The sequence below is a fragment of the Bacillus sp. B4EP4a genome (genome assembly GCF_006680105.1).
Taxonomy (GTDB): domain Bacteria; phylum Bacillota; class Bacilli; order Bacillales; family DSM-1321; genus Peribacillus; species Peribacillus simplex_E.
Map to the genome: position 1 here is coordinate 1 of NZ_VHIK01000060.1, position 44,179 is coordinate 44,179.

Genomic DNA, 44,179 nt, shown 5'->3' on the forward strand with positions numbered 1-44,179 from the left:
AAGGGAAATGAAAATTTTAGAGAAAGATATTGACATCCTATTAGCTGGTTTACTTCAATAAGGGAGATTGCTGAGGCAGCCTTTTTCATTGTTGATGAACCAATCACAATAAATGTGGGGTGAATGATACGTGAAGTCATTTCAACTAAACGAAAAAACAATGTCTTTTTTATCGAAATATCAATTATTCGAGGATGATTTGATCCAACAAGTTCAGTTGCAGCACCGGTTGGAATTAGTAAAAGCATTTGGGATTCAAAAAGGAATGCGTGTATTAGAAATAGGTTGCGGGCAGGGGGATACAACTGTTGCATTAGCCGATGCGGTAGGAGAAAACGGATGTGTTGTCGCAATAGATATTGCTAGTCCCGATTACGGAGCACCGTTAACTTTAGGTCAAGCAACTGAACGTATTAAGAAATCTCTATTAGGAGAATGTATTAACTTCCATTTTGAAATGGATTTTGATTTTTTTGAAGCAACTATGCCATTTGATGTGGCGGTATTATCCCATTGTTCATGGTATTTCAAGCAACCAGAAGATTTATTGAATTACTTTAGAAAAATTCGTGGTTTGGCAAAACATATATGTTTTGCAGAATGGGACCTTGATTTTACCTGCATTACGCAACGTTCCCATTTTTGTGCGGTTTCCATTCTGGCATTGTATTCAAACTTCGTAAAGAATGAAGGAAATATCCAAAACTTGTTTCATAAAACTCAAATTCACCAGCTACTCCAGCAAGCAAATTTTGAAGTGGTGAAACAACTTACAGTCGATGCAACCTTATTACAAGACGGTCAATGGGAAAAAAGTTATGCAAATAGTATCCGTGCAGAATTTATTAAAGTTCCTTCCATGATACAAACGTTGATAAATAGTTATTATGAATTGATGAACACTTCAAATGGAAATGAGAATTCATTAAATAGTTTCATTGTTTGTGCAAAGTAATACTTTCCTCTTTTAAGATATGCTTTTCGGTATTTGTATGATTGTGAAGGAATGTACTGCAACTAACGAGTTCAAGACTAGAGCCGCCGTATTGGTTGCTTTTTTGCTTATAGAATTAACAGGTGGTTCAGTTCAGCAATAAATTAAATTAGGACTGCACATTTTAGAAATGTCTAAAATGTGCAGTCCTTTTCATATCAACTGTTACGCTAATTCACCTTAATATAAAAAAGTGTTTTGTTTTAGAAGGTGATTCATTTATTTTGTTGTATTTTTAATAATTGGTAGATTAAATAAAAATATAGAAAAAATGGAGGTAAATTCACATGTTTAACAATTGGAAAAAAACACTAATGGCTGGAGTGATCAGCTTATCCCTGCTAGGTACAGGGTACGTCGGTCACGATCTGATCTCCTCGCAAAACGTCTCGGCTGAACCGGCATCAGAAAAGGCCCCAGGGCATTTGAAAAAAGTCGAGGCTTCCCAGCTTGATGAAATAATCAAACGTGGATACATTCGGGTTGGAATGACCGGCGACTACAAACCTTTTACCTATTTGAATCCGGAAACAAATGAGTATGAAGGCTTTGACGTGGACGCTGCCAAAGAACTTGGCAAAGACCTTGGTGTGAAGGTGGAATTTGTCGCTACTACATGGCCTGCGATGTTGAAAGACCTGGAAGCGGACAAATTCGATATCGCTGTGGGCGGTGTGACTCGCAATACAACGAGACAAAAAAGCGCTTATGTATCCCAAGGTTACCTTTCATTCGGTAAGGTGCCTTTAATTCGCAAAGAAGATAAAGACAAGTATCTTACCATTGAGGATATTAACAAGCCATCTGTACGCATCGGCGTAAATCCAGGAGGAACAAACGAAGAATTTGTCCGTCAGTATCTAAGCAAAGCTAACGTAACCGTTGTAGAAAACAACCTTGATATCCCACATCTTGTTGCAGAAGGTACGTATGATGTCATGATCACTGACACAGTAGAAGCAATGCTGTATGCAAAAGCTGATCCCAGACTGTATGCGGCTCAAACTGACAAGCCTTTCACAAACAGTGAAAAAGGTTATATGATCCCGAGAGGTGATTTCATTTATGCAAGCTACTTGGAAATGTGGATGGATGAAATGAAGCTACAGGGAAAATTTGATGCCCTCTACAAAAAGTGGATGGAATAGAATATAGAGGTGTGTGGTCAGTTTTTAGGGTAGATTTTTTTGTAAAAATAAAAACAGAAGAGTAAATTACTTCTCCTTTTTCTTCAGGAAGTATAGGGACGGGTTAAAGGAAAAAGGAACAATTCTATCTATTAAGTAATAAATAGAAAAAAATTTGTTTCGGATTATTTCGACTGTAAATAGATAGATGAAGGAGGAGTACTCATAGAAAAAATACCTGTTAAAAATTTAAAGAAGATAGAAGAGGACATTAAAAATAATGATTTAGGAAAAGCAAGAGATAGAATACACGGGTTAATTATCACCTTTCCAGATGAATTAGAACTCCGTAAAAAGTTAGGCGATATTTATTTTGCATTAAAATATCCCTCGATGGCCGGTCGATATTGGTATCTAGAAAAGAATAAGACACCTGAAATGGTAGATGCGTGCATTCAGTTCGAAAAATCCATGGGTAACGATCCTATTAGAATTGCCAGAGTTCTAAAGTTTAAAGGAGATAGTGAAATTATAAAAGGACTGCAAGATCAGGCAATTTCTCCTATACAAAATAAAGTTAAAGAAAAATTGACTGAAGAACCTGATGAGACATTGGAGGATAAGTTATTTACTATTGGGTGTATCACGATATTAATATTTATCATTTTCTTTTCATTAATCGGAATTTACACACTCTTTAGCTGGATTTTTTGAGTCCTGGAATCTATCTTCAAGAAAGGTATTTATATTTGTTGTTCTTCAGCTAACAGTCCTTTACTTCATTTCCAGGAGCTGATCAGCAGCTCCTTTTCTTATGAAACAAATGCGGCAGGTTAGTTTTACAAACAGGATTTATTTTACGGGTTAAAGAAAGTCAGATTAGGGGGATATTTAGATGTCAAACAATGAAAACGAAGAAATGCTGACAGGAGGGAATGTCTCTAACGTTTATCGTTCGGGAGATACTGTGCGACGAGAATTAAAACCAGATAGTCCTAAAGTTCATAAGCTATTAAAGCATTTGGAGAACAAAGGTTTCAGTTATGCCCCAAAGTTTTTAGGTATTGATGAAAAAGGAAGAGAGATATTATCATTTATTGAAGGAGAAGCTGGTAATCATCCTTTAAAAGAATACATGTGGTCTGATGATGTCTTAATGGAAATAGCGAAAATGCTCCGTCTTTATCATGATTCTGTCAGCGATTTTTCATTTGATGATAGCTGGCAATCGATAGATAACACCCCCCAACAATTTGAGGTACTATGCCATAATGATTTTGCGATATACAACATTATTTTTAAACATGAAAGACCAATAGGTATTATTGATTTCGATGTCGCTGGACCTGGCCCAAAACTTTGGGACATAGCGTACACTCTTTATACTGTTGTCCCCTTAAGTAGATTTAATCTTTCTGAAACAGGTGAGAAAGTTTATTATAATTCATTACAGCACGCTAACCGTATAAAACAAAGAGTTAGATTGTTTTTTGAATCTTACGGTGAGGGAATAGAAGAAGATTATTTGGAAATGGTATTGCTACGATTGGAAGGGTTATGTAAAACAATTACAAGAAAAGCCAGTGAAGGTGACATTGCTTTTCAAATGATGATAGATGAAGGGCATCTTGAACATTATCAAAACGATATTAAATTCATTCGTGAACATGGAAAAGAGTGGATTTAAGCGTAGGTTTTTTGTTGAACTAACGGGTACGTTAGCTGAAGATCGGAGCTGTCTTTAAGGCAGCTTTTTCTGATGGAACTATCGGGGCAGGTTTGTTGAAGAAGGATTGAAACTTTATTAGTTTAGGAATCGTATAAAAGAGAGTAATGCGGGTAGGATACGATAGCTTATAAGGGATGATAAATAGTGGAAACTTGTAGCAAATGCGGCAACGAACTTACGAAGGCCTATATTTCTGGAATTCAAGGAGAATTTCAGATAAACAAAAAACCAAGAGGTTTTTTTACGGATAGTCCGATTTACAGCAAAGTATTTCCTTATTTTGTTCTAAATGTGGGTATATAGAGTTCTATGTAGAACAACCAGGCAAATTCAAATTATGAAAGGGATTTCTACCTCTTGTACAAGACTCAAGGTTGCTGCGGCAGCCTTTTTCATTTGTCACTGTCACTAACGGGGCAGGTTAGTTCCACAAGAAAGTTTGTAGCACGGGAGAGATAAATGATAAAAATAAAGGAAAAACCGTTCAGTTTTCTGAACGGAAACACTCCGGTTTTTATACCAAAGTCCACTAAAAATAAGCCAGTTGATTTTGGAAAACCTTCTCGAATTTTTTGCGTAATCTATTAGATATACAAGAGTTAGAAACCATAATAGGTACATTTTATAAATGATTAACTTTCTACATTTATCCTCCTTTGGTGAAGCAAAGAGAATTGTTTCGCAAGAAAAGTCGGAGTATATGGCATATCATTTTGAAGCCACGAAACGATTGTGCCTATTAAAGCTGAAGTTTCATACCATATCAAAATGTCTTCCTTTACAATTTCAGTTAGAATGTGGGATGACCTTCCGTTTTCCTCTATCTTAGTAACTATCCTTTCCCTTAAAAACATTGTTAGACGTTCTCTAAAGATAGGGACTTTCTTAGAAGCCAAAAGGTTTTTATAAAAATTCGAATGTTCAGCTATATGCTCAAGTAAATTTTCGACTATTTTCCAACTATTCTCTTCAGAGGATGTCTGGTCCGTTGGTGTATTACAAAAAATCGTTGAAATGTCTTCAATCATATCGTCTGCCATCTTTTCCAACATATCTGGAATATCACGATAATGTAGATAAAAGGTAACACGATTGATGGTTGCTCTCTCTGCCAATCGATTAACCGTTATTTTTTGCACATCCATTTCCTCAAGTAATTCAACAAATGCATCTTTAATTAATTGTCTTGTACGGAGTATGCGAGGGTCTGTGTGAAGCTTTTTCTTTTCCATCAGTCTCTTTCCTTTCTTATCAAATAGTAAGCTACACTTCATAGTGTTACGTCGTATTTCTTCTCGATAAACAACATAAACCTTATTTTTGTAAATTAATATACACTTTTTGGAATTTTGTAGCTTGAAAACATTATAAATTGTACTTATAATCTCATTTATACATTGTAAATTATACAACACAATGTAAATTTAATCCACGATGGCTCGAGAGGATGTATGAAATTGAGTAAGAATTCAACAATCAAAAATTCTATCAAAAAGGGACCAATCATGTTTGTGTTGATAATAGGTGCTTTCCTGGCCACGTTTAATCAAACAATCATGAGCGTTGCCATTCCGGAATTAATGAATGATTTTAATATTAAAGCTTCAACAGCTCAGTGGCTTACAACAGGTTATATGTTGGTGAATGGCGTTTTAATTCCTATTACAGCCTTTTTAATCCAGAGATTTTCCACTCGTCAATTGTTCCAAACTTCGATGATTATTTTTCTAGCCGGAACGATTGTTTCTGCAGTCGCATCCAATTTCCCTGTACTTCTGACTGGGCGGCTGATTCAAGCAGCCGGTGCTGGCATTATTATGCCTTTACTCATGAATGTTGTGTTATCCCTTTTCCCGCCAGAGAAGAGAGGATCTGCTATGGGTTACGTCGGGTTAGCGATTATTTTTGCGCCTGCAATTGGGCCAACACTTACCGGCTATGTTCTTGAGACATTTCCTTGGCAAGCCATGTTTTATGGCATGATTCCATTTACAATTATTGTTATCATCTGCGGTTTTATTTATCTGAAAAATGTATCAGAACCTGTTCATTCCAAGGTAGACTTTATTAGTGTAGCCCTTTCAACCATCGGATTTGGTGCATTAATGTACGGCTTCAGCGAAGCAGGCAATGCTGGTTGGTCAAGTACAGAGGTAGTTGTTTCTCTAGTTATAGGAATCCTGGCCCTTGTCCTGTTTACTTGGCGGCAGCTGATCTCCAAAAATCCGCTACTGAATCTCCGAGCATTTAAATACAATATGTTCACCTTGACTACCCTTATAAGTATAGGTGTTACCATGATGATGTATGCAGATATGATGCTGCTTCCTCTGTACCTTCAAAATGCCCGCGGTTTTACTGCATTGGAGTCAGGTATACTGATGCTTCCAGGGGCACTCCTAATGGGGTTACTAAGTCCTGTAGTTGGAAAGCTCTTCGACCGATTTGGAGCCAAATGGCTTACTATTATTGGTATAGCAATTATTATCATCTCAACCGTTGGCTTTATAGATTTGACGGACTCGACCAGCTACACGTTTCTCATTGTGATGTCTACAGTTCGTCGTATTGGGATGGCTATGTTCCTTATGCCTGTACAGACTGCAGGTTTAAATCAATTACCATCCAGTCTTTATGCACATGGTACTGCTATTTCCAACACTATCAGACAAGTAGCTGGCGCAATAGGTACTGCACTACTTGTGACAGTAATGACAAACAGTACAAGTAATCATCTTCAGGACTTAGCCACGGGAGGAGCACGGGGTGAAACACAACAACATATGGTTATGGAAGCTTCTATCCAGGGGATAAATGACGCATATTTTGTTATTCTTATCATCGGAATTTTTAGTTTATTGCTTTCCTTCTTTATCAAACGTGTTAAGAACGCTTCCGAAGGAAGGCAACATAATTTTAAAGAAGCCAGTAAGAATTTAAGAGGCAAATCCACAATATAAAATATGTATAAATTATCCCAATTGTAAACTAAGGAGGAAATGGGATGTTATTTAAAACTTAAAGATTATCATCCTGATGGTTTTTAAAAGGTATTTTTAGGTCAACAAATAATTCCTTGGACAATATTTAAACAAACAAATGACTCCCGTAAAGGGCACAATGAGAAAGGAAGGTTGTCATGAATAATTCAGATCGAAACTTACCAGAGAAATCCATATTGGACGTGTTTAGTGGTGAAAGTGGTGAAAGCCCATTTCCGATATTCGTTAAGATGCGGAAAATGGGAGCCGTTATTCCTATCCCGTCTCCGATTAGTGGGATGGATGGCCAAGCATGGATGGTTACGCGTATGGAAGAAGCAATGCAGGTGTTAAAAGATCACGCCCGCTTTACTGTAGACGGGGGCTCCATCAATGGTAATAGTGATATCAGGCAAAAAAATGCTGATCCATCTGCTCCCCCTACCTTCCTTAACGCAAAATCAATGCTTTCTGTCGATGAACCCGATCATCGACGGTTGCGCAGGTTGGTGTCCAAAGCTTTTACGCCCAAATATATGGAAAGCTTACGCCCTCGCGTCCAGGAAATTGCTGACGAATTACTTGACCAGGTACAAGATAAAGGCGAGATGGACCTTGTCAAGGACTATGCCTATCCCTTACCAATCAACGTCATTTCACATATGCTTGGGGTGCCTCAAACAGACCAGGTACGGATTCGGGGCTGGTCTGAGGCCATCGCGCACGGTCTGGGCCTAGGAAGACAAAATCCGGGGGTAGCAGAGCGGATACGAGCATTCGGGGAATACATCGTGCAGCTTGTCGCCGACAAACGTCAGCATCCTGCAGATGACTTGATTAGTCAGTTGGTAGCCATCGAAGAGGAGGGAGATCGACTCGACGAAGCAGAACTAATCTCGATGATCTCGCTATTGATCTTTGCCGGCCATGAGACAACCTCGAATCTGATCGCTACAGGCACTTTGATGTTGCTGGATCATCCTGAGCAACTGGAAATGGCAAAAGCCGACCACAGTCTCGTTCCTGCAGCTGTGGAAGAACTACTGCGCTTCAATGGGCCTGCCACAATCGCGGGACTACGTTTTGCCACTGAAGATATCGAACTAGCAGGGCAGCAAATCAAAAAGGGAGATATGGTTATTCCCGTATTAAAATCAACGAATCGGGATGAGCTCCAGTTTACGGACCCAGAGGGGCTGGATATTACGCGCACAATCAAACGTCATCTCGCCTTTGGACATGGCATTCATATGTGTTTGGGAGCGCCACTAGCCCGTGTGGAAGGTGACGTTGCGTTTTCCACCCTGTTGAGACGCATGCCCAACCTACGCCTCAGCGTCCCTCGGGAGAACGTCAACTGGCACTTCATGCTGAGTTCACAGGGGTTAACATCCCTGCCAGTCGCTTTTTAGTGGAGAGAAGAACTCCCTACTTGACGGGTGTAAGTTCAAAAGCCAACCTTTCAAATTTTCACTGAAAGCTAAAACTAAAGTACTGATAAAGAGCTGCTCAAATGATGGGCGGCTTTTTTTATGGCCTGATTTCAGAAGCGGGGATACAGATACCAAAAGGTACAGTAATTGTTGGGTTATTTATACTATATATAGGTAAACAACAAGTAGCCCCAAATACGTTTACGAATAAAGTATTTAGGTCCCATTAAAAAAAGATGTATAGACTTTTTGCAGTTTAAAAATTTTAACCTATTCATCTTTCACATTTAATGGAGACTAGGAAGGTCAATGTGGTTATCCTGAGGGTTCACTTCTTTGCAGACCCTGATGTTCCATAATTGTTAATCGTTAATTTTACATTGTAGTTGACCGGGGTTTCACTGAATGTTTGGTCCCAATCCTTTTTGACCTTCTTCCATACTTTGGGGTTCTCAATTCTCAATCGATTTCCGAAGCCAGCAACGTCCACTTGGTATTCTTTTTGCATTTTTTCTACTACATTTCTCACCAAGCGTTTTACTTCTTTTTCAGAGGATTTTTCTGCTTTTTTTAGAAATTCATTATTAAAAGTATTTCCCGGAACCACCCAAGTTTCAGATAGTCTTCCCTCTGATTCAATGTTTACATCAAAAGAGATGTTGTTTCCATTAACTCGAGGTTTAATTCTGCTTTTCATGGACTCTATCTCATACACAATCTGCTGACCAGTCTCTTTATCATAGCTTTTCACTACACCGCCTTTTCCCTTGCCTTTTATCCACGTTATGCCTTCTAGTTCTTCCTCATTCACAACACCTGTCATTTTGTGGGTCTTTCCGTTGATTACTGCGGCTCCGGCAAATTTGACTTGCCCATTCACTGATAATACTTTTTGCAACAGAAAACTAGATCCTGAATGGAGCATGCTCTGTACTTTAATTTGCGGCATAGGAGGCAAAATCCTCGTTGTTCGATAGGCATTTTCTACAATGCCAACCAGACGAAACGATGGAATCTCTCCTGCTGTCTTTGTTTCCAGTGTCTCACTTGCTTTTCCTTTACTAATGAGCACAAGACAGCTTGGTCTAATTTCATTATCACGAAGAACTTGATCAAGTAAATTTCCCAATTTAAACGATTTTGCAAGATCTTCACTTATGACAATCACTTTCATATGAGTACTTGTTATGGGATTTTCAATTTTTAATGAGAGTTCACGAACCATCTGATGGACGGAATCTCCAGTTTCCGAAAAATTAATATAAGATTTTTGTTGTGGTCCGGCTTGTATAGTTGTTGAACTTGCAACTTCTGGAGTGATAAATTGATAGGTTGATGTAATCAGGTCTTTTTTTGAATAATATCCTTCCTTTTGTCCATTTAACTTTTTCTCAATGATGGACTCCTTGCCTTTATCGAATGCCAAACCTATACCTAAACTTTGCTCTTCAATTTCACGAGTGCTCCAACATCCTGTAAGAGATAAGAACAAGAGAACGGAGAGTGAAACGAAGAGGGGCCGTATATTGATTTGTGATTGTTTCATACTTTCCTCTTTTACTCTTAAGATAATAAGCAGGGGTAGTGGGAGTAAACCGAATAACAACAATGCGCCATTGCCGACAGAATCTCCAAGTTTTAAAAGGTCATTGATATTTTTCGGTATCATGGCAAACATATATAAAATCGGAAGCAAACCATAGATAAATGTGTGAATCCTCTTTTTCGAAAGTAATAAATCGACATGATTTATAATGTGCTGTTTCAAAGAATAGTATGCATGAAGTAATAGATATGATTAATTTACAAAAAATCTTTTTTAGCTCACGTTATTACACACTATTCGAGAAGAAAAAAACTTAATTTAACCTTGTTATTCCTCTTTTTAAAACTTGCGTTAAAGCATATAAAAAACCACTCAGAGTGGTTTTTTAATCTCGCATTGCTCCTGCCTCTCGGGAAGTCATTGCACCTTGTCCTTCGCTTACATCTTTTTGAATTTCTTGTTTTACTTTTTGTGCATCAGTTCCTGAAAATCCTGGTTTCGTAATTGAACCCGAATACTTTTTAGCTTGTTGATCCTGCTGCATGCAAGTCCTCCTTAATCCATTGTTTAACACTCTTATTATTCACAAATGGCACTCAGTATATCCCGAGGATTTGAGCGGATTTTAATACTAAAGGGGCAGGTTAGTTCATAAACGTAGCAACAGTGTTATGAATGAATTTGATACCTGGTGTGTTTTTTTTATTACACAAAAAAACGCTCTCCTTTCCAGCGTTTTTCCCATAATACATGCTCTATTCTACTTTTCTTTTGTTTAAAACCCATTTTATCCCTAAAGATAAAATAAACAATCCACCAGCAGCAAGTGACACAGCCGAGATTAATTCCTGTCCTGTCAGGGAGAGGGCTTTTGCCAATTCGACTGAATATGATAGGGATGAGGCTGTCATTAGTTTTGATAGTGAAGCGATCAGGATAAATCTGCTGAAAGAAACTCCGCCTATCCCCGATCCGAGGCAAATGATTTCATCTGGGAGAATCGGGATAATGAACAGAAGGAAAAGGATAGCCGTTTCATTTTTTTTCATATATTTCTGGTAGCTTTGCAAGTGCTTTTCTTTTACTAATCTTAATGCAAGCTTTTGCCCACCAATCGTAGCTATTAGGAACATGACTGCTATTCCAAAAATAGTTCCGAAAAAACTTAGATAAGTTGCGGTGAATGAGCCAAAAACTGCACTGCCTGCAGGAACCGTTAAAGCTTCAGGCAAGGGCAGTACGATTGGCTGAAGGAAACAAATAAGGAGGAAAAGGAGTTTACTTAAGAGGGGGTTTCCTCCTAAAACGCTCCCGATACCGATCCCGTCTGTCAGAACCAAAAACTTTGTTGTATAAAAAATCAGACAGACAATAATCAAAAAAATGCTCAAGTACACTAATGCGAGACGTGTATGTTTTAAATTTTCTTTTTTCATGATTATCAAAACAAGATTAATAGACAGAATGCCTATTAAAATGACTGTAAATATAACTTTATATATTGTCGGCAGCGATGGCAAAAACACAAAAATGCACATGGCTACAAAAGCGTCCATCAATAAATGCGTCCACAGCCTAGGTTTGTTTCCAAGAATCACAGTATTCTTTCTCCCTTTAAGTGAATTTTATTTGTATGATTAAGTGTACTGACAAAGCCATCTTAAGAAAACAGACCTGGGGGTTAATTGAAAGTAAGACCTGAGGTTTAGAATCCCTACTAGGACACGGGCGAGTTTTCCACATAGTTTCATGATGGGTTTGATTTTCTTTATCTTCTTCACTTTGACATTGTTGGAGTGTATGGCCTTAAACTCAAGGTTATTAATCACCAGACTCATGGTCGCAAAGAAGAAATAGCGCCGCAGTCGTGATCTTCCACGTTTGGAAAGGACAATATGGCTTTTTCCACTTCCCAGGGCTTGCCTCAGCAGATGCAATTCTGCATGACGAAGGAGCACAAAACCGAAAAATAACGAACTACAGGAATGCTAAAGTAGTTCAACAAGGAATTAGATTTAGACTTCATCCTGGAACTATCATAGGGGTAAGAGGTGTTGTAGGAATGGTTGTGGTTTTAACTAACATATTGCTGCTTGGGGATTTGAACGTAAAGTTCAAAAAGACGAAATTGTCTTTCCTATTGTTCAATTCTTTTCATCCAGACGTTATATTAACGGAACCCATACACAAAAAGCCTTAGATTCTATTGAATTCAAGGCTTTTCGAAATGTAACCTTATTTTCGTTTATCTTTTTTATTCCATTATTGGAACCCGTTCCCACATTTGATAAAGTATAGTATCATGAATAGGTATTTCAAACAAGGAGGGGATATGACCAAAAGCCATGCAAGCTAATGTCGTTCCATTTCAAAAAGTACTAATTTCGCAAGTACACGAAAAGATTGACTACAATCAGAAAGCGCTTACTGACGAAAAACCAAAACGATATCTTCAGAGCTATTTACGACAATTTATTCATTGGATCGATCACACTCCTGTTCTAGTTTAACAAAAGGAGATTATCAGTTTTAGATAAACTTCTTTTAAGTTGCATTCATGATAAAAAAGGTATTAGATGGGAAATTGTTACAAAACAGAAAATGAATCATCGGAACAATAAGATTCATTATGCTTGGAGTCCGCAACATTAAACGTGAATAAATAGGCTACGGGATTCATCCGTATTATTAGAGAATAGGATATATATCGGAAAATTTTTTGGAGGTAGAAAAATGGCAAAAATTACTATAGGAACCGAAAATGAAACACAGATTGAACTATATTATGAGGATCACGGTACAGGGAAGCCGGTAGTATTAATTCACGGTTGGCCATTAAGTGGCCGATCTTGGGAATATCAAGTTCCTGCTCTCGTTGAGGCTGGATATAGAGTCATAACTTATGACCGTCGAGGGTTCGGGAACTCTTCTCAGCCATGGAACGGTTATGATTATGACACATTCGCTACTGATTTACACCTGTTACTAGAGCATTTGGATATCCAAAATGTGACACTGGTCGGATTTTCAATGGGGGGTGGAGAAGTAGCCCGCTATATCGGAACTTACGGAACAAATAGAGTAGAGAAGGCTGTATTTGCAGGGGCTGTACCACCATTTCTTTACAAGTCAGCAGAACATCCTGAGGGAGCATTTGATGATGCAGTCATTCAAGGATTAGAAAATGGAGTAAAAAATGATCGCCTAGCATTTCTTGATGAGTTTACGAGAGGATTTTTTGCTGCTGGAGAACGAACTGACTTAGTCAGTGAACCATTCCGACTTTACAATAGGGATATTGCAGCAGGTGCATCGCCTAAAGGGACACTAGAATGTATTTCTGCTTTCAGCAAAACGGATTTCAGAGGGGATTTAGCCAAGTTTAATATACCTACCCTTGTTCTTCATAGTGATTCAGATGCAATTGTTCCATTTGAATATAGTGGGAAGCTGACACATGAAGCAATTCCTGATTCAAAGGTAACTTTAATAAAGGGTGGTCCACATGGGTTCAATGCAACACATGCCAAAGAATTTAATGAAGCACTGCTAACATTTTTAAAGGGCTGATTACAAATGACCGTAAATTGTTGCAATCTGATCGATAAAAATCGTTTTTTTTTTGATAAAATCAACAATGAATATAACAGAGCCACTTTAAAAAAGGGTGCGTTAGTTTAAGATTGGAGCTGTCTTTAAGGCAGCTTTTTCTTTATGATTGGGGCAGGATAGTTGAACAAGAAATCATGGTAGAATTCATAAGAATTGTCGAGGTGATTGTATGAAATATACTTGTCCTTGCTGTGGATATAAAACATTAGATGAAGAACCTCCTGGAACGTATGATATTTGTGAAATCTGTTTTTGGGAAGATGATGGTTACCAATATGAACATCCAGATGAAGATGGAGCAAATTATGTTTCCTTTAGAGAAGCACAACAAAGTTTTAAAATATTTGGGGCTAATGGTGAAAGAAGTTTGCAGTATGTAAGAAAGCCAAATAAATCCGATATAAAGGACCCAAATTGGAAACCGTTAGAGTGAGGTACATATAGTAGTTATTATTTTGATCTTCAACTAGCGGGTGCGTTAGCTGAAGATCAGAGCTGTCTTTAAGGCAGCTTTTTCTTTTTGCAACTATCGGGGCGGATAGTTCATTAAGAGTTATAATTTAAAAGGAGAATTTTTACTTGCCTTCGTTATTTAATAGGAAGTTTTTACTTTGAAGAAAACAAATAATTCTTTGGTTACATTTGCCGTAATCATTACAGTTTTAAATCACTTTGTTTCTCCAATTTTCTTAGATGTAGGACCTGATAGTTCAGGGACTGGCTTATCAATTCTTTTATTGGCTATTGCACTATTAAATCATCTTAGGGAAAAATAATAATTGTACTAATAGGTGCTTGAAATAAAAATTTTACTGTTATTAAGCTGTTTTCTTGTTACACTAACGGGTGCTTTCCTTCATTTAGGCCTAGTCACCACAGGGGTGCTGCTTTAATCCGTCGTGATTTACTGAGGAAACCTAGTGTGCCTTGTCTAAATACCTATACAGGTCTCCCGCCTTTCTTACCTCTTGATCTTGCTGCTTGAAGATCCGACTTTATTCGTTCACTAATAATAAGCTCGAAAATGGAGAAATACGCTACAAAGTTTTTTGATTTTGCCATGGTCCGCCAAAAGGTGACAGAACTGCAAAAAAAGCTCAGGAGCAAGCTGCGCTTATAGTCGAATTAACGTGAAAAAATTCTTTCAAGTTCTTTATTTTGAAACGAAGCGATAGAAGTAGGAGTCATTAATTATACAAATATGCGAAAGAACAAGTACTCCTATACTTGTTCTTTCGCATATTTGCATGCGTAAAAAAATGGGCGCGTTTACATTTCAGAATATTCTAAAATAATAAATGTGAGTTTTTGTAGTTTTTTGTAGGATGTTGTAATTTCGATGATAAAGTAAATGAAAAGTTACGTTTTTATTAACAATGGTAATCGTTAGGGGATACAGAGTCATGGTAGTAAAGGTCAAAAAGTAAAAAGAGCTTAAGCATAATGAAAAGGGAAAGGTGAGGAAAGTAAATGAAGAAATTTAAATTAAGTTTAGCTAGCCAAATTTTCATTGGTTTAATTCTAGGGATTATCGTTGGTGCCATTTTTTATGGAAATGAGACGGCCCAAAACTTTTTACAACCATTCGGAGACATTTTTCTACGAATGATTAAAATGATTGTTGTGCCAATCATTGTGTCAAGTCTTATCGTTGCAGTTGCTGGTGTAGGTGATTTGAAAGCGGTAGGTAAACTAGGTGCTAAATCATTATCATACTTTGTAGTGGTAACTATGATAGCGATTGCTGTTGGTTTAATTTCAGCGAATATCATCCAGCCTGGTGCTGGTGTGAATATGAATAATCTGGAACAAACTGATATCTCTACATATGTGGATACAGCAGAAACTAAGCAGCATGAATCTTTTGTAGATACACTCGTTCACATTGTACCATCCAATCCAGTTAAAGCCATGGTAGAAGGCGATATGCTAGCGATCATTTTCTTCTCCGTGTTGTTTGGGCTTAGTATTGCGGCTATCGGTGATAAAGGTAAACCAGTATTCCGTTTCTTCCAAGGTACAGCAGAAGGAATGTTCTACCTAACTAACATGGTCATGAAATTTGCTCCTATCGGGGTATTTGCACTAATCGGTGTGACCATCTCCAAGTTCGGTTTGGAATCTTTAATTCCGTTAGGAAAGTTAGCGCTTTCTGTTTACGGATCAATGATTTTCTTTGTAATTGTCATTCTGGGTCTTATTGCGAAATTTGTCGGATTCAATATTTTTACGTTGATTAAACTTCTAAAAGAAGAATTGATACTTGCATTCTCTACAGCAAGTTCAGAAGCGGTTCTTCCGAAAATCATGGAAAAAATGGAGAAAGCGGGATGTCCGAAACATATTGCTACATTTGTTATTCCGACTGGATACTCTTTTAACCTTGATGGCTCTACATTATATCAAGCGTTAGCAGCTATCTTCATCGCTCAAATGTATGGAATTGATTTAAGCGTGTATGAGCAAATTACGCTAATGCTAGTGTTAATGATCACGTCTAAGGGGATTGCGGGTGTACCAGGTGTATCTTTCGTAGTTCTTTTAGCGACATTAGGAACAGTTGGTATTCCTATTGAAGGTTTAGCATTTATTGCCGGTATCGACCGTATTCTTGATATGGGACGTACAGTAGTAAACGTTATTGGTAATTCACTTGCGGCAATCGTCATCTCTAAATGGGAAGGTCAATTTAATGATGTGAAAATAAAGTCGCATAATGTTTCATGACCGAGTTTAATGACTGAGAATAGGAATCGGAATTCTCTTTGAAGAAATTAACCTAGATGATTGGAGGTTCATCCTCAACATAACCGCGATAATGTTATTATGGTTCTGGTGTAAAACTTCAAGATTATAGTTGAGAAGAGATGGACTCTTTATCTGAAGCAAGTAATCCAGAGTGATATCCAAATTTCGGTTATCATATACTATATATCGATCTTCCGCAATCGGGCGCTTTTATTGAGTAAGGATCACAGAAGTGATCAAACTTTTTTATAAAAGAATGATTGAATTGAATATATTAAGAGCGTGTTTTGATCAATCTTTTTTTCAAAACACGCTCTTTCTTTTTGTTGTTTATCAAGGGTATTATTATCAATTTGATCAAACATTAATCTAAAGCTACAAGTCTTATGCAACTAACGGGTGCGTTAGCTGAAGATCGGAGCTGTCTTTAAGGCAGCTCTTTTTCTTACGGGGCAGGTTGGTTCTTTAAGTGTAGTGTCTTCGTCCTGTGTCATAAATACGAAATAATGAAAATAGAATAATAATTATTGGTATTTAAATAACCTAATTGTATTTTAATGGTAAAATTAGCTATTGACCTAATCATTACCAAAGAGGTGATTTAATGGGTATTATATTCTCTTCTTATACTAGCTACTTGATAACCTTTATTCTTCTAGTTACTTTTGGAATAGCCCTTACAAAGAACAAAAAAAGAATACCATTGCTTGTCCACTTATTTTCATCTTTTTAGGCATTATTAATTTTGTATCTGGCCTTTTAGTTGTAGGAGGTTTTGAAGGAATGGCTGTTTCCATATTTGGTTTTGTTTATTTAGGACTAGGAGCTATTACACAACTTATAAACAGTCTATTTATTTATTACAGGACAAAAAAATATTCATAAATTTTTAGATTTCATTATTTCACAGTTTGTGTCAACTCTACAATAAGGCAGGTTGCTGGGGCTGCCTTTTTCTTATGGCACAAACGGGGGAGTTTAGTAATTACATGAGAAATATGTCCTCAGCTATTTCGACGGAAAAAAGCGATTTGGAAAAATCCCAAATCGCTTTTTTAATATTATTACTTTTTAGGTTTCTTATTTAAAATAAAGCGTAGTTCATTGATATCATCATCAGATAGGGTATCTTCCTGAATGAATTGGACAAGCATGGATTTCAGTGTACCTCCATAGATACGGTTGATAAATGATTCAGTCTCGGCACGCTGGCACTCTTCCTGTGTATAGAGCGGGTAAAAGGTGTAAACTCTTAGATTTTTATTGACACCTACTACATCTTTTTGAACCAATCGATCGAGAAGAGTGCGTATGGTTTTCGGCTTCCAATGGGTACTCTCCTGTAAGGAACCTATGATGTCATTTGCTGTTTGAGGGGCTTTATCCCAAAGCACGTTCATGATTTCCCATTCTGATTCTGATATGCTAGGAATGTTTTTCTCCATTTTTCTCCCCTCCGTTTTCTTTATAGATTCCTAAATCTTTTAAAATTGATAAAGTAATTTCTCCCGCCTTGCTTCCAGAGGAATCATCTTCATTTTGAATATTGGTAGCAAAGAAATAAGTATTGTTCTTTGTCTCTACATACCCGATAAACCAGCCATTGATGTTTTTTCCATTCACTGTTCCTGTACCTGTTTTTCCTGATAGGCGAGCTTCCTCACTCTTTTCTAAGCGTAGTGCTTTCTTTACAGCTTGGATATGCATTTCATTATATCCCAATTGATTGTAATAAAAGGCTTGCAGCAGTTGGACTTGCTCGACTGGAGAAATTTTCAATGAGGATTCGAGCCAGAATTCACCCAATTCCCCAGATACATCGGAATTTCCATAGTTTATCGCTTGTAGATTGGATTGGATTGTTTCAAATCCTGTTCTACGATCTAATTCCTGGAAATACCAGTTTACAGAATTTTGTAAAGCAGATGAGACATCCTGATCCATATTCCAAGCGTCATAGGGTTGCTTAGTCCCATCCCAGGAAAGGGTGGATTCTTCGGGTGATATCACATTTGATTGTAGTGCAAATAAGGCACTATAGATTTTATAGGTGGAATCAGGTGATACCCGCAACGTACTTTTCTCTTCATTATAAATGCGATATTGCTGTGCGTCATGATCATATAAAACAAAGCTTCCTTCATACCCTTTAAAGAATTGATGTAAATCCTCAAAAACCACTCCATCATTATTAAAATAGTATCGGTCATTTTCCGTCGCAAATGCGGAAACGAAAGGTAATTGGATTGTCAAAATGATACAGGCCAACACATAAATAAAGACGCTTTTTCTTATTGATTTTTTTGTGGAATGTTTATAGGCAGAAATTCGTTCAATTCGTTTTTTGATTTGAAGCTTCGAACCGTTTAAATGTGTCACTATCTGTAGCTTACTTGACCGTTTTGAAAGATCCAAAAAATTAATGATTGTATTTCCATATTCACTAAATGAATGATCATCTATTAACTGTAAAACAGATGTATCACATGAGATTTCCCGATCCAATCTCATTTCTCTAAAAGCAAGCCAGACAAGGGGATTAAACCAATAAATGATTTGATAGAACAATATCACGTAATTAGTCAGCAAATCCTTGTTTTTATAGTGACTCAGTTCATGAAGAAAGATATACTCGTAATTTTTCAAGCTAAGCCAGTTTTCATGCTGGGAAGGTAAGACGATATATGTTTGAAAAAGTCCGAATATCATTGGAGACTGGACTCTTTTCGAAATAACAATCTTTATTGATTTTTTAATCTGCAGTTTTTTCTTGCATTCTTCGAAAAGCACGAGAACTTCTTGATTGGAAAACGGAGAAGAATAATTCTTTATCCTTCTAAGTGTGAGCCATCCACGAACGATAGTAAAGGTAAATAAAAGCATCCCTGACATCCAAAAACCCATCACTCCAATATTAAGTAAGGACAGGTCCGGCCGATTGACCGATACAGAAAAGTCTTGTATTAGGTGGAGGCCTTGCATCATATCAGTTCCAGGTATGTTCATATTAGAGCTGGGTGCATTAGTCTGATATGTATCCCCACCGCTAAAGAGAGTACTAAAATTATATAAATCAGTAGGTATGAATGGAAGTGCTAAAGCCATAAAAAGAAACATCCACAAATGATAGTACCATTTTGCTGTTAATTGTCTTCCAAACCATTTTCGTATAAGTAGAATAACAGCAACGGAAAATGAAGACACCAATAGACCTATTATAAAATGAGTTAAAAACATGTCCTTCAATACCAACTCTCTCGACTTTTAAATTTTTAAAAAGGTATATAGCATATTTATAGTGGCTTGAGGGTGAAAAAATAAAGAATTGACTTTATTTGATTACGTATGTAATACTGTACTACAGATGTAATAAGACTACAAATGTAATCCGTTAAAACTCCTTAGTTTTTTCAATTCATACACAAGAGTCTAATCAAAATCAGGAGGTCTACATCATGAACAAAAGATAGGGTGCAAGTGTTAAAGATCCGGCTGCTATCCCAGGAGAATACATACTAAATATTTTTTAGAAAGAGGTTGAATCTTATGAAATCATTGAGTAACATTTTTAGTACTTCCGCATTCAGAAAAATTGTACCTGTTCTATTTCTTTCATGTGCAACGCTTGTAGGTTGTTCAAACAATAACGTTAATGCTGAATTAACTAAACCTAAAAAACAAGCAACTGCCAATAATCATCACTTTGCTAAGCTTGAAGAAAAATTTGATGCTAAACTTGGTGTCTTTGCGTTGGATACTGGTACAAACCAAACAGTAACCTATCATCCAGATGAGCGTTTTGCTTATGCATCTACTCATAAGGCTCTAGCTGTAGGAGCACTTTTACAACAGAAATCAATAGAAGAACTTAATCAAAGAATTACCTATACACGTGAAGATCTTGTTAATTATAATCCGATTACAGAAAAGCATGTTGATACGGGGATGACTCTTAAGGAGCTTTCTGATGCTTCTCTTCGATACAGTGACAATACTGCTGGAAACCTTATTCTTAAACAACTGGGGGGACCGACTGGATTTAAAAAGGCATTGGAGGAAATCGGGGATAATGTTACCAACCCTGAGCGATTTGAGCCAGATTTAAATGAAGTTAATCCTGGTGAAACTCATGATACGAGTACACCAAGAGCACTTGCTACTAGTCTTCAGGATTTTACATTGGGAGATGCACTTCCAACTGAGAAACGTGAACTTTTAATAGATTGGATGAAGAGAAATACTACTGGAGATGCGTTAATTCGTGCTGGAGTGCCGAAAGGTTGGGTAGTGGCTGATAAGACTGGAGCAGGATCATATGGTACGCGAAATGACATTTCGATCATTTGGCCATCAAAAGGAGACCCTATTGTCCTTGTTGTACTTTCAAGTCGGGATAAAAAAGATGCTGATTATAACGACGACCTTATTGCTGAGACAACAGAAGAAGTAATTAAGGCCCTTAAAGTGAAAAATAAATAGAATATGATTGTACTAAAAAAGGTTACGTAAAGTTGCCTTTTTTAGTAGATTGATTCTAAAATGATTGTTATGGTGACCCTTCAAGAACGGACTAAAAGGTCGGTTCCTGGATTCAACATTCAATTTTAAAAGGTCAACCAGTAATGGTTGACCTTATTTTAATATTTATTTAACTACTAGTTGGGGGATTAAGACCGAATTTCCCTCGTAGTATGCTACTGCTAAACCCTATAAATCCTCCAACAATTGCTGGAATAATCCACCCTAGTCCGACATCGTACATAGGAAGAATTTCATTAAAAAAATTATTAATGGATGAAAAGTGTATACCAGCTCGATTTAATCCATCAAATAAACTAATTATAAATGTTAAAAGTAAGCTTCCTTGATACACTTCAGCTTTCCCTCTAAATAAAGAATGGAAAAATGTCAAGAAAATTAATACAATGGCTAATGGATAAATAGCTGTTAAGAGAGGAACAGAAACAGCAATTAACTGTGTTAGCCCAATATTGGAAACTATTGCACTAAAAATAGATAAACTTATAGCAATTGTTTTGTAAGGTACCTTTGGAAATAGTTTATGGAAGAATGAAGAACAAGATGTAACAAGTCCTACGCTTGTTGTTAAACAAGCTACTGTAATCATTAATCCTAATAATATCCCGCCATAAGCTCCAAAATAATAATCCGAGACTTTTGCTAAGATGGTACCTCCATTTTCCAGGTGCCCAAGTTTTTCTACACTTGAAGCACCCATATAAGAAAGAGCTGAATACATGGTTGCCAGGAAAAAGGCAGCAATTCCAGTTGCTTTTGCACAAACAACCATAATTTGTTTTTTTGTTTTAGCACCTTTTTCTTTAATGGCATTAATGATGATGATGCCAAAAACAAAAGATGCAAGCGTATCCATTGTTAAATAACCTTCTCTAAACCCATTAAAAAATGGTTGAACTGAATAATTCTTAATAGGTGATTGAAAATCTCCGATTGGATGATTAAAAGCAACTACTACGAGGATTCCAATGAACGTTATCTTGATTGGTGTTAATATTTTCCCGACAATTCCGACAACTTTCGCGGGATTGATCGAAAAAAGGCACGTAATACTAAAAAAGATGATTGTGAAAATAAGTAAAGGTAGAGGGCCTGAATTTTCCGACAAAAAAGGTTTTACACCGATTTCAAAAGAAACGTTTCCTGATCTAGGCAAAGCAAATAAAGGACCAATGGCTAAATAAAGAACGGTTGTGAATACAATACCAAATACAGGATGTACCCGACTTGCTAACGACTGTAAATCATCTTTCCCCGAAAAACCAAGTGCTAACACACCAAGTAACGGTAAGCCAACTCCTGTTATTAAAAACCCTGCATTTGCTGACCAAATATTCATTCCTGCTGATTGACCAAGCATTGGTGGAAAAATTAAATTTCCTGCCCCAAAAAATAGAGCAAATAACATTAAACCAATAACTAATATAAATGAAAATGGTACTCTAGTAGCCAAATTAAAACCTCCATGAAAGAACAAAATTTTACTTTAAAAAAGAAATAATTTTCAAAAAAATGATCACAAACTTAATACATAAGATTGTATAATGACCTGATAAAATTAATTTTTTAAGTTTTTCCTTATGGGCGGCCTTATTTAATATGCAATAAGGTTCTTTCAAATTTTAACGACAAGCAGATTGTTACTACCATGATTACGATTCAAATGATAACTGCTGTGAATTACAGAAAATTCCCCTACTTAGCCCCCTATTAGTGATATGTAATCATTAACTAAAATTCCATTTTATAACTATTGATATATTGTAATACATACTTCTTTCTCTTAAAAGGATACAAAGGAGGAAAAAACAAGAAATAAAGTTGTCATTAAGGGGGATAAAAGTGGTAGCTGTGAAAAAACAACGTATCAGATTAGTGAAACAAGAACTAAAGGAGATATAAATGTAGAAGAGAATTAATACAGATATTAATTAAGAAGTGTTGTTAACTCGCTTGAAAATGCAAAAATGCGTGTTGAGAATAATAGGATGCTTAACATTGAAGAAGTCTTTTAAAAATTAATTGGAATGTTATCTGTGAATAATACATTTTTGTTTATTTCGTTATCGGGGATATGGTGGAAGTAGTCACTATAAATACCTAGTCAAAAGAGCTTAGATAGGAGTCTCCAAGCTCTTTTGACTAGCCTTGGTCTTTTATTCAACTAACCTTCTATTATTAAGGGATTGCATAGACTTCGACAGTGAAGCTTTCTCCATCGGTGTTTTCCGGTCTGGCGATGTAGAAATCTTCACTCGTTTTGATTTCTGACTCGGACCCGTCTGTAAGATCATAGAAGATCGTTTCGTCGATACCGAAGCTGATGTCTTTCATGACATCGAATTTTGCATCTTTAGGACCGTCGACGATTTTCCATTGTAACTTGGTCGCGTAAGTAGGGATGTTCCCGATCGTGAAGTTATCACTTGATCGGTTACCCTGGCCGTCCTGAGGCTGACCTTCCGATCGGATCGTCGCGATTTTCTCAGGAGCTTCGACCTCCACATTAAAAGCATCTCCATCCAGAATCCGGTCATAGGCGTACCAGGCACCGAGCCATGTCCCTGCAGCACCGTTCGAATCAGCGGAAATCATTCTTACAGAAAAATTATCCGATCCGTTCGTCGATGAACCTTCCCAGGTGGAAGCGAAAGGATATTCGTCACACTGCTTTCCTGTCCGATCCTCATCTCCGAACTCCCGGTCACAAATCCTTCTTGTCTTGTTTCTATTACGGTTGTATTCCTCCTGATGACGTTTTGTATACATCCGTGTCAGTGTGCTGTCTCCTACAGCTCCCGGTATTTTCTTTCCAACCATTTGAGGCTTTGTCTGTTCTGGGTGGTCCATAGCGTCCTTCCAATGCTGGCCGGCTTCAGTTAGCATTTTGAATTCCGGTTTCGTGATCGGGACATTGAAGACCGGTGTGGCTTTGCTGAATACGGCTCCTTGCCAGAAATATTGATCTGGGAAAGCGAACATGTATTTTGCAGAGTCATAACGGACGGTCTGTTTAATGCCATCTATGCTTTTTTTGTATTTCCTTGCTGAATGGGTAAGGGTGAGTTTCGGCCAAAATTCCATGTATCCCAACTGGTCAGGATTTGAATCAGTTGCTGGGGGCGCTTCTGAGGTGAAGATTTCTGTATCGAAGTTCGTGTTTTTCCAGTGGGCGATCGTTCGTTCCGTCGGTGGATAGTCGGGATCCTCTTTACAGTCACCTGCGTTCAATTTCGATTCACATACCATATCGATTTTCAACTTGGCTCCATTTAAAGCTGGATCGGTCACGATGATATCATCAAGTGTATAATAGATTCTCATGTTCCGGCTTTGGTTGGAACCATAACCTATTTCCGTGAATTGAAATTGAACTCCTGCGTTTATACAGATTCCTCCGATGCATTTTACAGGGACTTGATATGTCGCAACATGGGACCAACAGAAGGAATAACGGTTCTTGATATACCCTGTTTCTGAACTGCTGTCAGGACTTCTCCGGCATTCATCTACAGTCTGGATATGATCATAGTCAAATTCCGGGGGTACCCATCCGACCGCCGTCTTGATCGGAGGTGCCAAGTTCGCTCTGTATGTCGCTTTACTTTGCTGGTCTACTTCCATCAATTCATCTAATGTCTGAATGCCTTCTTTTTGCTGGATTTGATCTTGTTTGATTTCGAGCTCCCCGAGGGATTTACCTTGCTTCATCAGTTCGGTTGCCTTCTTGATCTTGCCGTCTGGGACCCAGTATCCTCCACCTTCTGAAGTTGCCTGTGTCTGTACAGGTGCAAAGATGCCAAGGGTCAAAATCATGACAAGGACAATTGAAAATAATTGCTTGTGTAACCTGGACATTACAATTCCTCCCTTATTGAAATAGTAACAGCTGTTTATTACCCATGGACTAGTGCGCTATTAGGTCGGTGCGATTTAAATCGCTGATAGATTACTACAAAATAAAATGTTTTACAATACATTCCAAATCAAATAATGCTATCAACCTACATTTTTTACCAAATAATATTTAAATAGGAAGATGGTGACCGATTCAAAAGACCTGATAATGTTAATGACAATAAAGATGTTGCATTAAATAAAGTTGGTTAAAGACGAAGATATGATTAAGGCGATTGTTCAATAACACTCGAAGTAGGGAATGTATCGGGCATTTTAGTTGAAGAGGAAATAAAACATAATAAATGATGAAAAAAACAAGGAAGGGGAGAACAATGATTAAACTTAAATATTTTGAACGTTCAGAAATTTTGGTGCTTACTCTATAGTTTATAAAATGATATAATTTCATTTATTGGGAAATTTTATTAATATTTCTTCATTTGTAAATTGTTCATTATTGTGAAGTGGTTCACTTGAACTAACGGGTGATTTAGTTCATTACCAGAGTTGATCATCAGCAATTTATATTTAAGGGGCGGTTTCGAATTGAAAAACAGCAACATTTGGATATTAAGCTTCGTTAGTTTTTTTACAGATATGGGCACCTATATGGTGACTCCTTTAATACCAATTATTCTTGCTTCGTCAGGCCCTTTAATTATTGGGATTGTAGATGGTTTATCAGAAACCTTGGCAAGTTTTTTGAAATTTTTCTCTGGTCGTCGTTCGGATCGTTTGAAAAATAGAAAAGGGTTTGCTTTGATTGGTTATGGCTTATCAGGTTTAGGAAGAATATCTTTGATTATTTCAAGTTCCTGGGTCGGCGTTTTCATATGGAAACTGATAGATCGTACGGGAAAAGGGATACGAACGGCTCCAAGAGATGCTCTTATATCTGAGTCTGGAGGAAAAAATAAACAAGGAAGAGTTTTCGGATTACATCAAATGATGGATATGTTGGGTGCTTCTATCGGGATTGGAACTGCTTATTTCATATTACAGATGAATGGAAATCAAAACATTCATGATGTTTTCCTGTATTCTTTAATCCCTGTAATTATTGGTTGGTTACTGTTATTGGGCATAAAGGAAAGAAAGTATGAACCAATAGTTAAAGAAATGCCGCCTACCACGAAACCTAAACTTGACGTGAAACTTCTAAATCCGAATGTGAAAAAATTATTGTTTATTGTTTTTCTCTTTACTATTGTGAATTCATCAAATTCGTTTCTTTTACTAAGAGCAGCAGATTTAGGAGTTTCTACTGCCAATGTTCTATTATTATATCTACTCTTTCACCTTACTGCGTCTTTATTTTCATATATTTCCGGAGCGTTTTCAGATCGATACGGACGAAGAGGTATACTAACTGTAGGATATGCGTTATATGGATTTGTATATATTGGTTTTGCGGAAGTAAATACAACGATTGGTTTAATCGGTCTATTTACATTATATGGGCTTTATTCAGCTTTTACTAAAGGGGTTGAAAAGGCGCTGGTTGCTGATATATCCAATCCAGAAAGTAAAGGAACTGCACTTGGTTTATATGCTATGATTACGGGGATTGGTCTATTTCCGGCTTCTTTGCTTACAGGTTTGTTATGGCAGATATTTGGCGCTGAAGTTTCATTCCTTATTAATGGGATCATCGCATTGATTGCATCTATTTTGTTATTTAGAATGCTCTCTATTAACGTAAGAAAAGCAACATAGATCTTAATGATTGATATATTCTTGTATAACGTCTCCATAAGTAGTTAAGCAGATTATGAACAAAAAATGAATTTGCTTCCATTAAACGCGCGATTCTTTTATAAGAATCGCACCATACTAACAGGTGCGTTAGCTGAAGATCGGAGCTGTCTTTAAGGCAGCTTTTTCTTTATGGAACTAAAGGGGCAGGATAGTTCAAGAAGGTATTAGTAAATCTTTTGACGAAAATATAAAGAGCTTAGTAAGAAGTGCTTAAAATACTATCTGATATTTAATGAAAAACAGGAAAAAACTAACTGCTAATAACTTTAGGGGGGAAAATATTGAAACAAACATTACTGATAATCGATGCTCAACAGGAATTAATAGAAGGTAATAATGAAGAACAAGGAGTCTTTGAGAAAGAAAAAATCGTTAATAACATTAATACTGTAATTGAAAAAGCGATAAATGAAAGTATCTCCGTTGTTTTTATAAGAGATTTAGATGTTTCAAAAGGAGAAGGACCTGGATTCCAGATACACAGGGATATTAAAGTACCATCAACTGCTATCATATTTGATAAAGCTGCCACAAATTCATTTTATGGCACTCCATTACTCGAACATTTAAGTAAAAACAATGTAGATCATATTGTAATAATGGGATGTAAGACGGAACATTGTATTGATACAGCTGTTAGAACAGCAACAATCAATCATTTTGATGTGACATTAGTTGGTGATGGACATTCTACTTCTGATTCCAAAAACTTATCTGCAAAACAAATAATCCTTCATCACAATGAAACCCTTCACGGTCACTATAATGTAGACAATTTTTCACTTGTTAGAAATTCTTATGAAGAATTGTTTAACCCTGTTCACAATAATTACCGATAATAATCATCTTCAACAAACGGGTGCGTTAGCTGAAGATCGGAGCTGTCTCTAAGGCAGCTTTTTCTTATGGAACTATCGGGGCAGGATAGTTGAAGAGTGCTGTTTGACCTTTGTTCAACAATTGGGCCAGATAATTGAATAACAGCAGGAATTTTCACGTAAAAACTATGTTTCGTTATAAACAACGGACAGCTTACCCTATTGGAACCTTCATTTCACCAATAAACTCTTATTCTTAAAGACTAAAAAGCCTTGAGATATAAAATCTCTAGGCTTCTTACATCAGTTATTCAATAAAATACATCTTCCCATTTACTTCAAGAGACACTGATGATTGTTTCATCTCTTCCTTTAGAGACTTGGCATAGGCAACTACTTGATTAATTTTTTTCTTATCCAAATCTTCTGCATAGCTATATACAATCGTTACTTTCTCCTTGACCAATTGATTATCATCAGATAACCACGATCCTGTCCCATCGATCGCTGTTGCTCCTCCAAACATTCTTGAGAATTCTTCTAAGGACTTGTTAACATATGGAGTATTATCAATTGGTTGGTCAACATTATATGTAGATGGTACGTAAATTTTTACTACATCTTCTAGGTAGAATTGCTCCTTTAATGCGGAAGATTGTTTCACTTTAGATGTTTCTTGTTGTTCTGTAGCGTACACAGCATTTCCTAAAAAGACAATTAATAGCATCGGGATGATCCAATAGAAGATTTTTTTCCTTTCCAACATTGCCACTCCTTTTTATTCAATAGTTTGGCTGCAAAACAATGGTGAGTTTTCTATCTATCATTATACATGCCGCAATCAGTTTGTTGTGGGGAATTTTAACTTTTTTTATTATTTTTGGAAATGTCTTAGTAACCTTTCTTATTAGGTTCTTGAATTTGAAGCTATTTAATAAAAACACATAACATGTCCTGTATTTGAATTCGAATATATTTTATGATATGAGTAAAAAAGATTTTATATATGATAGCCATGGACAAGAAAAGGTATTGCCTGGTCTTGATGATAAGGCGATTTTTGGAAACAAAGGAGACACTTATTTCTTTGCAGAAGAGCCTGAACCGAACTAAGCAGTTACTCGTATATTTTCGGCTTCAATGTCATCTCCTGGGTTAAAGGAAGAGTGTTGCAATCCAGGGTATAATTTAAAAAGGGAAATTTTTACATACTTTCGGTATTTAATGGGAGGTTTTTTCCTTTGAAGAAAACAAATATTTCTTTGGTTACATTTGCCGTAATCATTATAGTTTTAAATCACTTTGTTTATCCAATTTTCTTCGATGTAGGACCTGATAGTTGAGGGACTGGCCTATCAATACTTTTATTAGCTAGTGCACTATTAAATCATCTTAGGGAAAAATAATAATTGTACTAATAGGTGCTTGAAATAAATCTCTAAACTCTATTAGTAAGCTGTTTTCTTGTTGCCATAACGGGTGAGTTAGCTGAAAATCGGAGCTGTCTTCAAGGCAGCTTTTTCTTATGCAACTAAAGGGGCAGTTTAGTTGAAGAAGGTTTCAGTATAGAGGTTATTCAAAATAGAAAAAGAATAGATAAGGATATAAGTTTTTTAGTCTGGGGGTTCATATGTCATTTGAGCAATGTCATAGCATTACTTCTTTAATGGCAGGATTTAATAAAACGTGGTTCTTTGCAGGTGGTTGGGCAATTGATCTTTTTATTGGTAGAGAAACAAGACAACATCAAGATATAGAGATTGCACTATTTCGAAAAGACCAATTATATTTGAAGGAAAATCTTAAAGAATGGGATTTTAAAAAGGTTATTAAAGGTAAATTCTATACTTGGGAAAATGAGTTTTTAGAGTTACCTATTCACGAAATACACGCTTTGAATAAGTCAAATGGAGATAAATTAGAAGTTCTTCTAAATGAAACAAAGTTTTATGATTGGAAATTCAGAAGGGATTTAACGATTTCTCATCCGCTTAAGTCAGTTTGGAGTTATTCTGATACAGGCATTCCTTATCTAAATCCAGAAATTGTACTTTTATATAAAGTAAAAAACACAAGAGAAAAAGACCATCAAGACTTTATGACGATATTAGACAATCTAGATAACCAGAGGAAAAAATGGCTTCAGTATGCTATACAATTGCACGAACCAGAACATAAATGGCTTCAATTCTTAAAATAATGGCACTAACAGGTGCGTTAGCAGAAGTTCGGAGCTGCCTTAAAGACAGCTCCCTTATGCAACTATAGCGACAGGTTAGTTGAACAAGAAAAATAGGGAGCATACTATATTGAATGGTTTTTATCTTTATCATAATTTGGTGATGGACTAGAGTGTGTTAATATGCGGTCTAATACTTTTTCAGTAAATGGCATAAAGTAATTAAGTATTAGCCCCCCTAAACAAACGGTTAATAAAGTTCCAACGCCAATTGGTCCATTTAAAATCATTGCCATTATCAAGAATACGAGATAAATGAATGTTCTCGAATAAAATATATTTGTTCTAGTTAATTCTTGTATGATTAATGTTAATCGGTCAACTGGAATCGGTGCAAAATTTGTGTGCAAATATGTTGCAGTTCCTAATCCTATAGTAACCAAGCCGATTCCAAAACAAAAAACTTTGCTGTACCATAGTTCAGGTGTTATCAAATTGTGCAATAAAAAAAGCCACATATCAATACCAATACCCGTTATAAATGCTGTTAACAACCCCAAAACTTCTGGTCTTTGCCTTTTTAAAAATGAATTACAAAATATCAATATTAAAGCTATTATTATTTCCCAACTTCCGACAGTAAGCCCCACATTTATGGACAGTCCTACCAAAAGTGCATCAAATGGTGAAGTTCCAAGGTCTGATTGTATAGTGAAAGAAATACCAAGAGTTAGTATTAAAATTCCTAATACATAAAAAACATATTTCACTTTGCTCGACCCCTTTATCTTTATTTTTTTTTGTTGCAAACGCAACAAAGTAAGGTTAAATTTAATATATGCTATTTTTATTGCATTTACAACAAAAATCCAAGCTAAGGAGTTAATTATGAAGTGAATTCTTCGTGAAATTGGAATGATGGCAAGGGCAGTAGATTCTATAAGTAAAAAAGAATTTAAAGAAGATGACCTTACAAAAGGACAGTAATTGTACCTTGTGCGAATATGTGAAAACCGAGGAATCATTCAAGAAAAGTTAGCTGAGATGATAAAAGTAGATCGAACAACAGCAGCTTGTGCTATAAAAGAACTTGAAATTAATGGCTTTATTGAAAAGAAAGGAGAAAAACATAACAATCATTGCATAGAAGTATTTTCCGAAAGAGAAGTAGAAACCATTTTCAATCTTCTTCAAAGAGTAAGAAAAAATATAGAAAAAGACTGGGAGTTTGTTAAAAAGGAAAACAAGAGAAATTATTGATTATATAAAGGAGCGACATATTTAAATGACTAAAAATATTAAAAAGTGTACTCTTAAAGATTCACGCGAACTTCAAGAAATTAGTTATGAAACATTTAATGAGACATTTAAGCATCAGAATACACCTGAAAATATGAATGCCTATTTGGAAAGGGCATTTAACTTAAAACAATTAGAAAAAGAATTATCCAATATTTCTTCGCAATTCTTTTTTGTTTATTTTAATAATCAAGTCGCTGGATATTTAAAGGTCAATACCAATGATGCTCAGACTGAAGAAATGGGTGATGAATCACTTGAAATCGAGAGGATTTATATAAAAAACAAATTTCAAAAACATGGGCTTGGTAAATATCTGCTAAATAAAGCTATAGAAATTGCGGAGGAACGTAATAAAAAGAAAATCTGGCTCGGCGTATGGGAAAAAAACGAAAATGCTATTGCTTTTTATAAGAAAATTGGGTTTGTTCAAACTGGTGCCCATTCTTTTTATATGGGTGATGAGGAACAAATGGACTTTATAATGACAAAAACACTCATCTAACTTTTTTGGAAGGGTGGATTATTATGTAAAAGTGAACCGAAAGGTATAGTTGGATTTAAGATTAAGGCGAGAGAAATTCAGCCTGCATATAAAATAAGTCAGGACCGAAATGAAACGGATTATCAAGAATTAAAGAACGGAACGGAGCTGTCATATTGGCAGCTTCTCTTCAGTTTGTAAAGGATTGTACTGAAAGTCCATGGTGCGTTAGTTCATTAGAGAACTGTGACGATTAGCAGCTCTTTTCTTATGGAGCTAACGGGGCATGTCAGTGGAATAAGGACCTGTGTTTTAAAAGTCCATTATTTGCCCCGCCATTATTTGACATAAGCTGTAATTACGGGGTGTTTATTATACCCAAGCCTTTTTTAGGAGCTCCACGCCAAGTTCGATTTCCTCACAAGAAAGATTACTGAAACCAAGTTTGATAATTGGTTTATCGGTATTATTTTTAATGAAGTAGAGTGAGGTAGGATACACTTTAACACCATGAAAGGAAGCGCGCTCTATTAGCCATTCTTCTGAACGGTTCAGGTGTACTTTGATTAATAAATACAAACCGGACTGATTACCGATAATGGATATATGTTGATCGAATTGCTTTTTTAATACTGATACCAAGTGCTGTATTTTTCGTTTATAAACAAGACGCATACGTTTAATATGGCGATTCCATTCTCCCTCTTCCATAAATTTAGCCATTGTGAGTTGGCTTAGAAGTGAAGTGGTACTCTCGAAATGAAGAAATTGATTTTTATAACGGTTTAAAAGCGGCTCGGGCAACACCATATAACTTAAACGAATTCCTGGAAGAAAGGACTTTGAGAAATTCCCTAGATAAATGACTCTTGCAGAATCAATGGAAGCGAGAGCTGGAAATGGTTGTTGCGTATAACGAAATTCACTATCATAATCGTCTTCGATAATATACCCTTGCATCTTGTTAGCCCAATGAATAAGCGTTTGCCGTTGGTGAATGGACATGCTTACCCCATATGGACTGTGATGGGAAGGTGTTACATAGATTAATCGTGATTTGAATTGTTCCAATTGTGAGAAATCAGCACCTGCCTCATAAACTGGTAAAGTTTCAATCGTAAAACAATGGAATTGAAAAGCTTCCCTAGCGCCATCATATCCAGGGTCTTCTACTGTAATGCTTGGAAAATCATCCTTCAGTATATGTCCAAGATTGATAAGCATTTGTTGGGTACTGCTGCCGATAATAATGGCATTTGCATCTGTTTTCACCCCACGAGATTGGAGTAAGTATGTGGCAATTTGTTCACGTAGGCACACCTCACCAAAGGGTTCCCCATATTGAAAACTCTCCTGTAACGTTAATACTTGATTGGCAATCCTCCTCCAAATTTTCAGAGGGAAATGTGTTTGATCTACGGCACCAGCCCGGAAATCAATGAGGGTAGGTGTAACTGGCTCTCTTTGCGTTTTATTATGAGGAATTAACTCATCATGGGATAAAAGTGGTTCTAATTCATTTACAAAATAACCTTTTCTCCCTTCTCCACGAATATAGCCTTCAGCTACAAGTTGATCATAAGCCATTAATGTCGTATTGCGACTTACTTGAAGGGAATCTGCAAGTTGACGGATGGAGGGCAATTGTTCATCAGCAAGTAAGTCACCCCGTTCAATAAATAACTTAAACTGTTCGTAAATTTGTTTGTATCTGGGAGAATCCTCTTTAAAAGCAAAAATGGTATTTATCATTTAAGATCTCCTTTGACATGTTTATTTATTTAGAATTGTACCTTTTTATATGTCAGTTTGTATAATACTATATTTTACAGATGAGGTTCTCGAGTATTCAAGGTAGAAATGAGGATGGGCACTTAGTAAAAGACGCTATGATTGTGAATGGAATAATATTGACGGATGAAAGGAGATTTTTTATGTATATCCCTAAACAATTTGAAATAAAAGAATTAGCAGTAGCCTACGATATAATACAGGAGAATGGTTTTGCAACATTGTGTTCAATGCATGAAGGCATGCCTTTTGCTACACATTTACCACTGCTGTTGAATAAGGAGAAAACCTATTTGTATGGTCATTTTGCTCGTCCGAACCCTCAATGGAAAGATATTGAAAATCAAACAGTCTTAGCAGTCTTTCATGGTCCTCACTGTTATATCTCTTCCTCTTGGTATGAGACGAACCAAGCAGTACCAACATGGAATTATGTGACTGTTCATGTATACGGCGAAGTTGAACTTATTGAGGATGAACAAGAGTTAACGGATACCTTGGATGACATGGTATTGAAGTATGAAGCCCCTGATAGTTCATACAATTTGCAAGATTTAGATGCTGGCTTTCTCGCTGGGATGAACAAAGGGATTCAAGGCTTCAAAATAAAAATCAACAAGATAGAGGGGAAAGCGAAGTTAAGTCAAAACCATTCATTACATCGGCAAGAGCTGGTTATTAATCAGCTGGAACAGATCCAAAATACAGATGAGCAAAAAATTTCCTTTTTAATGAAGGAAAACCTAAAAAAATAACGTTGAATGTTACTGCACTAACGTGAGTGTTGATCCATTAAGGATTTACACTCTTTTTGTTGAACTTCTTTTACAACGGAGCAGATTTCAATACTAACTGTAATTAGCAGTAACATTTTTTTCACTATCGGGTTATGAACATTTTTAAAAAGATATGCACATGCTGGCTTAATTTAACAATCGTTATATAAAATATAACAAAAAATCACGGTCCCTTTATACGGATATAAAATTCTAGAGTTATTCTTAATTTACATCCAGAGGGAGGGATCGGAAGTTGTCAAAATTTCAGGCCATAACTTCTTTGTTCATCTTGGTTTTTATCATCATTTTCGTAACTTATAAAATCACAGCACACTCATCCAAGCATTCCACAACGAATCATTCCACATCCAACCGCCACATTCAAGTACAATTGTTAGGCGTTAATGATTTTCACGGCCAACTAAACAAATATCAAATGGTTTCAGGAACCATGGCAGGGGGGGCTGAATACCTGGCTGCCTATTTAAAAAAATATATACAAGAAAACCCGAATACACTACTTGTTCATTCTGGTGATATGGTAGGAGGCAGTCCTCCAATCTCTTCTCAATTTAAAGACGAACCCACGATCGAGTTTTTAAACCTCCTGCACTTTGATGTCGGGACACCTGGAAATCATGAATTAGACCAAGGCGTAAATGAAATGAAACGTCTTATTTATGGAGGCTTCAATAAAAAAACAGGTTATTTTCAAGGAGCCAATACTTCTTACAGTTCTGCAAATATCATCGATACAAAGTCGGGTACACCCTTGTTACCACCGTATGTTATTAAACAAATTGACGGAATTAATATTGGATTTATCGGTGTCGTCACAAAAGAGACCAACCTGTATGTGGCACCTGAAAATCGAAAAGAAGTAGAAATTACGGATGAAGTTTCAGTCATTAACCGAACCGTTAAGCTTTTAAAGGAAAAAGGGATTAAAGTAATTGTTGTACTTGCACATGAATCAGCTAAATCAGATCAGTCAGGAGCAAATTCCAGTGGAGCTTTAGTGGAGATGGCTCCAAAAATCGATGATGAGGTCGATGTCATTTTTGCCGGTCACAGCCATGAATATGCCAATACCGTTGTAGCCGGTAAACTGATCGTTCAAGCATATTCTAATGGGAAAGCCTTTTCTCAAGTAAATCTTGAAATTGACCCACATACTAAAAATATTGTTAAGAAACAAGCAAAGATTATTGTCACTTCACATCATAAAATAAAACCAGATAAAGAAACGGTTGCTCTTCTAAATAAATATAGAAAAAGGTTGGGGAGCTATTTTAATCAAATAATAGGAGAAATGCCTGAAGAAATCTCACGAAATCAAGATGCAAACGGTGAATCCCCATTAGCGAAAATGATTGCAGAATCTGAGCGGGAAGCCATGGGGGTAGATATAGCTTTTGTCCATCAAGGAGAAATGCGGAAAAATTTAAAAAAAGGGGACATCACTGTAGAAGACCTTTATACAGACTTGCCTATGGGTCATAGTGTCAGTAAGTTAATTTTAACAGGAAACCAAATAAAACTTGCTTTAGAACAGCAGTGGGCGAAAGATTATGAAAATAGGTTACAAACGGTTGGTTTAACGTATAATTGGGACCCAAATGCTCCAATTGGCAACCGCATTGTTGCGCTGAAAGACATGAAAGGTCAAGAGATACAGCCAAACAACGAATATGAAGTAGCGGTTAGTAATTATTTAGCTTCAGGCGGTGATAACTTCACTGCATTTAAACAAGGCAGGCTCGTGGAATCCGGTCCACAAGTTGTCACTGCACTTATACGCTATATCCAACAGAAGTATCCCCATGAAATTTCTCTCCATTCATTGAAAGAATGAAGGGGAAAATACTAGGACTTGCATAAGTGGCTTTTGAGGTAGATGAAGCTGGAGAATTTAATGAATTTGATGAAAAGGCTTTAGGAATAGCACAAGATATTGAATGTCAATGGGATTTATTTTTGGTGAATACTTACTCATTAAAAGAATCTTAGACCTCTATTTTATAGAGTGGTTAGAGCAATTAAACGAGAAATAAAAGGTAACTACTTATTCAAATAATAAATGCTTTACTTCAATAAGGGAGTTGCTTTGGCAGCTCTTTTTCTTATGGAGCTAAACAGGCAGTTTAGTTGCATAAGAATAGGATTCCAGAAGAACGTCATTAGAGTAGATCCTTTTCTTTTCACTGTTTCAGATAAAAAAGTTATTATCTGAAAGCACGCAACCAAATTTATAGTAATAATATTTTATGAATTAGAAAAAAATAGAGGAAAGGAGGGATTGCGAATGTCTGTGAAAAAGTGGGTAACAGGATTGGTCGGTGTACTTGCAATGTTTGTAGTTGTGACAACACTAGGCCCACTCGGTGTATTTGCCGAATCCGGTGTTGTAACACAGCCTTTGGAGACAAGGAAATCGATTGAGGTCGAGTTGAACGATGATTTCTTTAATCCGAAAGTCATCACTATTCCGAATGGAACAGCCACAACGGTGATATTGAAAAACAAAGGCAGTAAAGAGCACACCTTCACAGTTGAAAAGCTCGGAATTGACGTTGAGGTCCAGCCAGGTGAAGAAAAAAACATTAACGTGAATCCGAAACAGTCCGGTACATATGAACTGATATGTCGGTACCATTTCCAGGAAGGAATGGTTGGGAAAGTAATAGTCGAATAAAATGCAGGGCCAATAAGGCCTTGTTTTTTTATAGGCAAAGGAAATTACTTACTTCCTCCGCGAACGGACTTCTTTACTTTGTATGATTGATCAAGGTTTAGAGAGGTTTTTTATTAAGCTTATTTTTTCATTACAGAGGATATTGATACTTGGATTAATAATAATTGTTTCACCTCTAATAAATGGTAAATATAATGTAAGGTAACGCATAAACCATTTAGAATGAGGTGGAAAGGTGTATTTTTTTAAACCCATTTCTGATGAGGTTCGTTTATCTCAAATAATATTCAATAAACATAAAAAAACGATGAAGCTCATTTTAGTGTCTATTTTTTCCTGTATTGCTGCTATTCTGCAGGCTGCTGGGGTTTTACCAGGGATAGGATATTTTATAAGTCCGCTGGCCACTGCACCTATCCTGTTATGTTCCATGTTTTCCATTCCATTAGGAGCAATGTCCTACTTTCTGACAATTATGCTGTTATTCATCCTACAGCCAACTGAACTAATTGTATTTCCTTTTACAACAGGATTGTTAGGACTTGGAATAGGGGTATCCTTTTGCCTTTTTAAGAAGAGGTTAAGTATTATTGCTACTGGTGCCATTCTTTTAATGTTAGGAATAATAAGTCTAATATTTATTTTTCACTTTCCGGTTTTAGGTCCAGCCGTCTCTGTTTCCTTTTCATTTCTTATATTTGGCTTTTTATTTGCCATCATTTATAGCTGGTTATGGGTTGAAATTGCTTTAATCATTTTTAAAAGATTAAAAATGATTATAATTTAGTGATTCTCCATCACATGGTTTTAATTTCGGTTCATTAGATCCATGTAAGAGATTTATCAAGAATAAGTGGAAATTTATTGTTTTCATGGAACTATTTCAAAAACAGTGCCTTGGTTAAAATCAGTCACTTTCATAGAGCCATAAACCGCTAAATATAAGCTGGTTTGATTCAGATTCGTTCCCAAACTAACATAATAGGCTGATTGAGACCCAAAATCATAATCGGTTTGTATCACACTAAAATCATTTTGTTCACCATTTGGTCTTAAGGTGGTATAAGCTAAAGCCCCTCTAACCTGAGGTTGAGATTCTTTCCGGGCAAGATCGGTAAACACAACGCTTCCTGTTAAACCAGGGATTGTATTCCCCATATAGGCTTGCACTCCTGTAAGTGCAGTTCCTCCAAACTTATCGGGTCTGGTATCTTTATGAAAATAACTGGTTAAAGGCTGAAGACGACTCGCTGAAAGTGTTACTGCTTCATTGAAATATGCAATTGTTTTCTCATCCAAGGTCTGATTTTCAGTGCAGCCTCTTATAATCGAAGTAGGAAAAGAACCTTCCCAACCTCGCCAGCCAAAGTTAATGAATCCTTCTTTGTCAGCTTCAGAATTCATGAAAGAAGCTTGAACAAGCTCAGTAACCGGTATTGGTTTATAATGAACGAATGAAAAAATCGATTCGACCAAATTTTGGCCGACATTTCCCGCATATTTAATATACTGATTATAAAACCTTTGAAATGAAATGCCTGGTATATTGCGAACCCCTTTGGCCATTACCATGAGCGTTTCCTGAATAGTTGTGGGAAGTTCATTAAAACGTGTGACAATGGGTGGATTATTGAAGGATATATTCTTATCAACATCAATTTCAATTATTTTACCGGCGATTTCCAGATCGTCCTGGCTTAAGTTAAATGGACTATAGCCTGATCCACCATCCCCGGTTGTTAAAACAAGTTTTCCTGTTTCAGGTGAAAAGTTTAAACTATTGACCCCATTATGATTTAAAAATGGTCTTCTTAAGTTAAGTAAAGTCCGTCGTTTTTGGGGTTGACCATTCGATTGTAAAATCCATTCTTCAATTGTATCAATATGATTATATTGAGTTTCTCTATTCATCCACCTTAGGTTTAAAGTTCTAGGATCACACGGGTCAGGATTAAAAGATTCAGGAAGAGCACCAGGTCCTTGTGTTCCAGCTACTGAATAATGAAGATAAAACAGACCGTTATAATAAAATTCGGGATGAAACGCTAGCCCCAGCAATCCCCGTTCATCATATCCGCCACCAGAAGTACCTAGTTTTAGGATTCGCTGGCGAATATCTAAAAAAGTCCTTATAACTCCGTTTCCTATGTAAAAGATCTCTCCTACCTGGGTTGCAATAAATAATCTTTCAACTGAGTCACCTGGAAGTATTGTTGTCTTTAAAACAGTAGGTAAATTTATATTCTTTACAATGGGCCGTAAACCAACCTTAACTTTTATCAACTGACTTTGCACTCCTTCTCATTGTTTTCTTATAAGAATATGAATAGAACCGTCTATTAGTACCAAATTAGGCCGGGAAAACGAGCGTAAATAAACTAAAGGAGTGCGTTAGTTGAACTGAAATAAGTGAAATTTATAAGAATGAGGATAAATTCAAGCTATTCCATTAAAGGAAGCTTTCCTGTAACAAGGATAAGCGCTTATTTTCATTTCAGGTCCATATTCTTGAATAAGGGGGAGCATCAGGAAAACTTGTTTACAACGATAAGCGTTCTGATACAGGTCATATGAGACATATTGAACTCTATTTTTTATGTGATTGGATTGTGTCTCAAAAGGCTGTACACTATTGAGATTGTGAAAGCATGTACTTAAACAATAGGGGGAATTTAGTGCAATAAGAAAATCAAAAATTGGGGATAATGTTAAAGGTATTATCCCCAAAGAAGAGTAAATTTTCTTTTTTTATTATTTAAAAACTGCTGATAAAAAATAATCAGAAATGATTGTTTGACATTACCTAAAAGTTGGAGTGAGAAAGTGGAAAATCATGTTGCTTACCTTCTAGAACATTATGGGTACTTCGGAATTATATTTGCTTTAATCGGAGGTATTGTAGGACTTCCTATACCAGACGAGGTTCTTCTTACATATATTGGTTACAATGTGTTTCAGGGTAAATTATCTTACTTAATTTCAATAGTAAGTGCCTTTGTAGGAGGAGCGGGGGGGATCTCGCTTAGCTACTTTATTGGTTACAAATTTGGGTTGCCTTTATTAGAAAAGTTTGGACCGAAACTTCACATAACCGAACAAAAAATTAATAAAACAAAGAAATTATTCAAGAAATTTGGACCCTATCTTTTATTATTTGGTTATTTTATTCCTGGGGTACGGCACCTTACAGCGTATATAGCATCTGTCAATCGCTTCCCTTTTAGAAAATTTGTTGTTTACGCCTATACTGGTGCATTAATATGGAGTTTTACTTTTATCACATTAGGAAGAATATTAGGGGAAAATTGGAACAATGTTGAACTATATATGTCAACATATAGTATTTATGTAATTATGAGTTTATTGGTCCTTTCAATATTCATTTATTTTTTTTGGAGGAGAAGAAATCGATTAAGAAGGGGTATTTCATAAAAGTGACGGTTTAGATGGAAGACTTTAATAAAATTATATTTAGAACTTATAGAACTATCGGGTGCTTTAGCTGAAGATCAGAGCTGTCTTTAAGTCAGCTTTTTCTTTATGGAGCTATCGAGGCAGTTTAGTTCATAAAGAAAATACAAATAATTATTTTTAAAACTTATGGGAACAGTAAACCTAAAAAATATTAGGTAGGTTATATCTTGAATAAATTCTTCTTAGGTCTGTCCATAAGTTTGTTACTATTGAGTGTTCGACCTATTATGATTACTTCAGCAAAAACTGAATTAAATAATAAGTTAGTTTATGATACATTATTGACTTTACTTGACCCATATATTTCAGAAGAAGTGATTAATTATTATGGCTATCATAAACAGTACGGTTTATTTGATGCCAAAATCATAAGGTTAATTAGGAAAAGTGAAGGAGGTTTTAGTTTTTGGGTAACAGTTCAAGTAATTACATTTGAACACGCTCATAATCCTCCATATGGCAAAGAAACTATCACTTTTGATGTAAGCCCTTTTGGTGTAAAAATGATTAATTTTATTCATAAAGGGGATGAAGAGGAAAAGAAAATTAATGAATTTTACAAGGAGGTTCTGTTAGATATACTTCAAATATTCAATTTAAGGTTGGAATCCTTTTCAAAATATAGTTATGAACAACTACTATATAAATCAGAAAAACAAAAAGAATACAAAGTTCTTTCAGATATTGTAACTGACATTATAGAAAATGATTTAAATTCTAATATAAAACCTCCATATAAAAATGTCATAGATCCAGTTACTTTCATTAAGGGTAACCAAGGATACATTCTTTTTAAAAGGTCTGATGGAACAAATATAGTTTTGCATGTGGCTAAGGAAATTGATAAATGGGTGGTCGTAGAAAAGAAAGACAAACAAGGTAAGAAAATGAAAAATGAATTGATTTGGTATATGTAATGTCAGTATTAGGCTAACAGGTGCGTTAGCTGTAGAGCGGAGCTGTCTTTAAGGCAGCTTTTTTCTTATGGAAATGAAGGGCAGGCTAGTTAACGAGTGCTGTTTGCTCTTGGTTCTACAATTGGTCTTAGGATGTTGAACAATACAGGCTGGTGTAGATTTAAAATAAAGGTTGAAAATACTTTGGTCATTTGCAAAAAAGATAGAAAAAAATATTCGTAAAAGACCATCTTCTAGAAAACCAATTTTTAAGAGATGGTCTTTTATTTTTCTGGAAAATGCTGTTTTTAAGGATGAATAATTCAATAAAATACTCATTAATAGGTTGTTCACTCTATATTTAACCAAGCGTCTGCCAACTTTTCAATTCCTTTACGTATTTCGAATTCTTCTAAGCCGGCAAAACCGAGTTGAATAGTGGGGTGACTCGGGAATTTCTCCATGTAAAATGGGGAGCATGGATATACTTTAACGCCGTTTTTGAGCGCTTCTTTGACGAGCCACTCTTCACTTTGCTTTGTTGCAACTTCAATGACAATATAGATGCCAGAGGAGCCACCTATTATTTTTACAGTATCTTTAAAGTGCATATGAATTGTGTCACATAACACCTTCATTTTCCGTTTATATATTGTTTTCATTTTACGTAAATGGGCATACCAATGTCCTTCTTCTATAAAATGATGGATTGTACGTTGGTGAAGTGTTGAAGCTGTTTGCTGTAGTAATGATGAAATTTGATGATATCTAACTAGTATTTCTTTTGGCAACACCATATAGCTAAGCCGAATGGAAGGCAATAATGCCTTAGAAAAAGTACTCAAGTATATGATATGCTCGCTGTTTGTTAAACTTTGTAATGAAGGTATAGGCTGCTGTTTATAGCGAAATTCACTATCGTAGTCATCTTCAATGATATATCCATTCACTTTTTCAGCCCATTCAATTAGATTATATCTTTTGTTGATAGGCATTGTTATCCCTAGTGGAAACTGATGTGATGGTGTTACGTAAACCAACCGGGCATTACACTTATCTAAGTGTGTGATGTCAATACCGTCCTCTTTAACTGGTATGGGGACAACTGAATAGGATTGTAATGAAAAAAGTTCTCTGGCCCCATTATATCCGGGATCTTCTACAGCGATTTGAGTATGTTCTTCTTTTAAAAGGATGGATAAGATCGTCAAAAGTTGCTGTGTGGTACTACCAATAACAATTTGGTCACTGGTTGCTCTTACCCCTCTAGATTGAAATAAATACTTTGCTAAAGATTCCCGTAATAATAAATCCCCTTGATTCTCTCCATATTGATAAATCAGATTATCCTTTAGGACTTTATTCGAAAGATTGCGCCATTTCGCAAGAGGGAAATTGATTCCATCTACAGCTCCAGCTTGAAAATCAATTGTAGGATTTACAATATTCTTGGAGGAAGCTTTGGTATGAGGGATTATCTCGGAAATAGATAATAGTTCCGAAATAGAAGCTTGTACATAATACCCTTTTTTATATTCACTGCGAATGTAACCCTCTGCTTGTAATTGTTCATACGCCAGCTGTGTGGTATTACGGCTCACTTGTAGCAGCTCTGCAAGCTGCCGAACAGATGGCAATTTCGAATTCTCTGCAATTTTACCTGAGACAATTTGGGATTTAATATAGCGATAAACCTGTTGATACATAGGAAGAGTGCTATTTCGATCAACATTAAATACAAGTTCTTTCATTTTATACACCTCATCTGTCATTTTTAAATAGTATAAACTGCACCTTTTCGAAATGACAACGGAAGTGAATAATAGCATTATATATAATTTATTGAAAAGGGGAATGTAACATGGAATTTCAAAAAGTCCTTTATTAATATAATTCCCTACTTTTGGGTAATATAAGCTTTTAATTATTTTAGGAGGAATGGAAATGGAACAACGCATTAATTATCTTGAAGTAGCATCTGAAGCAATTAACATTATGATGGAAATGGAGAAGTATACTAAATCTACTGAAATAGACCGTAAACTGCGTGAACTAATTAAAATCCGTGCTTCTCAAATTAATGGCTGTGCTTTTTGTCTTAATATGCATACCTCTGAGGCACGAAAAATGGGTGAAACGGAACAGCGTTTATACTGCGTAAGTGCATGGAGAGATTGTAATTTTTACACAGATGCTGAAAAAGCGGCATTAGAATTAACTGAACATGTGACGTTAGTTCCAACTAAGGGTGTACCTGATGATCTTTATAATCGAGTGCGTATCCATTTTAGTGAAAAAGACTATGTAGATCTTGTTATTTTGATCAATCAAATTAATAGTTGGAATAGACTCTCCATTTCAATGGGGAATTTCGCAACTGCCGAAAAATAAGAAGTTTTTATCTCTATATAAGTAAAAATTTTCAGCAAGCGGGCGCTTTAATGGCATAAGAATCACGGAATGATCAAACTTTTTTATAAAAGAATGATTCAATTGAATATAGAAAAAGCGTGTTTTGATCGATCTTTTTTCAAAACACGCTTTTTCTATTTGCTCCTTATCAAACTTCATTAAGTTAATTTAATCAAACATATTCCAAGGCTAAAAAATGGAGGTTAATTCATTAAGCGCAGTATAGTCGTGCTGTATGTTGGATAATTATGGTATACTTATTCAATCTGTAAAGGTGGGAACTATTATGACCATTAATGGCGGCGATGCAATATATTCGATATTTTTCCTTATTTGTATATTTGGGATATTTTCTGGAGTGTTTTTTCTTGTACGGTCACTCGTTACTAAACAGCCAAGCAAGTCAGATCGTATCGAACAAAAACTTGATAGAATAATTGTGTTACTTGAAAAGGATAAGAAAGAGTAATCTTTTTTGTCCTTTTTAACTTAAATTTTACCTCACAGTTTGTGTCACCTCTGCAAGACTTATAGAACTAACGTATTACGAAAGGAATGTATATATTGTTTTTCTTATATGCAATTTTATTTTTCATTTTTGGATATAGTTTTATATTAACATTAATAAAAGCTATAAAAGAGGAAGTATCCCAGCATCTTGCTGCAATCCTTTTTCTTGTATGGGCTTCATTAGCAATAATTGTTACTGTGAATTTAATGAGTTTATAATTATTGTTCTTATTCAACAATCAGGTGCTCTACTTCAATAAGGGAGTTGCTTCGGCAGCTCTTTTTTTATATAGCAAACGGGGCGTTAGTTCAACAAGCTTTAATTAAGAAATATTCCCATCTCAAACTTATTTAGAGCAAGGTTATTTCATGCTTTTTTCTGTTTTAAAGTTGCTTTTTATTCAAAAATAGGATTTTTTGTTGAAAAATAATACTTTTAGTGTAAAATTACACTAAAAAGGAGTATTTAGTATAT

At 36.0% G+C, this 44,179-nt stretch carries 37 protein-coding genes and 5 pseudogenes; 28 read left to right on the forward strand and 14 right to left on the reverse strand.

Translation table 11 applies throughout. The features are described from left to right. The first annotated feature begins 130 nt into the window (after window positions 1-130). The 4 genes from FNK51_RS23920 (at window position 131) to FNK51_RS23935 (ending at window position 3,808) form a co-directional block, all read left to right on the forward strand. A complete protein-coding gene (locus FNK51_RS23920; protein WP_141994936.1) occupies window positions 131-955 on the forward strand; it encodes an SAM-dependent methyltransferase in 825 nt (274 codons plus the stop codon). A gap of 326 nt (window positions 956-1,281) precedes the next feature. After that, a complete protein-coding gene (locus FNK51_RS23925) occupies window positions 1,282-2,142 on the forward strand; it encodes a transporter substrate-binding domain-containing protein (RefSeq protein WP_141994937.1) in 861 nt (286 codons plus the stop codon). Window positions 2,143-2,325: 183 nt separating this feature from the next. Next, window positions 2,326-2,835 carry a DUF6584 family protein gene (locus tag FNK51_RS23930; protein ID WP_141994938.1) on the forward strand — a complete coding sequence of 170 codons (510 nt, stop codon included), beginning with the start codon at window positions 2,326-2,328 and terminating at the stop codon, window positions 2,833-2,835. 181 nt (window positions 2,836-3,016) lie between these two features. After that, window positions 3,017-3,808 (forward strand): phosphotransferase, encoded by a 792-nt coding sequence (locus FNK51_RS23935; RefSeq protein WP_141994939.1) that lies wholly within the window; start codon window positions 3,017-3,019, stop codon window positions 3,806-3,808. A 674-nt stretch (window positions 3,809-4,482) separates the two neighbouring features. Here the strand turns inward: FNK51_RS23935 and FNK51_RS23940 are convergent. Beyond that, complete coding sequence (locus tag FNK51_RS23940) at window positions 4,483-5,082, reverse strand: TetR/AcrR family transcriptional regulator (protein ID WP_098373832.1); 600 nt, start codon at window positions 5,080-5,082, stop codon at window positions 4,483-4,485. A gap of 219 nt (window positions 5,083-5,301) precedes the next feature. On the opposite strand from FNK51_RS23940, the gene FNK51_RS23945 reads away from it, so the two are divergent. Then, complete coding sequence (locus FNK51_RS23945; RefSeq protein ID WP_141994940.1) at window positions 5,302-6,810, forward strand: DHA2 family efflux MFS transporter permease subunit; 1,509 nt, start codon at window positions 5,302-5,304, stop codon at window positions 6,808-6,810. Window positions 6,811-6,989: 179 nt separating this feature from the next. Further along, window positions 6,990-8,243, forward strand: coding sequence for a cytochrome P450 family protein (locus FNK51_RS23950; protein ID WP_141994941.1), 1,254 nt, complete (start codon window positions 6,990-6,992; stop codon window positions 8,241-8,243). A 349-nt stretch (window positions 8,244-8,592) separates the two neighbouring features. Here FNK51_RS23950 and FNK51_RS23955 read toward each other — a convergent pair whose 3' ends face one another. The 4 genes and pseudogenes from FNK51_RS23955 to FNK51_RS27405 all read right to left on the reverse strand — a co-directional run. Then, window positions 8,593-9,810: a Ger(x)C family spore germination protein gene (locus tag FNK51_RS23955; protein ID WP_141994942.1), complete on the reverse strand. Its 1,218-nt coding sequence runs from the start codon at window positions 9,808-9,810 to the stop codon at window positions 8,593-8,595. Between the two features lie 385 nt (window positions 9,811-10,195). Next, window positions 10,196-10,354 carry a hypothetical protein gene (locus FNK51_RS26775; RefSeq protein WP_181762333.1) on the reverse strand — a complete coding sequence of 53 codons (159 nt, stop codon included), beginning with the start codon at window positions 10,352-10,354 and terminating at the stop codon, window positions 10,196-10,198. A gap of 211 nt (window positions 10,355-10,565) precedes the next feature. Further along, window positions 10,566-11,408, reverse strand: coding sequence for a TVP38/TMEM64 family protein (locus FNK51_RS23960; protein WP_286178862.1), 843 nt, complete (start codon window positions 11,406-11,408; stop codon window positions 10,566-10,568). A 39-nt stretch (window positions 11,409-11,447) separates the two neighbouring features. Beyond that, window positions 11,448-11,774, reverse strand: a pseudogene (locus FNK51_RS27405) (IS110 family transposase); the annotation flags it as partial. 375 nt (window positions 11,775-12,149) lie between these two features. On the opposite strand from FNK51_RS27405, the pseudogene FNK51_RS27615 reads away from it, so the two are divergent. From FNK51_RS27615 to FNK51_RS27630, 6 genes and pseudogenes are all read left to right on the forward strand, one after another. Further along, window positions 12,150-12,320: pseudogene (locus FNK51_RS27615) on the forward strand (NADPH-dependent FMN reductase); the annotation flags it as partial. A gap of 223 nt (window positions 12,321-12,543) precedes the next feature. Beyond that, window positions 12,544-13,380 carry an alpha/beta fold hydrolase gene (locus FNK51_RS23975; protein ID WP_141994943.1) on the forward strand — a complete coding sequence of 279 codons (837 nt, stop codon included), beginning with the start codon at window positions 12,544-12,546 and terminating at the stop codon, window positions 13,378-13,380. A 211-nt stretch (window positions 13,381-13,591) separates the two neighbouring features. After that, complete coding sequence (locus FNK51_RS23980; protein WP_141994944.1) at window positions 13,592-13,855, forward strand: CPCC family cysteine-rich protein; 264 nt, start codon at window positions 13,592-13,594, stop codon at window positions 13,853-13,855. 178 nt (window positions 13,856-14,033) lie between these two features. Continuing rightward, on the forward strand, window positions 14,034-14,198 hold the full coding sequence (locus FNK51_RS26780; protein ID WP_181762334.1) for a hypothetical protein: 165 nt from the start codon (window positions 14,034-14,036) through the stop codon (window positions 14,196-14,198). A gap of 694 nt (window positions 14,199-14,892) precedes the next feature. Further along, window positions 14,893-16,149, forward strand: a complete 1,257-nt coding sequence (locus tag FNK51_RS23990; RefSeq protein ID WP_098372412.1) for a cation:dicarboxylate symporter family transporter — start codon at window positions 14,893-14,895, stop codon at window positions 16,147-16,149. A 717-nt stretch (window positions 16,150-16,866) separates the two neighbouring features. Continuing rightward, window positions 16,867-17,055 (forward strand): annotated as a pseudogene (locus tag FNK51_RS27630) (YesK family protein); the annotation flags it as partial. A gap of 179 nt (window positions 17,056-17,234) precedes the next feature. Here the strand turns inward: FNK51_RS27630 and blaI are convergent. Beyond that, a complete protein-coding gene (blaI, locus tag FNK51_RS24000) occupies window positions 17,235-17,615 on the reverse strand; it encodes a penicillinase repressor BlaI (RefSeq protein ID WP_098372414.1) in 381 nt (126 codons plus the stop codon). Continuing rightward, window positions 17,596-19,407 (reverse strand): BlaR1 family beta-lactam sensor/signal transducer, encoded by a 1,812-nt coding sequence (locus FNK51_RS24005; protein ID WP_141994964.1) that lies wholly within the window; start codon window positions 19,405-19,407, stop codon window positions 17,596-17,598. Before FNK51_RS24005 ends, blaI begins: the two co-directional genes overlap by 20 nt. A gap of 309 nt (window positions 19,408-19,716) precedes the next feature. Between FNK51_RS24005 and bla the strand changes: the two genes are divergently transcribed. After that, complete coding sequence (gene bla / locus FNK51_RS24010) at window positions 19,717-20,649, forward strand: class A beta-lactamase (protein ID WP_141994945.1); 933 nt, start codon at window positions 19,717-19,719, stop codon at window positions 20,647-20,649. A 169-nt stretch (window positions 20,650-20,818) separates the two neighbouring features. Here bla and brnQ read toward each other — a convergent pair whose 3' ends face one another. After that, complete coding sequence (brnQ, locus tag FNK51_RS24015) at window positions 20,819-22,162, reverse strand: branched-chain amino acid transport system II carrier protein (RefSeq protein WP_141994946.1); 1,344 nt, start codon at window positions 22,160-22,162, stop codon at window positions 20,819-20,821. 725 nt (window positions 22,163-22,887) lie between these two features. After that, window positions 22,888-24,567, reverse strand: coding sequence for a NucA/NucB deoxyribonuclease domain-containing protein (locus FNK51_RS24020; RefSeq protein WP_141994947.1), 1,680 nt, complete (start codon window positions 24,565-24,567; stop codon window positions 22,888-22,890). A gap of 588 nt (window positions 24,568-25,155) precedes the next feature. On the opposite strand from FNK51_RS24020, the gene FNK51_RS24025 reads away from it, so the two are divergent. Together FNK51_RS24025 and FNK51_RS24030 are read left to right on the forward strand one after the other, a co-directional pair. Next, the gene (locus FNK51_RS24025; RefSeq protein ID WP_286178864.1) at window positions 25,156-26,325 is read left to right on the forward strand and encodes an MFS transporter; all 1,170 of its coding nucleotides are present in this window, start codon (window positions 25,156-25,158) and stop codon (window positions 26,323-26,325) included. A 323-nt stretch (window positions 26,326-26,648) separates the two neighbouring features. Then, the gene (locus FNK51_RS24030) at window positions 26,649-27,206 is read left to right on the forward strand and encodes an isochorismatase family protein (RefSeq protein WP_141994948.1); all 558 of its coding nucleotides are present in this window, start codon (window positions 26,649-26,651) and stop codon (window positions 27,204-27,206) included. 286 nt (window positions 27,207-27,492) lie between these two features. On the opposite strand, the gene FNK51_RS24035 is transcribed toward FNK51_RS24030, so the two are convergent. Further along, on the reverse strand, window positions 27,493-27,948 hold the full coding sequence (locus FNK51_RS24035; RefSeq protein ID WP_286178865.1) for a DUF3574 domain-containing protein: 456 nt from the start codon (window positions 27,946-27,948) through the stop codon (window positions 27,493-27,495). 867 nt (window positions 27,949-28,815) lie between these two features. Here FNK51_RS24035 and FNK51_RS24040 point away from each other — a divergent pair. Beyond that, window positions 28,816-29,385: a nucleotidyltransferase domain-containing protein gene (locus FNK51_RS24040; RefSeq protein ID WP_141994949.1), complete on the forward strand. Its 570-nt coding sequence runs from the start codon at window positions 28,816-28,818 to the stop codon at window positions 29,383-29,385. Between the two features lie 104 nt (window positions 29,386-29,489). Here FNK51_RS24040 and FNK51_RS24045 read toward each other — a convergent pair whose 3' ends face one another. Beyond that, window positions 29,490-30,134 carry a YczE/YyaS/YitT family protein gene (locus FNK51_RS24045; protein ID WP_141994950.1) on the reverse strand — a complete coding sequence of 215 codons (645 nt, stop codon included), beginning with the start codon at window positions 30,132-30,134 and terminating at the stop codon, window positions 29,490-29,492. A gap of 145 nt (window positions 30,135-30,279) precedes the next feature. Here FNK51_RS24045 and FNK51_RS24050 point away from each other — a divergent pair. The 3 genes and pseudogenes from FNK51_RS24050 to FNK51_RS24060 all read left to right on the forward strand — a co-directional run. Continuing rightward, a pseudogene (locus FNK51_RS24050) lies at window positions 30,280-30,624 on the forward strand (MarR family transcriptional regulator). A gap of 25 nt (window positions 30,625-30,649) precedes the next feature. Then, window positions 30,650-31,168 carry a spermidine/spermine N(1)-acetyltransferase gene (gene paiA, locus FNK51_RS24055; protein ID WP_141994951.1) on the forward strand — a complete coding sequence of 173 codons (519 nt, stop codon included), beginning with the start codon at window positions 30,650-30,652 and terminating at the stop codon, window positions 31,166-31,168. Window positions 31,169-31,189: 21 nt separating this feature from the next. Then, a pseudogene (locus tag FNK51_RS24060) lies at window positions 31,190-31,348 on the forward strand (FMN-binding negative transcriptional regulator); the annotation flags it as partial. 171 nt (window positions 31,349-31,519) lie between these two features. Here FNK51_RS24060 and pdxR (FNK51_RS24065) read toward each other — a convergent pair. Next, window positions 31,520-32,899 carry a MocR-like pyridoxine biosynthesis transcription factor PdxR gene (gene pdxR / locus FNK51_RS24065; RefSeq protein ID WP_141994952.1) on the reverse strand — a complete coding sequence of 460 codons (1,380 nt, stop codon included), beginning with the start codon at window positions 32,897-32,899 and terminating at the stop codon, window positions 31,520-31,522. Window positions 32,900-33,081: 182 nt separating this feature from the next. On the opposite strand from pdxR (FNK51_RS24065), the gene FNK51_RS24070 reads away from it, so the two are divergent. From FNK51_RS24070 to FNK51_RS24085, 5 genes are all read left to right on the forward strand, one after another. Beyond that, on the forward strand, window positions 33,082-33,693 hold the full coding sequence (locus FNK51_RS24070; protein WP_141994953.1) for an FMN-binding negative transcriptional regulator: 612 nt from the start codon (window positions 33,082-33,084) through the stop codon (window positions 33,691-33,693). A gap of 277 nt (window positions 33,694-33,970) precedes the next feature. Further along, complete coding sequence (locus tag FNK51_RS24075) at window positions 33,971-35,572, forward strand: bifunctional metallophosphatase/5'-nucleotidase (protein WP_141994954.1); 1,602 nt, start codon at window positions 33,971-33,973, stop codon at window positions 35,570-35,572. Between the two features lie 26 nt (window positions 35,573-35,598). Beyond that, entirely contained in the window at window positions 35,599-35,727 is a 129-nt protein-coding gene (locus tag FNK51_RS27410; protein ID WP_286178868.1) for a hypothetical protein, read from the forward strand. 295 nt (window positions 35,728-36,022) lie between these two features. Further along, window positions 36,023-36,412, forward strand: a complete 390-nt coding sequence (locus FNK51_RS24080; RefSeq protein ID WP_141994955.1) for a cupredoxin domain-containing protein — start codon at window positions 36,023-36,025, stop codon at window positions 36,410-36,412. A 235-nt stretch (window positions 36,413-36,647) separates the two neighbouring features. Beyond that, entirely contained in the window at window positions 36,648-37,199 is a 552-nt protein-coding gene (locus FNK51_RS24085; RefSeq protein ID WP_141994956.1) for a hypothetical protein, read from the forward strand. Window positions 37,200-37,282: 83 nt separating this feature from the next. Here FNK51_RS24085 and FNK51_RS24090 read toward each other — a convergent pair whose 3' ends face one another. Further along, a complete protein-coding gene (locus tag FNK51_RS24090) occupies window positions 37,283-38,695 on the reverse strand; it encodes a PQQ-dependent sugar dehydrogenase (protein WP_141994957.1) in 1,413 nt (470 codons plus the stop codon). Window positions 38,696-39,235: 540 nt separating this feature from the next. Between FNK51_RS24090 and FNK51_RS24095 the strand changes: the two genes are divergently transcribed. Both FNK51_RS24095 and FNK51_RS24100 read left to right on the forward strand, forming a co-directional pair. After that, window positions 39,236-39,844, forward strand: a complete 609-nt coding sequence (locus tag FNK51_RS24095) for a DedA family protein (RefSeq protein WP_141994958.1) — start codon at window positions 39,236-39,238, stop codon at window positions 39,842-39,844. A gap of 209 nt (window positions 39,845-40,053) precedes the next feature. Further along, the gene (locus FNK51_RS24100; protein WP_141994959.1) at window positions 40,054-40,803 is read left to right on the forward strand and encodes a DUF3888 domain-containing protein; all 750 of its coding nucleotides are present in this window, start codon (window positions 40,054-40,056) and stop codon (window positions 40,801-40,803) included. Between the two features lie 329 nt (window positions 40,804-41,132). On the opposite strand, the gene pdxR (FNK51_RS24105) is transcribed toward FNK51_RS24100, so the two are convergent. Further along, entirely contained in the window at window positions 41,133-42,533 is a 1,401-nt protein-coding gene (gene pdxR, locus FNK51_RS24105; protein WP_141994960.1) for a MocR-like pyridoxine biosynthesis transcription factor PdxR, read from the reverse strand. A gap of 193 nt (window positions 42,534-42,726) precedes the next feature. On the opposite strand from pdxR (FNK51_RS24105), the gene FNK51_RS24110 reads away from it, so the two are divergent. Together FNK51_RS24110 and FNK51_RS24115 are read left to right on the forward strand one after the other, a co-directional pair. Next, entirely contained in the window at window positions 42,727-43,173 is a 447-nt protein-coding gene (locus FNK51_RS24110) for a carboxymuconolactone decarboxylase family protein (RefSeq protein ID WP_141994961.1), read from the forward strand. Window positions 43,174-43,480: 307 nt separating this feature from the next. After that, window positions 43,481-43,663, forward strand: coding sequence for a DUF4083 family protein (locus FNK51_RS24115; protein ID WP_098372434.1), 183 nt, complete (start codon window positions 43,481-43,483; stop codon window positions 43,661-43,663). Window positions 43,664-44,179 lie beyond the last annotated feature (516 nt).

Coding starts and splice junctions, on each gene's coding strand:
- pdxR (WP_141994960.1), bottom strand. CDS start 42,533: ATGAAAGAACTTGTATTTAATGTTGATCGAAATAGCACTCTTCCTATG.
- bla (WP_141994945.1), top strand. CDS start 19,717: ATGAAATCATTGAGTAACATTTTTAGTACTTCCGCATTCAGAAAAATT.
- FNK51_RS23935 (WP_141994939.1), top strand. CDS start 3,017: ATGTCAAACAATGAAAACGAAGAAATGCTGACAGGAGGGAATGTCTCT.
- blaI (WP_098372414.1), bottom strand. CDS start 17,615: ATGGAGAAAAACATTCCTAGCATATCAGAATCAGAATGGGAAATCATG.
- FNK51_RS26775 (WP_181762333.1), bottom strand. CDS start 10,354: ATGCAGCAGGATCAACAAGCTAAAAAGTATTCGGGTTCAATTACGAAA.
- FNK51_RS23990 (WP_098372412.1), top strand. CDS start 14,893: ATGAAGAAATTTAAATTAAGTTTAGCTAGCCAAATTTTCATTGGTTTA.
- FNK51_RS23945 (WP_141994940.1), top strand. CDS start 5,302: ATGAAATTGAGTAAGAATTCAACAATCAAAAATTCTATCAAAAAGGGA.
- FNK51_RS24040 (WP_141994949.1), top strand. CDS start 28,816: ATGTCATTTGAGCAATGTCATAGCATTACTTCTTTAATGGCAGGATTT.
- FNK51_RS24115 (WP_098372434.1), top strand. CDS start 43,481: ATGACCATTAATGGCGGCGATGCAATATATTCGATATTTTTCCTTATT.
- FNK51_RS23950 (WP_141994941.1), top strand. CDS start 6,990: ATGAATAATTCAGATCGAAACTTACCAGAGAAATCCATATTGGACGTG.
- FNK51_RS24110 (WP_141994961.1), top strand. CDS start 42,727: ATGGAACAACGCATTAATTATCTTGAAGTAGCATCTGAAGCAATTAAC.
- FNK51_RS23980 (WP_141994944.1), top strand. CDS start 13,592: ATGAAATATACTTGTCCTTGCTGTGGATATAAAACATTAGATGAAGAA.
- FNK51_RS23975 (WP_141994943.1), top strand. CDS start 12,544: ATGGCAAAAATTACTATAGGAACCGAAAATGAAACACAGATTGAACTA.
- paiA (WP_141994951.1), top strand. CDS start 30,650: ATGACTAAAAATATTAAAAAGTGTACTCTTAAAGATTCACGCGAACTT.
- FNK51_RS23955 (WP_141994942.1), bottom strand. CDS start 9,810: ATGAAACAATCACAAATCAATATACGGCCCCTCTTCGTTTCACTCTCC.
- FNK51_RS24070 (WP_141994953.1), top strand. CDS start 33,082: ATGTATATCCCTAAACAATTTGAAATAAAAGAATTAGCAGTAGCCTAC.
- pdxR (WP_141994952.1), bottom strand. CDS start 32,899: ATGATAAATACCATTTTTGCTTTTAAAGAGGATTCTCCCAGATACAAA.
- FNK51_RS23940 (WP_098373832.1), bottom strand. CDS start 5,082: ATGGAAAAGAAAAAGCTTCACACAGACCCTCGCATACTCCGTACAAGA.
- FNK51_RS24080 (WP_141994955.1), top strand. CDS start 36,023: ATGTCTGTGAAAAAGTGGGTAACAGGATTGGTCGGTGTACTTGCAATG.
- FNK51_RS24005 (WP_141994964.1), bottom strand. CDS start 19,407: ATGTTTTTAACTCATTTTATAATAGGTCTATTGGTGTCTTCATTTTCC.
- FNK51_RS23925 (WP_141994937.1), top strand. CDS start 1,282: ATGTTTAACAATTGGAAAAAAACACTAATGGCTGGAGTGATCAGCTTA.
- FNK51_RS24020 (WP_141994947.1), bottom strand. CDS start 24,567: ATGTCCAGGTTACACAAGCAATTATTTTCAATTGTCCTTGTCATGATT.